This is a genomic window from Olivibacter sp. CPCC 100613 (assembly GCF_036959255.1).
GTDB lineage: Bacteria > Bacteroidota > Bacteroidia > Sphingobacteriales > Sphingobacteriaceae > Olivibacter.
In genome coordinates this window covers 57672-115342 of record NZ_JAWMTI010000012.1, presented here as the reverse complement: position 1 = coordinate 115342, position 57671 = coordinate 57672, and the positions used below count along the sequence as shown (strand labels likewise).

54 protein-coding genes, 2 tRNA genes and 1 pseudogene (2 of these 57 cut by a window edge) are annotated in these 57671 nt (G+C 40.8%); 23 read left to right on the top strand and 34 right to left on the bottom strand.

Going from position 1 to position 57671, the window contains the following annotated elements; all coding sequences use genetic code 11:
- Window positions 1-278 carry the 3' portion of a RagB/SusD family nutrient uptake outer membrane protein gene (locus tag RYH73_RS25085; protein ID WP_335316175.1) on the top strand. Its footprint begins 31 nt before the window's first position, so 278 of the gene's 309 nt are visible here — the last part of the coding sequence; its start codon lies off the left edge, out of view; it ends in the stop codon at window positions 276-278.
- Window positions 278-1624 (top strand): TlpA family protein disulfide reductase, encoded by a 1347-nt coding sequence (locus RYH73_RS25080; protein ID WP_187340864.1) that lies wholly within the window; start codon window positions 278-280, stop codon window positions 1622-1624. The genes RYH73_RS25085 and RYH73_RS25080 overlap by 1 nt, the downstream gene beginning before the upstream one ends.
- 22 nt (window positions 1625-1646) lie before the next feature.
- Here RYH73_RS25080 and RYH73_RS25075 read toward each other — a convergent pair whose 3' ends face one another.
- The 26 genes and pseudogenes from RYH73_RS25075 to RYH73_RS24950 form a co-directional block, all read right to left on the bottom strand.
- Window positions 1647-1934 carry a hypothetical protein gene (locus RYH73_RS25075; protein ID WP_187340865.1) on the bottom strand — a complete coding sequence of 96 codons (288 nt, stop codon included), beginning with the start codon at window positions 1932-1934 and terminating at the stop codon, window positions 1647-1649.
- A 34-nt stretch (window positions 1935-1968) separates the two neighbouring features.
- Window positions 1969-2499 (bottom strand): MauE/DoxX family redox-associated membrane protein, encoded by a 531-nt coding sequence (locus RYH73_RS25070; RefSeq protein ID WP_335316173.1) that lies wholly within the window; start codon window positions 2497-2499, stop codon window positions 1969-1971.
- Window positions 2500-2804: 305 nt separating this feature from the next.
- Entirely contained in the window at window positions 2805-3380 is a 576-nt protein-coding gene (locus RYH73_RS25065; protein ID WP_187340867.1) for a hypothetical protein, read from the bottom strand.
- 87 nt (window positions 3381-3467) lie between these two features.
- Complete coding sequence (locus RYH73_RS25060) at window positions 3468-4073, bottom strand: TraM recognition domain-containing protein (protein WP_442946145.1); 606 nt, start codon at window positions 4071-4073, stop codon at window positions 3468-3470.
- Window positions 4072-5601 (bottom strand): annotated as a pseudogene (gene mobC / locus RYH73_RS25055) (conjugal transfer protein MobC); the annotation flags it as partial. The gene RYH73_RS25060 and the pseudogene mobC, both read right to left, overlap by 2 nt.
- A complete protein-coding gene (locus RYH73_RS25050) occupies window positions 5598-6872 on the bottom strand; it encodes a relaxase/mobilization nuclease domain-containing protein (protein ID WP_187342863.1) in 1275 nt (424 codons plus the stop codon). The pseudogene mobC and the gene RYH73_RS25050, both read right to left, overlap by 4 nt.
- On the bottom strand, window positions 6869-7279 hold the full coding sequence (locus RYH73_RS25045; protein WP_187340869.1) for a mobilization protein: 411 nt from the start codon (window positions 7277-7279) through the stop codon (window positions 6869-6871). Before RYH73_RS25045 ends, RYH73_RS25050 begins: the two co-directional genes overlap by 4 nt.
- Before the next feature lie 199 nt (window positions 7280-7478).
- On the bottom strand, window positions 7479-7655 hold the full coding sequence (locus tag RYH73_RS25040) for a hypothetical protein (RefSeq protein WP_013663588.1): 177 nt from the start codon (window positions 7653-7655) through the stop codon (window positions 7479-7481).
- A 123-nt stretch (window positions 7656-7778) separates the two neighbouring features.
- Window positions 7779-8933 (bottom strand): DUF418 domain-containing protein, encoded by a 1155-nt coding sequence (locus tag RYH73_RS25035; protein WP_187340870.1) that lies wholly within the window; start codon window positions 8931-8933, stop codon window positions 7779-7781.
- Between the two features lie 70 nt (window positions 8934-9003).
- The gene (locus RYH73_RS26735; RefSeq protein WP_442946144.1) at window positions 9004-9180 is read right to left on the bottom strand and encodes a four-helix bundle copper-binding protein; all 177 of its coding nucleotides are present in this window, start codon (window positions 9178-9180) and stop codon (window positions 9004-9006) included.
- Between the two features lie 197 nt (window positions 9181-9377).
- A complete protein-coding gene (locus RYH73_RS25025; protein ID WP_013663591.1) occupies window positions 9378-9995 on the bottom strand; it encodes a DUF305 domain-containing protein in 618 nt (205 codons plus the stop codon).
- A 16-nt stretch (window positions 9996-10011) separates the two neighbouring features.
- Window positions 10012-10554 (bottom strand): helix-turn-helix domain-containing protein, encoded by a 543-nt coding sequence (locus tag RYH73_RS25020; protein WP_255501760.1) that lies wholly within the window; start codon window positions 10552-10554, stop codon window positions 10012-10014.
- A 603-nt stretch (window positions 10555-11157) separates the two neighbouring features.
- Window positions 11158-11370: a heavy-metal-associated domain-containing protein gene (locus RYH73_RS25015; RefSeq protein WP_013663594.1), complete on the bottom strand. Its 213-nt coding sequence runs from the start codon at window positions 11368-11370 to the stop codon at window positions 11158-11160.
- A 44-nt stretch (window positions 11371-11414) separates the two neighbouring features.
- Window positions 11415-12281, bottom strand: coding sequence for an alpha/beta fold hydrolase (locus RYH73_RS25010; protein ID WP_013663595.1), 867 nt, complete (start codon window positions 12279-12281; stop codon window positions 11415-11417).
- Window positions 12282-12286: 5 nt separating this feature from the next.
- On the bottom strand, window positions 12287-14515 hold the full coding sequence (locus RYH73_RS25005) for a heavy metal translocating P-type ATPase (protein ID WP_187340872.1): 2229 nt from the start codon (window positions 14513-14515) through the stop codon (window positions 12287-12289).
- A 144-nt stretch (window positions 14516-14659) separates the two neighbouring features.
- Entirely contained in the window at window positions 14660-17143 is a 2484-nt protein-coding gene (locus tag RYH73_RS25000; RefSeq protein ID WP_041387833.1) for a multicopper oxidase domain-containing protein, read from the bottom strand.
- Window positions 17144-17178: 35 nt separating this feature from the next.
- On the bottom strand, window positions 17179-19269 hold the full coding sequence (locus RYH73_RS24995) for a copper-translocating P-type ATPase (protein WP_013663598.1): 2091 nt from the start codon (window positions 19267-19269) through the stop codon (window positions 17179-17181).
- 26 nt (window positions 19270-19295) lie between these two features.
- Window positions 19296-19772, bottom strand: coding sequence for a heme-binding domain-containing protein (locus RYH73_RS24990; RefSeq protein ID WP_187340873.1), 477 nt, complete (start codon window positions 19770-19772; stop codon window positions 19296-19298).
- 80 nt (window positions 19773-19852) lie between these two features.
- The gene (locus RYH73_RS24985; RefSeq protein WP_013663600.1) at window positions 19853-21061 is read right to left on the bottom strand and encodes an efflux RND transporter periplasmic adaptor subunit; all 1209 of its coding nucleotides are present in this window, start codon (window positions 21059-21061) and stop codon (window positions 19853-19855) included.
- A 1-nt stretch (window position 21062) separates the two neighbouring features.
- Window positions 21063-22289, bottom strand: coding sequence for an efflux RND transporter periplasmic adaptor subunit (locus RYH73_RS24980; RefSeq protein WP_187340874.1), 1227 nt, complete (start codon window positions 22287-22289; stop codon window positions 21063-21065).
- Window positions 22267-23517, bottom strand: coding sequence for a TolC family protein (locus RYH73_RS24975; protein WP_013663602.1), 1251 nt, complete (start codon window positions 23515-23517; stop codon window positions 22267-22269). Before RYH73_RS24975 ends, RYH73_RS24980 begins: the two co-directional genes overlap by 23 nt.
- On the bottom strand, window positions 23504-25438 hold the full coding sequence (locus tag RYH73_RS24970) for an efflux RND transporter permease subunit (protein WP_187340875.1): 1935 nt from the start codon (window positions 25436-25438) through the stop codon (window positions 23504-23506). The genes RYH73_RS24975 and RYH73_RS24970 overlap by 14 nt, the downstream gene beginning before the upstream one ends.
- 1 nt (window position 25439) lies before the next feature.
- Entirely contained in the window at window positions 25440-26738 is a 1299-nt protein-coding gene (locus RYH73_RS24965) for an efflux RND transporter permease subunit (RefSeq protein WP_013663604.1), read from the bottom strand.
- A gap of 102 nt (window positions 26739-26840) precedes the next feature.
- Window positions 26841-27467: a DUF3347 domain-containing protein gene (locus RYH73_RS24960; RefSeq protein ID WP_013663605.1), complete on the bottom strand. Its 627-nt coding sequence runs from the start codon at window positions 27465-27467 to the stop codon at window positions 26841-26843.
- 18 nt (window positions 27468-27485) lie between these two features.
- Window positions 27486-27875 (bottom strand): heavy-metal-associated domain-containing protein, encoded by a 390-nt coding sequence (locus tag RYH73_RS24955; RefSeq protein ID WP_013663606.1) that lies wholly within the window; start codon window positions 27873-27875, stop codon window positions 27486-27488.
- A 101-nt stretch (window positions 27876-27976) separates the two neighbouring features.
- On the bottom strand, window positions 27977-28378 hold the full coding sequence (locus tag RYH73_RS24950) for an HYC_CC_PP family protein (protein WP_013663607.1): 402 nt from the start codon (window positions 28376-28378) through the stop codon (window positions 27977-27979).
- Window positions 28379-29224: 846 nt separating this feature from the next.
- Between RYH73_RS24950 and RYH73_RS24945 the strand changes: the two genes are divergently transcribed.
- Window positions 29225-30787: a recombinase family protein gene (locus tag RYH73_RS24945; protein ID WP_335316176.1), complete on the top strand. Its 1563-nt coding sequence runs from the start codon at window positions 29225-29227 to the stop codon at window positions 30785-30787.
- Here RYH73_RS24945 and RYH73_RS24940 read toward each other — a convergent pair.
- Window positions 30750-30821 (bottom strand) — tRNA-Glu (locus RYH73_RS24940). The two genes, RYH73_RS24945 and RYH73_RS24940, sit on opposite strands and share 38 nt — an antisense overlap.
- Before the next feature lie 118 nt (window positions 30822-30939).
- Window positions 30940-32121 (bottom strand): Na+/H+ antiporter NhaA, encoded by a 1182-nt coding sequence (gene nhaA / locus RYH73_RS24935; protein WP_335316171.1) that lies wholly within the window; start codon window positions 32119-32121, stop codon window positions 30940-30942.
- Window positions 32122-32226: 105 nt separating this feature from the next.
- Between nhaA and RYH73_RS24930 the strand changes: the two genes are divergently transcribed.
- From RYH73_RS24930 to RYH73_RS24915, 4 genes are all read left to right on the top strand, one after another.
- Window positions 32227-32796: a porin family protein gene (locus RYH73_RS24930; RefSeq protein ID WP_335316170.1), complete on the top strand. Its 570-nt coding sequence runs from the start codon at window positions 32227-32229 to the stop codon at window positions 32794-32796.
- Between the two features lie 220 nt (window positions 32797-33016).
- Entirely contained in the window at window positions 33017-34210 is a 1194-nt protein-coding gene (locus RYH73_RS24925; protein ID WP_335316169.1) for a pepsin/retropepsin-like aspartic protease family protein, read from the top strand.
- Window positions 34211-34481: 271 nt separating this feature from the next.
- Window positions 34482-35393 (top strand): hypothetical protein, encoded by a 912-nt coding sequence (locus tag RYH73_RS24920; RefSeq protein ID WP_335316168.1) that lies wholly within the window; start codon window positions 34482-34484, stop codon window positions 35391-35393.
- Between the two features lie 3 nt (window positions 35394-35396).
- Complete coding sequence (locus RYH73_RS24915; RefSeq protein ID WP_335316167.1) at window positions 35397-36089, top strand: hypothetical protein; 693 nt, start codon at window positions 35397-35399, stop codon at window positions 36087-36089.
- A 46-nt stretch (window positions 36090-36135) separates the two neighbouring features.
- Here RYH73_RS24915 and obgE read toward each other — a convergent pair whose 3' ends face one another.
- From obgE to RYH73_RS24890, 5 genes are all read right to left on the bottom strand, one after another.
- Window positions 36136-37134 carry a GTPase ObgE gene (gene obgE / locus RYH73_RS24910; RefSeq protein ID WP_335316166.1) on the bottom strand — a complete coding sequence of 333 codons (999 nt, stop codon included), beginning with the start codon at window positions 37132-37134 and terminating at the stop codon, window positions 36136-36138.
- A gap of 14 nt (window positions 37135-37148) precedes the next feature.
- Complete coding sequence (locus tag RYH73_RS24905; protein WP_335316165.1) at window positions 37149-37721, bottom strand: adenylate kinase; 573 nt, start codon at window positions 37719-37721, stop codon at window positions 37149-37151.
- A 400-nt stretch (window positions 37722-38121) separates the two neighbouring features.
- Window positions 38122-38877, bottom strand: coding sequence for an SDR family oxidoreductase (locus RYH73_RS24900; protein ID WP_335316164.1), 756 nt, complete (start codon window positions 38875-38877; stop codon window positions 38122-38124).
- 85 nt (window positions 38878-38962) lie between these two features.
- Window positions 38963-39334, bottom strand: a complete 372-nt coding sequence (locus RYH73_RS24895; RefSeq protein ID WP_335316163.1) for a helix-turn-helix domain-containing protein — start codon at window positions 39332-39334, stop codon at window positions 38963-38965.
- Window positions 39335-39552: 218 nt separating this feature from the next.
- Window positions 39553-39626 (bottom strand) — tRNA-Arg (locus tag RYH73_RS24890).
- Window positions 39627-39857: 231 nt separating this feature from the next.
- Between RYH73_RS24890 and RYH73_RS24885 the strand changes: the two genes are divergently transcribed.
- From RYH73_RS24885 to RYH73_RS24870, 4 genes are all read left to right on the top strand, one after another.
- On the top strand, window positions 39858-40685 hold the full coding sequence (locus RYH73_RS24885; protein ID WP_335316162.1) for an alpha/beta fold hydrolase: 828 nt from the start codon (window positions 39858-39860) through the stop codon (window positions 40683-40685).
- A gap of 291 nt (window positions 40686-40976) precedes the next feature.
- Window positions 40977-41981, top strand: coding sequence for a type I glyceraldehyde-3-phosphate dehydrogenase (gene gap, locus RYH73_RS24880; RefSeq protein WP_335316161.1), 1005 nt, complete (start codon window positions 40977-40979; stop codon window positions 41979-41981).
- A 20-nt stretch (window positions 41982-42001) separates the two neighbouring features.
- Window positions 42002-42439 carry a GNAT family N-acetyltransferase gene (locus RYH73_RS24875; RefSeq protein WP_335316160.1) on the top strand — a complete coding sequence of 146 codons (438 nt, stop codon included), beginning with the start codon at window positions 42002-42004 and terminating at the stop codon, window positions 42437-42439.
- Window positions 42440-42640: 201 nt separating this feature from the next.
- Window positions 42641-43831, top strand: a complete 1191-nt coding sequence (locus RYH73_RS24870; RefSeq protein WP_335316159.1) for a phosphoglycerate kinase — start codon at window positions 42641-42643, stop codon at window positions 43829-43831.
- A gap of 65 nt (window positions 43832-43896) precedes the next feature.
- Here the strand turns inward: RYH73_RS24870 and RYH73_RS24865 are convergent, their stop codons facing one another.
- A complete protein-coding gene (locus RYH73_RS24865; RefSeq protein WP_335316158.1) occupies window positions 43897-44127 on the bottom strand; it encodes a BON domain-containing protein in 231 nt (76 codons plus the stop codon).
- Between the two features lie 491 nt (window positions 44128-44618).
- Here RYH73_RS24865 and mraZ point away from each other — a divergent pair, with 491 nt between their 5' ends.
- The 12 genes in view from mraZ to ftsA are tightly spaced (at most 30 nt apart) and all read left to right on the top strand, a layout consistent with a single transcriptional unit that may run on beyond the window.
- A complete protein-coding gene (mraZ, locus tag RYH73_RS24860) occupies window positions 44619-45083 on the top strand; it encodes a division/cell wall cluster transcriptional repressor MraZ (RefSeq protein ID WP_335316157.1) in 465 nt (154 codons plus the stop codon).
- Entirely contained in the window at window positions 45076-45987 is a 912-nt protein-coding gene (rsmH, locus tag RYH73_RS24855) for a 16S rRNA (cytosine(1402)-N(4))-methyltransferase RsmH (protein WP_335316156.1), read from the top strand. Before mraZ ends, rsmH begins: the two co-directional genes overlap by 8 nt.
- 11 nt (window positions 45988-45998) lie before the next feature.
- The gene (locus RYH73_RS24850) at window positions 45999-46412 is read left to right on the top strand and encodes an FtsL-like putative cell division protein (RefSeq protein ID WP_335316155.1); all 414 of its coding nucleotides are present in this window, start codon (window positions 45999-46001) and stop codon (window positions 46410-46412) included.
- The gene (locus RYH73_RS24845) at window positions 46413-48494 is read left to right on the top strand and encodes a penicillin-binding protein (protein ID WP_335316154.1); all 2082 of its coding nucleotides are present in this window, start codon (window positions 46413-46415) and stop codon (window positions 48492-48494) included.
- Entirely contained in the window at window positions 48491-49954 is a 1464-nt protein-coding gene (locus RYH73_RS24840; protein ID WP_335316153.1) for a UDP-N-acetylmuramoyl-L-alanyl-D-glutamate--2,6-diaminopimelate ligase, read from the top strand. The genes RYH73_RS24845 and RYH73_RS24840 overlap by 4 nt, the downstream gene beginning before the upstream one ends.
- Window positions 49955-49980: 26 nt before the next feature.
- Window positions 49981-51225 carry a phospho-N-acetylmuramoyl-pentapeptide-transferase gene (gene mraY, locus RYH73_RS24835; protein ID WP_335316152.1) on the top strand — a complete coding sequence of 415 codons (1245 nt, stop codon included), beginning with the start codon at window positions 49981-49983 and terminating at the stop codon, window positions 51223-51225.
- A gap of 7 nt (window positions 51226-51232) precedes the next feature.
- Window positions 51233-52606, top strand: a complete 1374-nt coding sequence (gene murD / locus RYH73_RS24830) for a UDP-N-acetylmuramoyl-L-alanine--D-glutamate ligase (protein WP_335316151.1) — start codon at window positions 51233-51235, stop codon at window positions 52604-52606.
- Window positions 52607-52636: 30 nt separating this feature from the next.
- Window positions 52637-53830: an FtsW/RodA/SpoVE family cell cycle protein gene (locus tag RYH73_RS24825; protein WP_335316150.1), complete on the top strand. Its 1194-nt coding sequence runs from the start codon at window positions 52637-52639 to the stop codon at window positions 53828-53830.
- Between the two features lie 11 nt (window positions 53831-53841).
- A complete protein-coding gene (murG, locus tag RYH73_RS24820; RefSeq protein WP_335316149.1) occupies window positions 53842-54957 on the top strand; it encodes an undecaprenyldiphospho-muramoylpentapeptide beta-N-acetylglucosaminyltransferase in 1116 nt (371 codons plus the stop codon).
- Between the two features lie 17 nt (window positions 54958-54974).
- On the top strand, window positions 54975-56339 hold the full coding sequence (gene murC, locus RYH73_RS24815; RefSeq protein ID WP_335316148.1) for a UDP-N-acetylmuramate--L-alanine ligase: 1365 nt from the start codon (window positions 54975-54977) through the stop codon (window positions 56337-56339).
- A complete protein-coding gene (locus RYH73_RS24810) occupies window positions 56332-57141 on the top strand; it encodes a cell division protein FtsQ/DivIB (protein ID WP_335316147.1) in 810 nt (269 codons plus the stop codon). Before murC ends, RYH73_RS24810 begins: the two co-directional genes overlap by 8 nt.
- A 27-nt stretch (window positions 57142-57168) precedes the next feature.
- Window positions 57169-57671 carry the 5' portion of a cell division protein FtsA gene (gene ftsA / locus RYH73_RS24805; RefSeq protein ID WP_335316146.1) on the top strand. The gene runs 832 nt beyond the window's last position, so the window shows 503 of its 1335 coding nt (coding positions 1-503); it begins with the start codon at window positions 57169-57171; its stop codon lies off the right edge, out of view.

The window sequence follows — 57671 nt, the reverse complement described above, 5'->3', positions numbered from 1 at the left end:
CAATAGACGATATTAATACAATACGGGTACGGGCCGGACTTTCTTCACTTCCCGCTGATTTAAACAGCCAAGAATGCTTCAAGGCGCTGGAACAAGAAAAGAGAGTAGAGATGTTTATGGAATGGGGCTATAGGTATATCGACTTAAAGCGTACAGAGCGCATTTATAATGTGATGAGCAAATATAAGCCAAATTGGACCGAACATTCTGATCTTTTACCCATACCTCAGCGTGAAATCAATGTCAATCAAAATTTAACTCAAAATCCCGGATACTAATGAAAAAACTAACATTGATAATCATGCTTTCCTTGTCTCTGAATAATCTGTTACATGCGCAGAATAGAGCAGTGCCTAGCCTGAAAATCGGGGACAAGGTTCCACAGATCGCTCTTAAGGGCTTTTTAGGCAAAAGGGAAGCAAAAGATCTGAAAGAATTTTACAAGGGGAAGGTATTGATTATTAATTTTTGGGCGTCATGGTGTGTACCGTGCCTAAAGGAATTGCCCATATTGGATTCGCTGGCAAAGGTGAATGCAGATAAACTAAACGTTATTTCCGTTACTTATGAATCCAGGGACCATACAGTATCGTTTCTGGAAAAACACCCTGATTTAAAACTGAAGAGTGTAGCGGTTCTTCCGGGAGATTCCGTATTACACCAAATTTTCAGTCATCGGATCATTCCGCATAACGTTTTGATCGATAGTTCAGGAACAGTACGGAATATTACCGGTTCGGAAGGGATAACCCAATCAAATATAGATCTGCTTATTAGGGGCAAATCATCGCTGACCAAAAACAAAAATGATGCGATTGGTTTCAACTTTAATGAAACGTTCCATAAAGGCGATTCAAATTTTATTTCAAGGTCTATTTTGACAAGTTACATGGAAGGAATTCCGGGAGGGCTTTCTTATCGGAGATCTTGGAATCCAAAAAAGCGTGAGATAATTCGTTTCTTTTCCTTTAATGTTTCGCTCTCTCATTTACTTTGGTCCGTAGTCGGTATGGAAAAATCCATTCGGAACTACTACCACCTTATGCGGATAGAAACCAAGGATTCGACCAGATACTTCTGGCCGAGTGAGTGCCCGGAATCGTTTAACCGATCGAAGTATAAAACCAAGGCAAATTGGATGAAAGATAATCTATACTGTTACGAACTGACACTCCCAAAACCATTTCAGGATACCGCTTTTTTCGACTTTATGTTGAATGATCTGAAACGGGTATTCAAATTTGATATTGAGAAAAGACGGGAAAAGATATTGTGCACAAGCATTTACGTAAAGGAGAGCGGGTTACTGAAAGCATCACAGGCCGATACTTCTTATATTCAGGTGAATTCAGATGGGCTAACGGCAAAACGTGTTTCTCCAGTAGAATTATTCCATTACATAAACGAAAAGGTAAAGCCAAATCTCAATAGCATACCTGCTGACCCGCCTTTTATCGATAAAACAGAACTAAAATTTCCGATTGATGTGGCTTTAAGATTTGACAATGGTCGTCTTCCAAGCTACGAAGAGATTAAAGGTATGTTAAAAAAGAGATATGGTTTTAGTACGAAATTGGAAAAACATAAATATCCAATAACCATTATAAGAGATATGGAGCCCTAAGACTCCATATCTCAAAGTAGTGTTATAGGCCAAAATTCAATGTGGTGGCATCTGGCCCCGGGCCACTAACCTTCTCGCCGTTAGCGCAGACATTGGCGCCATTTTCGCAGCCGTAATGATCGATCGCTTCCTGAGTGGTTGCGTTTTGCAAAGACGAGCTGGGATTTTCAGGTGCAATGCTTGTACTTTCCCAATCATACCTGGTCTCCTGAGCATTTGGTTGGTTCGCGAGTTCTGTTGCTACCGCAATTGAACTTCCCAACAAGAATGCTCCTAAAAGGATTTTTGATTTTGAACTTAACTTTTTCATAATTTTAAAGTTTTAGAGTGAAAAAATATGTGAATTATGGTTTGTTATTTTTGTTTGGATATTTTCCTCTATGCCAATAAATCGACAGTAGTAAAAGCACAATTACAGAAGCGTTGAAAAAAAGGTGCTGCTCCCAACCCATTCGGGATAAAATCCCGCCACACGTACAAGGTAGGGTGATTCCGGTCCTGACGGAAACAACTTTCATCCACGTAATATAAATTTCGAATAAAACCATCAGCACAAATGAGGCTTTATAGGCCAACAACCTTGTTTTTTCCTTATAGAGCATTACCACCAGCGCCAATTCGATCCATGGAAGAACCCTGCCGATAACCGGTGCCATAGTTTTCATAAAAGGAACGGGAGCAAGCCGCATTTGAAAGACAAATTTTTCATAACCCAGCAGTTTGCTTACAGCGGTATACGAAAATAAAATGATGACAAATACAACTGTGCCAATCATAAGTATTTCTTTCCAGTTCCATGAGCGAACGGCTCCCCATAAGTGCCGGAACTTGCCATTAAGTTTGCATAATAGATTATTTTTTTGAAATATTGCCACTTTCATTATCTGTAATCTTATGTGATAAAGTTCTGAAAGTGAGAAATAAATCTTTATATCAGTTTTCGAAAACTTTTGTCGGATATGAGACATGGTTTTGTCGTAAAAGACACAGATTCTTGTCACAAAAGCGATAAACTTTAGGTCATTAATCATGCTTAAGCATCCTTTATGTTGAACTAGAGCAGTTTTGAAAGAAATGTAGTGAGGAATAAAATGGTTTCACCCCATAAAAATAGCTTATGTGAAAATCTGCTTATTTTCGGCTTGGTGAAGAGAAAACCTACGATTTTAAAGTAGTGGTTTTATTTGATAATCTTGTACAGATATCTCCTGTCAATTTGTAGGTATTGGGCCTGTTGTTCAACGGTCAATTTTCTGGCAAGATCAGGATATTCCATAAGAAAGTAGTTATATCGGTCTGTTGCATTTTTAATTCGCAGCATGATCTCTCTTCCGGCACCTTCCACTACGGCCTCTTCATAAATTTCCAGTAGCATTCTGTACATATTGATGTTGTTACGCGCAATGGCATCTGCGCGTAAAAGGTTAAGGGCGTATCCGTCTGTATCATTTAAAACCTGAATAAGTTCCTCTTTTTTTGTTCCGGATAGAAAGCCATTACCCGGCACTATAAAACCTTTGTCGATTATCCATAAGCAGTAGTCTCCACTGGATTTAGAAACCACACCTCTTACTAGACCACCTGTGATATAATAAAGATATGCAGTAGAAATACCTGTAGGATAGGAAATCACCCAGCTTCGTTTAAATGAAATTGGGGAGAAGAGATCCTCTAACAACATGATGGTCTTTTCGTTAGCTGTTTTTAGGGATTGTAGTCTTTGTCGTAATTCCACCATAGCCTGAATTTTATCCATAAAGGAAAAATTATTTTTTCAATAAAATGGGTGGTTAGGGTGGTACGGATTAATCACCCTTTTGTTGATACGGTTAAAAAAAGCACTTTATAAAGACAAGGACGCCTGTTCAGGGAGCGGTGGAGTATTTTTTTTGTGGGCCTCATTCTGTTTGGGCAGTGACGCGGTTATCTTTGCTAGCTCTTTTGTTATCAACTGCTGTATATCATCCTTTATATTGAGATAGGTTTCCTGTATGTCCTCTGATGTCACCTTTTCAACAAGCGGTATATCTCTATAAGAAGCTTCCTCTGCCTTTATTGCCTCATGGTCATTCTGTATTTCTGCATGAAAAATTTTCTGTGGTATCTTACAGTCCGGGTTGTCGGCAACAACGCCAACAAACACGCCTGATGAGAGTGTTGCTATCTTGCTTGCCGGAATGGCGGCATCCAACTGCGTAGATTTTGAGATGGATGTGTCACTGCTGTTTATGCTCAGACTCTGTCGATCCTGAACAATTTTGCCAAATGTCTCAGATAATTTTTTTGCAGTATCGCCGGTCACCTGTCCGCTGATAATATTCCCGACAATTCCGGTTATTACATCTGCTTGGTCTGCCCCGTAATCTTTTTTTAGCTGGCTGAAATCCTGAACGGCTAATACCGTGGCTACTTTGTTGCTCCTTGCTGTAGCAANTAATATTCCCGACAATTCCGGTTATTACATCTGCTTGGTCTGCCCCGTAATCTTTTTTTAGCTGGCTGAAATCCTGAACGGCTAATACCGTGGCTACTTTGTTGCTCCTTGCTGTAGCAATAAGGCTATCGATATTGTTAAAGTAGATAGTTGGAAACTCATCAAAAATAAGGCTGCTTTTAAGTTGGCCTTTCCTGTTGACCAGTTTTATCATTCTTGAAATGAAGAGGGAAAGTACAGGGCCGAACACCTGTAGTTTCTGCGGGTTGTTACCAACGCATACGATTTTTGGAGCTTTTGGGTTATTAACATCCAAGGTAAAATCATTGCCGCTCAGAACATAATATAATTGGGGCGAGGATAATCTGGCCAATCCGATTTTTGCGCTGGCGATCTGTCCTTCAAGCTGCTCTTTTGCATTATTCTGAAAGGCGGATATAAATGGGTTTATCAGTACCTTGATCTGTTCCTCCTGTTGCAATACGGCAAAAAGCGGATCATAATCCACTTGCATCAGCTCTATAACATGCGGCAGGGTGCAATATCTCCCGTCTTCATACTTCCGAAGAAACCAGATAATGGCTGTTAGGAAGTTTATGGGACTCTCTACAAAGAAGTCACCTTCCTTTTTTATCCAGTCGCGGTTAAGGCCAAGCATAATGGTACGGCTTGCCTCCGTAGCATCGGTTATATCGTCCATACTTTCGGGATCCAAGGGATTGCACCGATGATATATTTTCTCGAAATCGATCACCCAAAAGGTTGGCTTCACGGTATAATTCTTCCGATATCTCAATAATGCATTATAGGTAATCCTGGACAGATCATCGAATTTAAAATCATATAAGAAGACGGAGAACCCCTTTTTTATATGCTGATCAATGATATGGCGAATGACAAAGTAACTTTTCCCCGCGCCAGGGGTTCCGGCTACCAACAAGCCTCTGAAAAGATTGATGAAGTTTATCCAACCGTTCCTTATCTTCCCCTTAAGCTGGTATTTTGTCGGGAGGTTAACGGAAAATTCATTTTCCAATAACCGTTCTTCCTGTGGAAAGGTTTCATTCTCGGTATTAAAGATATCATGGCTAAGCTTTTCTTTCAATAGCCTTGAGAGGTATACTCCTCCCGTGAGGATCAGGAGGTAACCTATTGATGTTACCAGCATATAGAGTGCAGCAATGACCGCTATTCCGGAAGGGATATAAAAACAAAGTATACTTATGAAGTAAAGTAACAGTCCGGTAATAATATAGCAAACGATCACCCTTACCTTCATCTTTTCATCCTTTTTGCCCTTTGCTCCCAACAGGGATATCGATAACAAACCCAGTGCAGCTAGTTTGGGCAAGAAGATGTCGGAATAAAGGCCCGTCTTTGCAATAATACTTATGATTCGATCGGTAATTTCGGCTATCCAGCCCCATTGTTCAAAAGCTTTATAACAGAATAGATAGAAATGGATAGCCAATATGAATATGCTGATCAGTCGGGAAAAGTCAATGATTTTCCTCAATCCCTGTATATCTTCTCCTGTGTTCATGGTTTTTTTCGCTTTATTCTTCTTTTTTTCTTTTTAGAGGTTATAGAAGGTGCATATCCGGTATACTCGGGATCAAGAAGATCTTTTAGTATTTTATCAGTTGTAGTAGTAGAGACAGTCAGATCGGAAAGGTTGATTTTTTCGGTATATTGAAGGCGCTTTTCTTCACTGAGGGGTTTTAGGTAACTGTTTATTCTTTTTGGTTTCGCCAGATAGGTCGTGATCTTATCGTTTTCGGCAAGTTTTTCCTTCAGGGCTTTTGCACTGTAAGCTTTCCCAAGACTGCTGCCATTAAAAACGGTTTTACACCGGTGATCAATAAATGTAGCGCCGTATATAAACCCTTCTTCATTCTGGCGAAAAATAAGCGATATCCCACGTTTTTGTAATTCGGTAATTAGTGTCTGCTTGGTAATGTGTTCGTATTTGCTGATCGCCTGATCGATTCGATTTTTTAAATCAGCTCGATAAGGTTTTCTTTTCTCGACATTTTGTTCAAACTTTCTTTCCAACCGTTTAAGGATAGGTTTACTATAAAAGCTGCTTGCCTTGATCGGAACTCCAACCTTATGGCCCTGTCTGTCCAGTACTGAATAAAGAAGACCTTTTTTTCTGAACATTTCGCTTTCCTCACTCCCCCTGTCTGCCACGACATTGAACTGTTTGAGCACTGCATTAAATTCTGCAAGTGACGTGAACTTATAGCTATTCATCACCGTCGTAACCACACTGGCGATTGCCCTTTTGGTAGGCAAATGACCATATTGTATCCTCTCAGGATCAATTGCCTTTATAGCTGGCTCTGGATGATATGTTTTGCTCTCCGCTCTTATCAGGCCAAATTCTTTCTCTATGAATTTTCTTGCCTGTTCCGATTTTATCCTCCCTATATTATGTAGGTCGATGGAGTTGCCATCCTTTTTTATATTTACCGTTGCGATATGGAAATGCTGATGGGAAACATCGTGGTGCCGATATACCAGAAAAGGTTGGTCACCAAACCTGATACGTTCCATATAGGCTGCTGCGATCTGTTGCATTTTAGTGTCATCCAGTTTTTCACTTGAATGGAAGTTCAACGAGATATGGAGTGCATTCGTGCTTACGCTTGGTTTAAGGCAGATTAGGTGTTCAAACCGTCTAAGTTTATGAGCGAAGTCAAGTTTGTCGATGTCATACGCAAAGCCGCTGGCCATAATCAGCGTGGCAGAACCTTCCGCAACCTTCTGCTCATTATAATGCAGTATGCCGCGTATACTTTTACCTATCATGATCCGTGCAACCATTTTTCAGCAAGTTTTGAAACGATACTTAACAGATGTTCCAGCTTGGGTTCCATCTGTTTATAGGTACTGGCTGTTTTAAGAGCAAAAAAGGCCCGTTCAGCCTCATTCTGACTGGTATGAAAACGATGCGTCTGCTGATTGATATTGACACCTATAGCTTTAATCTCTTTTCTTATCAATGCAAGCTCTTCCATAGGACCATTCATAGAAATATCCTTGTGCAGGTAGGTTATCCGTTGTTTTAAAAGCATCTTTCTGACCACTTCTCCAATGCTCCTGCAATCACTTTCTTTCCTGACCTTTTCAAGCTTATTAAACTCATTCAAGGTGACCCTTATAACAATCGGATTAGTAAGTACCTGTTCTTGATCTTTGATTTTTTTCCTGGGCATAAATCACACCTTTTAGAAAGTTCAGACTTTGCGAGTTCCGAGCAAAGTACCCGGCCTCAAGGACGGCAAAGATATTTTCGTATACGAAAATACATCTTTGCTGCCCACCCGCGTGGGCCATAATTGACCGACCAGTACGTAGTCTGAGCTTGGGTTATCTATTAATGGATTATTTTTTTTGAACATAAATGGCCATACCCTAATTGGGGGAAAGAGGTTCAATGGCTTCTCCCTCCTGATGAGAATGAAGAGGTATAAAAGAACGTAAAAGTTGACGTATACGTGTCCTAGTGTTGCGGAAAGGTTTGATAGTAGGATGAAGATTCTTTGGAAAATCTGCCGTTCCCGTTTGTCTTTTCTTTTTAATTCTTTTCATGGCTCTGACTTTATTTACAGGCAAAGTTGAGAGAATTTATTCAAGTCATTGACAACTTGTTGGGTGGTGGTGAAAGAAAAATTAAAAAAACCTTTATTAAAGAAACCACATTTGATTGCTATATCATTTCCTACACAAACTTTTTTCTCGCACATTACTAAGGTATTTAAGGTCGGTACTAATCCGCCAGAACCATTCCAAAGGCCCTAGTTTATATCTGTTAAACCACCATTGTGAAATTTTTATCTGCACCATATAGAAGATTATTGCAAATAAAACAGTAATTGACAGACCGTAATTTTTAGAAAAATTAAGATTAGTATGAAATAATGCATAAAAAAATACGGTCTGAACAATGTAATTGGTTAGTCCCATTCTTCCGACAGCGGCAAATACCCGAAACTTTAAAATGCTTATTCTGGAAAACATAATATATCCAAGAGCAAAGACAAATACATAAATTGCTGATAACATTAACTCCATTGCCGAAATTCTTACAGACATAAAAACGTTAAAGATTTTCAATTGATTTAATCTATCATCAAATACACGACCAGATAACCAAAGGATAATAAAGGATAAAATAGAATACAACAAACATTTCTTTATTACTGTAACATTTCTTGAAAAGGTTAATAAGTCTCTTTCGCCAAGCCATTTTCCAAGAATGAAAAGCCCAATTATCATAAAGAAAAGTCCTGATGAAATCTGCCTTGAAACAAATCTTGGTAAATATGAGTCACCTATTTTTAAATAGCCAGTGAACTCATATATTTCCTTTTTATAAGAAAAACTAAAAGAACTTAATAAAAAGAAGAAAAAAAACATATATAGACAGTCTTTGCCGGTTACGTCCTTGAATACAAGCAAAAGTAAGCCCATTGCCGCATAAATCTGTAGAATATCAAAAGGATAAAGCAGGTTGTGCAGAAAACCAATACAAAAGAGGATCACAAGTCTCCAAGTATATTTTAATGTAAATTTTTCCATTTTACTTCGAGCATTTTTTAATTGGATGGAAAAACTTAAACCGAATAAAAATGCGAATATCGTGTAAAATTTCTTGTGTATAAATAATGCTAAAAGAAGGCTAACATAATTATCGGCATTACTTAAAACGTCGAGGTCTGTTCCGAGTCTATAAATACTATCGGCATGTGCAAGAATAATGCCTAATAGACAGAATCCTCTTAACGCATCGATAATATCAATTCTAACAGGTTGCTGATTTCTCCGTTCTTCAACTGATTCTGTTAAGGTTGTACAGGCTTTAAACATGTAGGTAGCATAGGTGATTAATTGTAATGAACCAGCGAGGCTCCATCTTCAATAGAGCCCCGCTGATCAGTTAAGCTACATGAGACATTTCCTCACATGCTTGCGCACATCTACGGCAAGCTTCCGCGCATTCGCGGCAATGTTCCATCCCCATACTGGCATGCTTTTCACATTCTTCTGCGCATGCATTACAGATTTCAGCGCAGACTTTACAGATCTGTTCGCTGTATCTACTTCCTAAGCTCATAACTTCTGCAGCCGATCGACAGATCGCTGCGCATTCTAGATCTAATTGAATGCATTTTTTTAGATGACTTACATCTTCTTCATTTAAACATGCGATAGCACAGTGGTTGCAGATAACTGCACAAGCATTACATGCTTCAATGCAGTTTTGATACTCTTGATGTGACATAAATAAAATGTTTAATGTTAAAAAAATGATTAATTGTTCCGATTGGCCAATATCCAATCTTGTAATTCGGCGATCTCTTTTTGTTGGTCGTCGATTATCTTCTTTGCCATTGCCTTCATTTGTTCGCTCTCACCCAGCTGTAGAAGCAGTTGCGAGCTTTCAATTGCACTTTGATGATGGACAATCATTAATGTAGCAAAATCCTCGTCGGTACTACCGTTGATGACTTGTAAATCGGCATTTTTAGACGATTTTTCCATGCCCTCCATCGTTTTCATCTGAAATTCTTCATTAACAACTGACGGCTCATTACTTTCGAGAAAAGTTGTTAATTCCGCTATTTCAGCCTGTTGGGCGGCTATAATGTTTTCGGCCGTTTTGCGCATGGTAGCGTCAGTTCCTGTCGATAGCTCCTGATCCGACATCTTAATCGCCCCCTCGTGATGCATACGCATCATCATGGCAAAATCGATGTTCGGATCTTTGGTAAATTGCATAGCATGCATATTATCCATCATTTCATGCATGATACCCATCATCGTGTTTTTATCATGCTCCTCAATTTTAATGGTATCATCGTCTTTTGAACAGGACAAAAATGCAATGGCAACTGTTGCCAACAGCGTTAGTTTAACAACGTTTTTCATAGTAGGTGTTTTAATTTTAAACTTTATCAAGTGATAGTCTTACCTGCTTATTCAGTCCTTTGAACCGGCTTGGAGTTAATCCGGTAATAGACTTAAATTGATTCGAAAGATGAGCAGTACTGCTATACCCCATTTCATAGGAAATCTCATTGAGAGTTAATTCTCCATATAATAATAATTCTTTTACCCTTTCGACTTTCTGCTGGATAATATATCGCTCAATGGTAACACCTTGAGAGTCAGAAAAAAGTCGACTTAAATATGCTTGATCTTTATTTAGACGCCTGCAGACAACATTCATTATACTCTCATTTAAATTTTTAAGATCGGAATGGTGCACAAGCTCGATCACGACATTTTTTATACGTTCGATAAGCTGGTTCTTTTCTTTATTTAATAACTCAAAGCCTAAAATATTCAAAGATGAGCTGATCTGATGTAATTGTTCCTCCGTTGGATCAACCGATACTTTGACCGTACCCAGCGATATCTCTAAAATCTGTAATCCCAGATTTTCTAATTGTTGGCGAACAACCATTATACAACGGTCGCACACCATATTTTTAATGTGTAATAACATGTAATTTTCAAGCTTAATAAAAAAATAGAGTTACTGATCTCTTGAGAAGAATCTTACGAGACAGCTTGAAATCAAATAAGGAGGGTTTGGTTTAGTATATAAATGGGCTTCTTTCGAACCTTGGGTGGCCCCGTATCCATAGAACATACCTGCAATTTTACCTCGGTCGCATTGAATGTATATAGAAATCTTTTTTCTTGACCAAGCAAGCAATATAATCCAGGCCCGTCTAGCGTTTGTTTTTGGGTTGTGATATTTTCCTTAATGACATATTCGCCATGCTCTTTACAACAATCGCAATCTTTTCCTTTGTCGCAAGACTTTTTTGATTTGTGCTCTTTGCTGTCACTATTGTGCGCTAATGAAGTTGAGGATTCGTCTTTAAATAGATAGTTGCCGCTACAATGTAAGATACATACAAACAGACCTGTTGTAAGTAACAGATAGAATGCTGCAAAATTTATGGCTCCTACTTTTCTCATATTCTTCACCGAGAACCGGTTTCTTAATCTTAGTACATAATAGATTTTTTTTTGTTTTAAAAAAAATAAAAAACAGGTAGAAAATTCTACCTGTTATGGATTAAGCCTTTTCAGCTTTATATCCGGCTTGTTCTAGTAAAGATATTACCTTTTGATCGTTTAGCGATTCGTCGCCTTGAACAGTTAATATCTTGTCCGGGCTAGCGGTATCAACTTCCCATTTTTCAATTTCTGAGAGGTTATTCAAAAAAGGGGTGACAGTTTCTATACAGCCGCTGCATTTGATGTTTGTTTTGAACGTTAATGTTCCCATGATATTTACTGATAAATTAATAAAAAATGTGAGTTTAACCTGTATTAATCTTTATGTAGAATTTTCTCAGACGGTAGATCATTTATAAATTGTTTTATACACGGCGCCAAGGACTTTGAGAAATCATCGATTGTTCGAATATCATTTGAGAGTGATGTGGTCGAAAGCTGTGCATTAACCAAAAGTTTTACTAAATTTTTGGCTAACACCGCAGGATGGCGATTATCATTTCCAGGTATTATGAACGTTGGAATGGCAATATCTTTTAATTCCTTATAATCGTAAAAAGCGCGGTCGTATACTATCGCTGCCGCTGCCGAGATACTTGCCGGCTCAGAGCGGGGAATGGCATCTTTCACCATATCTCCAATTACTGGCGATAAATTCTTAAGGATAGGCTCCCAAGCTGCCTCTATGCCATAACTTAAGACTCGTGCAGCAAACGCTTCCAACAGCTCAATTTCTTTTGCTTTCGCCTTATCGTCTTCAATTTCTTCAATACTGATGAGAATCAGTGCCCGTAACCTTTCTGGAAAAGTTATTGCCGATTTAAGCGCAATCGTCGCACCTATTCCAGCGCCTCCCAATATTATTGAAGGTACTTGTAAATAGTCGATGAGATCCCTCACATCTTCCGCATACCTATTCCATGTATATGAGTTTCTATCATAACAAACCGTTTTTCCGTATCCCCGTAAGTCTGGCAGAACAACTGAATGTTTGCTCGACAGAGCTTTTGCTAAAGGAATGAGACTTTGATGGTCCGGGCCACCCCCGTGCATTAACACGACAATTGAGTCTGTATCTTTTTCGATTGCGCCAACAGAAGTCGCATAAAGAATGTGGCCATCACTGCTTTGAAAGCAAAATTTCCGTATTTCATTAGTTGATCGCATCAACCGCTTTTCCATGTTGGTTATTTTTGCCATTTTAAACGAAGGCTGTTACTAACAACGGAGACAGAACTTAAGGCCATTGCGGCACCCGCAATCATTGGATTCAATAAGAATCCGTTGATCGGATAGAGAATCCCTGCCGCAATAGGAATACCAATCAGGTTATATATAAATGCCCAGAAAAGATTCTGCCTGATCGTTTTAACCGTTTGCCGAGAAAGACGGAGCGCCTTAGGAACCTGCTGTAAATCGGAGGATACCAAAGTCATTTTTGCTACATCAATCGCTATATCCGATCCTTTTCCCATTGCAATGGAAAGATCTGCCTGTGCCAATGCCTGGCTATCGTTAATACCATCGCCAATCATGCCAACAACTTTTCCTTCTGCTTGCAATTTCTTAACGAAATCAGCTTTGTCAGAAGGGTAAACTTCAGCCCTATAATTTGTGATTCCGACTTGAGAAGCAACGGCCGCCGCTGTTTGCTGGTTATCTCCGGTAAGCATATAGACTTCTATCCCTTTTTTAGTCAGCGTTTCAATAGCTTTTTTGGATCCTTCCTTAATCCTATCGGTTATAGCTACTATGGCAAGAACTTGTTTATCATTAAAAAAATAGATAACAGTTTTTGCCTGTTCTTGCAATTCGGAAACTTGCCTTTTCAGAACTGTGGGAATTTCAACATGAAGCTCATCTAAAAGTTTACGGCTTCCTGCCAAGTATTTATCGCCTTCAAATTTGGCCTCCACACCTTTACCCGTAAGGCTTTCAAAATGTTGAACATTTACAGCAACAATTTCCCCTGACTTTAAATACTTTACAATGGCCTCTGCTAAAGGGTGCTCCGACTGTTGTTCGAGCGCAAGAAAAATGCTTTCCAATTTCGATTGTTCGATCGATAATGCAGCGTTCCAGAGAATATCAGTGACAGTAGGTTTACCTTCTGTTATGGTTCCGGTTTTATCTAATATAATGGCATTTACTTTATAACCTAGTTCCAATGCCTCTGCGTCTTTTATAAGGATACCATGTTCAGCACCTTTACCAATACCAACCATGATTGCTGTGGGAGTAGCAAGGCCAAGTGCACAGGGGCACGCAATTACCAAGACCGTAACCATCGCCAACATACCCTGCGTAAAGGCATGTTCACCTCCGAGTAACACCCACGTACCTAAGGTAATTAGTGAAATCAGTATAACAATCGGCACAAAAATACCGGCAATTTTATCGACAAGCTTTTGAACAGGGGCTTTTGATCCCTGGGCATCCTGTACCAACTGGATGATCTGTGACAACATCGTATCGGAACCGACCTTCTCTGCAACAAAACGGAAACTTCCTTTTTGATTGATTGTACCGGCATAAACTTTGTCTCCAGTGACCTTGATAACGGCAACAGGCTCGCCCGTAACCATACTCTCATCAACATAGGATGTACCTTCGTATACTGCCCCATCTACCGGAATTTTTTCTCCTGATCTTACTAATAATTGGTCTCCGACTTGTACCTCCGCAATGGGTATTTCTTTTTCGCCTTCTTCTGTAATGACAAAGACATTTTTCGGTTGCAATCCGATTAATTTTTTGATGGCGGAAGAGGTATTGGACTTAGCCCGTTCTTCTAGCAATTTGCCTAGCATAATGAACAGGATCACTACAGCAGCTGCTTCGTAATATACATGGGGGTGAAGGCCTCTCTGATGCCAGAATTCGGGATAAAAGGTATTGAAAACACTAAAAAGGTAAGCGATACCGGTACTTAAAGCCACCAGTGTGTCCATATTGGACCTTCCGTGTTTAGCTTGTCTGTATGCATTGATAAAAAAGCTTTTTCCGAAGATAAAAAGTACAGGAGTTGACAACGCCAACATGATATAATTGGCGTAGGGCATATCCATTAGGAACATCCCGAGAATAACAATGGGTATAGTTAGAATAGAAGTAGCAACAATTCTGGTTTTTAACGTTTTGTATTGATTTTTCTGTGCTTCCTCTTGCACTTCTTTGCCTCTTTCCATATCCAAAACCAGGTCATATCCGATAGATTGGACTGCTTCCCTGAATTTATTTGGCTGAACTGTAGTCGGATCATATGCGACCTTTACGGTTTGGGTAGCATAGTTCACCTCAGCATTGTTCACTCCGAAGAGTGATTTGACCATTGATTCTACGCTTACAGCGCAGGCTGCACAGGTCATTCCCAACACGGGAAGTGAAATGGTTTCTATATTTTCTTTACTTAACATTTCCTTTGATTTTGATAGTACAAAGGTAAACAAGGTCACTACCCGACTCTTTACATGATTCCGAGAAAAGCTTACATAATTTTAACTAAAAGAAGTGATGCCCTTTAAAAAAGGCACCACTTGAGGTAATTACTGTACTAAAAACTAAAATCTTACCAATAAGCCTCCTCCCCAACGGTACCGTGAGTCATATCCTGCTGAAAGAGATATCTTTTTCGCTAGCATATATTCAAGGTCCAAATGGTATTCTTTATCTGTATTTGCACGCCAGTTAAAGAACATCCTGGGAAGAAGCCATTGTTCACCTTCAAGCTCGCCCCGCACACGTCCCTTCATGTTTACACTTACATCCGCTTCAATAAAAAATGGTAACGTATACCTGAAACCCAGTACAGGCAACTCATAATCCTGTTCAAAAGTTTGCCTTCCGTTAAATACGTTGTAGTACTTTTGCTGTAACCCGCGAAAACCGACATAAGGTCTTAACCAATCGTTCAGGTACCGTTCATATGACACCTCTGCCTCGTACTGACCGTCGTAGTTTGCATTTGCTTCCACACGAAAAGCATTTCGGGAGTTAAAGTAGTTGGCCTGTAATTCACTCATATGGCTTTTGGCTGCAAGGCTTCCATAAAAGAACCATTGCCGATCTTCCTTGAATAAGTTCTTCAGAGGCGCATCGGCTAGTGCGGTATCACGTTCGCTTCCTTCATAATGGACAATGCGTGCCATACCGCTCATCATGTGGTACAGGATATGACAATGAAAGAACCAGTCCTTCTCCTCGTCCGCGGAAAACTCAATGGTTACGCTGGTCATTGGCGGAACGTCTACGGTATGTTTAAGAGGGGAATACTCTCCATTTTTGTTCAGCACCCTGAAGAAGTGCCCATGCAAATGCATAGGATGATTCATCATCGTGGTGTTCTCCAAAGTGAACTGTACAACTTCTCCTTTTTTTATGTTGATCATATCAGCTTCGGAAAGCACTTTTTTATTGATCGACCACACGTAACGGTACATATTGCCCGTCAGTGTAAGATGATAATTCTTTTTTGGACGTGCGGGATCAAAAGTGGTCTTTTCCAAAGCTTTCAACATGTCATAATTAAACACCACCTCTTCCGTTGAATCCGGCCCCATCTGGCGACCGGTCATTTCGCCGTGCATAGAATGATCTATTGCTTTTTCACTTGGCTTACTTTCTTCCATATGCCGCCTATGTGCCATATGATCGGCGCTGTCCGGTTCCATCTTCATTTTTCCCACGTCGTTACTCTCCTTCTTGTGTCCGCGATGATCCTGTTTTTGTAGGGAATCCTTCATCTTTATCCCATCATCCATCTTCATGTCATGACCGGAATGCTGATTATCGGTGGGGGGCTGTTTTTTCCGGGAAACTTTTTTTGGAGCCTTGTTCTTTTCTTCCATACCGCCCATGTCCATCCCTTCCATATCCATGTTTTCCATCGTTCCGTGGTCCATACCGCTCATTTTCATTCGTCCCGGAAAATTCACCGTCATATCCATCATCATTTTATCCATATTCCATACATCGGGTCTGGAAATGTTTCTTGCCATTACCTTCTCACCGGAACCGATAAAAACGGAAGTGGAGCCGGAAACATCCTGGGGAGTTGCCCGCAATTCATAAGCACCATCAGATGGCACGGTAATAAGGAAATCGTACGTTTCTGCCGTTCCGATCAATATCTTATCAATGGATATGGGAGTAACGTCCAAGCCATCTGCGGATATAAGGCGTATTTTTCCACCTCCATAATTCAGGTAAAAATAAGTGGAAGAGGAGCCGTTGATCACTCTTACCCGAAGACGATCACCCGGCTTATATTGCGACAGATCAATGGAACGTTTTCCGTTTACCAGAAAGGCATCGTAATAGACATCAGAAAGATCCATTGCAGGCATCCTTGTCCATGCACTTTTTACCCTCTGAAAATAAGACCCGTGTGAAATCAGTTTATCAAGGCTTTGCGCATACCCCTTTTTGATGGTATACCACTCACTTGCGGGATCGTTACGCCGGAGTGTGCGGTGAACTTCCGACGGATTTTCATTGGTCCAGTCTGAGAGCAATAAAACAACCTCATGGTCAACGGGATGTGTTTTCTTTCTGGGATGTATTAGGATAGGCCCGTATAGCCCACTCTGTTCCTGTAGCATCGTGTGGGAGTGGTACCAATAGGTACCGCTCTGTTTTAAAGGGAAGACAAACTTCCGGACACCTCCCGGTTTTATGGGTGGAGTGGTAAGATAAGGAACACCGTCTTCAATATTGGGTAATAATAGCCCGTGCCAGTGCGTGGAGGTCTCGTGATGATGCAGCCTATTATGAACATAAATAACAGCTGTATCGCCCTCGGTGAACTCAAGTGTCGGTGCCGGAATCTGCCCGTTTACGGCAATTCCCTTTACTTCTTTGTTGTTTGCGTAATTGACCGTTGTATCGCTCACATAAAGATGATAGGTAACCGTTTTTCCCGGACCTTCCGCCATTTCCATTTTATGGGGGGGCAGATTGTCAACCGCGTTTTTATTAGGATGCGTATGCTGCGCCGAGACCATAGTAGCAAATGCTAACGGAAAGGCTACCAATATTATTTTCATTATATTTTTACTTTTCATCATCTTCATCCTTTATTTCAGTTTCCAACTTTTAATAGACTGGCATTGATGGCAACGACGACGGTACTCACCGTCATTAAAATGGCGCCCGCAGCGGGACTCAAAAGAATTCCTTGACCGTAAAGGATGCCCGCAGCCAACGGTAAGGCGATAATATTGTAACCGGTGGCCCATACCAGGTTTTGGATCATTTTGCGATAGGTAGCCTTTCCAAAAAGTATCAGGTTAACGACATCTTTTGGGTTACTGTTCACCAAAACGATACCTGCTGTTTCTGCCGCTATATCGGATCCTGAGCCAACGGCAATACCCACATCGGCCTGGGCCAGTGCGGGCGCATCGTTGACACCGTCACCGGTCATGGCCACATATTCACCTCTTGTTTGCAGTTCCTTGATTTTTTCCAGTTTCTGATGAGGTAAAACCTCTGCAAAAAAACTATTCATACCGAGCTTTTCAGCGACAGATGCGGCTACTTTTTTATTGTCTCCTGTTAACAGGATGGATTTAATATGGTGGTCGTGTAATGTACGGATAGCATCCGCAGATTCCGGACGTATCGTGTCGGCCAATGCAATATAGCCGATTGGGACTTCATCAATTAGTACAAATACGATGGTGGATGCTTCATCCGACTCCTGTTCGCCTGGTAAATCCAGTTTATTTTCTTTAAGGTAACCCGGACTAACGACCTTTATTTGCTTTCCCTCCACATCAGCTTCCACTCCTTTACCGGTGATAGCGTTGAAATTCTGTGTTTTTGGGATATCGATTTGAAGCTCTTTTACCTTTTGGATAATACCCGTAGCGATGGGATGTTCTGAATTTTGTTCTAAAGCCGAAGCAAATCGTAGTATTGCATGCTCATTCAGGCCGCTTTGATAACTAACGACCTTTGATACCTCAAATTTACCAACAGTGAGTGTTCCTGTCTTGTCGAAAACCAGGGTGGTGATTTTACGAGCATTTTCAAAGGCAGTCCGATTTTTAATTAACAAACCATTTTTAGCGGATTGAGCAGTCGATTTGGCAACTACCAAAGGAACGGCTAAACCAAGTGCATGAGGACAGCAGATAACAATTACGGTGACCATACGCTCGATGGAAAAGGCCAAATCTTTCCCTCCTGCAAAATACCAGTAAGAGAAAGTTATGATACCTGCCAAGATAGCGATCAAGGTAAGCCATCTGGCAGCAGTATTGGCCAGGAGCTGCGTTTTGGATTTCGAATGCTGTGCGTCCTGAACAAGTTGAATCACTTGAGATAAATAGGATTGTTCTGCCCCATGTGCGACTGAAATCCGGATGGCTCCGTTTCCGTTAATAGATCCGGCAATTACTTCATTTCCTTTCCGCTTCAGCACTGGTTTCGACTCACCTGTAAGCATGCTTTCATTTAAAAAACTTTCACCGTCTATGATGGTGCCATCGGCTGCAACTTTCTCCCCAGGTTTGATCAGTATGACATCGTCTTTTTTCAGATCAGCAGTTTTGATGTCATTGACATGGTCACCCGTTATCAGATGCGCTTCGTCCGGCATCAGTTGTACGAGCAATTCAAGCTCTCTGGAGGCACCGGCAATGGATTTCATTTCGATCCAATGCCCCAACAGCATAATCAGGATCAAGGTTGCCAGTTCCCAGAAAAAATCCATCCCCGCTAGTCCAAATACCGTTGCAACACTATATCCATAGGCAACTGTGATGGCAAAACCAATCAGCGTCATCATGCCTGGATCTTTACTACGCATTTCATCCGCCCACCCTTTAAGGAAAGGCCATCCGCCGTAAAAGAATACGAATGATGAAAGTGCGGCCAGAACATATTGATCTCCCGGAAATTCGATATAAATATTAAGCCATTGCTGAATCATGTGAGACAGGAGAAGTATTGGAACGGTAAGTATTAGCACTACATAAAAGCGCTTACGGAAATCAGCAATCATCATCGCATGATGGTCGTGTCCCGCATGCCCCATGGGTCGATTGTGTTCATGGTTTGCCTCGTGTTCTGGTTTTGAATTCTTAATCTGTTCATGAGCATTATGACCATGGCCATGGTGGCCGTGATGAGCGGCATCGTTTCCTTGAGAATGAGAATGTTCCATAATTGTTAGTTTATTCGGTTTATACTTTACAATTTAGCATCGATCTTGTTTCGTAGTCCCTTAGACCAATTGATCAGAAGATCAACTTCCTCCTTCGTTAATCTTGCATCCCTATGAATCAGTGTATATGACTTTAGCGGCATAGCTCCATCCTTCAATTGACTTTCGATAGATCGAAGCTTATTGTATTGCTTCTTTATTGGATATGATCCGAATTCATCCAAATTAAGTTCCTTTTTTCCATGGATAATATGGTTTTCCATCAACTTCGCAAAAGGCTGTACACTACTGTACCAAGGATATGCTGTACGATTACTATGACAGTCAAGGCATGCCTTTTTTAACACGGCATTTACCCTTTGCGGAACGTTGTATATATGATTAATGGCATTTACTCCTGCCGCTCCATTGTTCTTTTCCTGTTTCGGAATAAATTGTATAATCACTACAGCTAACAATACAAAAATTCCAATGACAACTACCGATTTGCTTAATTTGTTCATAAGAATATTTACTTAAAGTTAAATAATTTCGCTGTTTTAGCCATTTTTTTCTCATTTATTATAATAACATAATAAAGAGGCTAAGCTTCCTGTAAAGGATGTTTTCCCTTTTTCAGTATATACTCGCTATAAAGTAAATAAGCACCGGTAACCACCAATTTATTGCCTGCTTTTAAACCCGATCTAATTTCAACTTTATCGAAGGATTCCAATCCAGTGGTTACTTTTCTTGGTTCAAAGCGTTCTTCATCTATGGCAACCCATACATGTCGGGTATTGCCATCATTAATAACGGCATTTATAGGAATTGACAAATATTCTGACGACGATTTTTTGGAGAGAATGATATTAGCTTGCATCCCGGGTTGCCAACGATTATCAGGATTGGTGATGCTTCCGCGAATCTGCAAAATTTGCTCGCTGCTTGCGAGGTTCGGTGTTATAAATTGAAGGGTCATATCCTGCGGGTCATTCTCCCAGCCGGCAACAATTACCTTTAGTTTTTGCCCTTCCTTTATTTCACCAATTTCAGAAGGATACACATCTGCCTCGACCCACAGATTATTATAGTTTTCTAATTGTAGCAAAGTAGAACCTTCCGATACATACTGGCCTTCGGTAACAGAAATCTCCGAAACTTTGCCGCTTTGCGGCGCATAATACGTAATGTAAGGATTTGTTCTTTTTGTATCTGCCAGGTGTTTGATTTGCGTATCGGATTGGCCATATAGAATCAGTTTCTGTTTGGAAGCTTTATGAATATCCTGAAATCTCCTGTCGTTATTGAACTGCGCGGATTGTGCAAGCGCCATCAGGTATTCTTCTTGCAAGGTCAACAATTCTTCTGAGTAAATTTTATAAATTGCCTGCCCTTTTCCGACTGATACGCCTGTCTCTTTTACATATAGTTCTTCGATCCTCCCCGCAACCCTGCTGCTAATAAACGTCGTCTGTTCCGGATTGACAACAAGTTTTCCATTTAAATAACTATTGTCTTCAAATCCTTCGGTTCCGATTATAACTGTTGTGATGTTAGCCAATGCCTGCTGATCCTTACTGAGAGTCAGACCTTTGTCTTTATTGTTTTTATCGAAGGGGACAAGATCCATACCACAGATGGGACAGGTCCCCGGTTTATTCTGAACGATCTGCGGATGCATTGGGCAGGTATAAGTTTTAACTGAAACGTTCCCTTCCAGATCTTTCTTTTTTTTCGTGCATGCAGCAATTATAATGGACGGCGAGACAACCGTGAATAGTACTGACTTCAAAAAAGTTTCTCTTTTCATATTAACTATCTTTTTGGGTGATGATGAAACTTTCACTATCTACGAGATAATAAGCGTTTTCCGCGACGGACCAGTGACTGATGTTATCCAATACTTGAACTTGTCCATCTACAGTAACACCGCTTTTAACTTCCGTAGGCACAAAAACGCTCCCCTGCTTTTTAAACACAATGGACCGACCGCCCAGTTTTAATACAGCCTGCTTCGGAAGCCACCAACCGCTAGCGATCGTTGTTGGGATTTTTCCACGTAGTAACTCACCAACCCGGAGATTCGTGGTTGCCCCATAAACCCTCGCCAGCGTGAAATTTTCCCCTGCCCTGTAGGTCGGTTCGAGCAGCTCAATCTTATCCAAATAACTTTTGTCCGGGTTTGCTGTGCTATTGTAGAGTATTCTTGCATTTAATTTGACCATGGAAGCCAGTTGAGGAGCGATGGAAAACTCTGCAATCAGATCCCTGTTGGTATAAATATTGAACAATCCCTGGCCCACGCTGACATACTGCCCTTCCCGTAGTATCAGTGGGGTAGTAGTTACAGTGGTTGGAGTGCTCGTTGCGCTGCCTGGAGACATGGAATTCCCTCCCGACATCCCCCCCATACCGCCATCTGTGCTAGGAGCCGGAGCTACCGCTGTAACCGGAGCTGGGGATGTGCCTTTTTCCAAGATGTAGCCATCCGCTGGACTATAGATGGATACCCGATAGTCCGGTTGACCTTTCTGTAATATGCTATTAATCTGCTGCTGCGTTAAACCGAGAAAACGAAGCTTGTTGGTTGCCTTGTTGTATAACTGCTCGTTGGTCACTTTATTTCCCTTCAGCAGTAATAATTCCCGCTGTGCTGAAACCAGTTCAGGGGAGTATATTTGCATGATCAGTTGGCCACGCCTGACAGGCTGATAGTTATATTTTATATACAGTTTTTCAATTCTTCCTCCAACACGGGCGCTGATCGATGTATTATTTCTGGTATCAAGCGTCACTTTGCCGGGAACTTCAACCATCAAAACCTGTATACCGCTATCGGCCTTAGTAGTCGATATACTGGCTTTAATCTGTTCATTTACCGGTTTCAATAACGATTGAAGACTAGTATCTACTGGAGACTCTCCGTGCTGTTCGTGTCCCTTACTCGGAACCTGATCGGGTTTTCCCTGCCGACAACCAATGATCAGAGCCGTCAAGCAAAAAAGCACTATACGCTTATTTATAAAGTTCTTTCTCATAATCTACAATCATTTTGTATAGTTTAAGCTTTTCATCCAATAACGAATTTCTCATCATGGTTACCGCTTCCCAGTCATTGATTACCACGGTGAGCTCCTGTTTATTTTCTTGGTAGGCTTGAAAATTTGCGTCAAGTGCGCGGTTCAGCGACGGAATTACTTTTTCCTCAATAGCGCTGATCTGTTTCTGCATATTTAGTATTTCGTACTGCATTCCATATAGCATACCTTGACTCTCCACCAACATGCCGGTTCTTTCTTTTTGCATTGCCTGTACGTTCAGTTCCATCGCTTTTACTTCGTTCTTGTACATTTTACTGCTCCAGGGAGCTATTGGTATACTTACCATTCCCATTATACTATAAGCGTTCGGCATCATTTTTCCCAACGGGGACATATGGTCAAAGCGGATTTTAAAATCCGGTTTTGACTCCTTTTTCATGGATTGTATGTTAAGTTGCATACTCCCTATATCCGCATCCATCTTTGTAATATCTTTTCTTCTTGTAGCCAGAATTGAAGTGTCCAAACTTGCTTGAGGTGTAAATTCCGGAGAAAAAGTTGTGTCAACTGCGAACAAGGTATTTCCCGGCTGGTTCATTAAGCTATTGAGCCATGCACGTGCTTTGGCAATTTCCCCTTCTTGCATGCGGATCATGTTCTCAGTGTCCTCTATGCGCGCATCTGCTTTAAATACGCTACCTAGGGAAGATCTGTTATATTCATAGCGAATCCCTTCTATTTCCTTCATGGTTTTCATCAGAACCACATTTTCTCGGAGTATATGGATGCGCTTTTCGGCAACTAACCAGCTATAGTAAAGCATTTTGGCTTGTGCTTTCAGTTCATTGAGCTTGACCTTTCTTGATTCAAGTTCCGACTTCCCCTGTGAGGCAATAAAATCCCGTTTTCCCCTTAGTTTTGATGGATTTGGAATATCCTGTTCAAATTGAAGCATAAGCGATCCTTTATCGCTATCCGACATAATTTCTTGTCCCGGATATGGTGTCATAAACGTTCCTACACCAACCATTGGAGCCATCCATGAAGTGGCCGCTTTTGCGCTATACTGAAATCCTTCCGCTTTCAACGAATAAGATTTCAGTTGCTCATTTTGCTCATCAATGCGTTTTAGTATAGTATCTAACCGTAACACAGATGTGTCTTGCCCGTAAGTGAAAACAGGATATAAAACGAGGATAAATAGTAATTTCTTAATGGTTTGCATCGTATATTTCTAATTTTCCGTATTTACGTAATTCATATTCTTTTGTCATCAGAAATATCAACGGAGTGACTAATAGGATGTGCGTAGAAGATGTTAGAACACCTCCAATCATAGGAAGTACAATAGGTTGCATGACATCGATCCCTACACCATTTGCCCATAGTACCGGCACTAAACCGAACAAAGCGACACTTACCGTCATCAATTTTGGTCTGAGGCGTTTTGCGGCACCATGTATTACATATTCCCTTAAATCTTCTTTGGTTATGGTATCGCTACTGTTTCCTTTCAGTTTGACCAATTGTTGCATGGCATCGTTAAGATAAATGACCATGACAATACCTGTTTCTACTGCAATTCCGAACAGTGCTATAAATCCTACTGCCACGGCTACGGACAGATTGACTCCCCAGAAGTAAATCATATAAGCGCCACCTATCAGCGCGAACGGTATCGTCACAAGGCTTAAAAACGCTTCCCGCAGAGAATGAAAGGCAAAATATAAGGCGAAAAATATAATCACGAACACGATGGGTGCAATCCATAACAATGTTTGCTGCCCTCTGATCAAATTTTCGTACTGTCCGCTCCATTCCAGGAAATAACCGTCCGGCATTAACCCCTTGCTGCCGTTGATCCTGTCAATAGCTTCTTTAACCGTACTTCCCAAATCCCTGTCACGAACATTGAACATGACAGCACCTCGCAGTAGCGCATTATCGGACGTGATCATAGGAGGACCTGCTTCAAACTTGACGTTGGCAACAGAGCTCAACGGAACTTCACCGAATGACTGGCTCTTAAGAGGAATTCTTTCGATTTTTGTGATGCTGTTTCTATAATCCTGACTTAGCCTCACGTTTATGCTAAATCTCCGACGGCCTTCGATGGTCTGTCCTATGGGTGCACCTCCTAAGGCCGATTCAACGGTTTGATTCACATCATCGACGGTTAAACCATAACGGGATAGTGCTGATCGGTCAATATCTATATTTAAGTATTTTCCACCTGTAATAGGCTCCACGTATAGATCCTGTACACCCGGAATCCCTTCCAGAGCGTTTTTGACACGTTCAGATACCGATGCTATGCTGTCCAATTGCTGTCCATAAACTTTAATCCCCACATCGGTGCGGATCCCCGTTGCCAACATATTAATCCGATTGATAATGGGTTGTGTCCAGCCATTCACCACCCCCGGAATCTGAAGCTTCTTATCCAATTCGTCGATGATATCCTGCTTCGTTATGCCTTCTCTCCATTGACCTTTAGGTTTGAGCATAATAATCGTCTCGATCATACTGATAGGCGAGTTATCCGTTGAGGTACTTGCCCTCCCCGCCTTTCCCAGCACCTTTTCTACTTCCGGAACACTTTTAATGATTTTGTCCTGGACCTGTAAAATGCGTTTCGCTTCACTGTTGCTTATATCTGGAAGCGTAACCGGCATGAAGAGGATGCTTTGTTCATCCAAAGGAGGCATAAACTCGGTACCTAAGTTTTTAAGTAATGGAATAGTTATTAAAAGAGCGATTACATTAATGGCTATAGTTGTTTTCCGCCATTTTAATACTTTCCGGATAATCGGCTCATAGATTCTGCTGAGAAAACGGTTGACAGGGTTTGCGTCATCTGGCTTGAACTTCCCTTTCATAAAAAAGGATATCAACACAGGGGCCAGAGTAATAACCAAAAATGCATCAACAATCATGATGAAGGTTTTGGTATAAGCTAATGGATGAAACAGTTTTCCTTCCTGTCCAGTCAACATAAAAACCGGCAAAAATGAGGTTATAATGATAACGGTTGCAAAAAAGACGCCCCGGCTTACCTGTTTGCTGCTTTTTTCAATTACCTTTATTCTTTCTTCATCAGAAATCCATTGAGGCGATCTTTTGAATATATTTTTAAATTTTTTCATATTATATTTCGCTGGACTTTTTATTGGATGATTCCCACTGCTCGTATCGCTCTGACAGATGTTTATACGCATTTTCGCTCATGATAATACCATTATCTACGATGACACCTATAGCGAGCGCGATACCGGTCAATGACATGATATTCGATGAAATTCCAAACGCGTTAAGTAATATAAAACTGACGGCCAATGTGATGGGTATCTGGATAATGATACTGAGAGCACTTCTCCAATGGAAAAGGAAGATGATAACCACAATGGAAACAACGATCATCTCCTCTATCAAGGTACGTTTTATTGATTCGACCGACTCCTTTATCAATTCTCCACGGTCATACACAATGTCAAACTTGACCCCTTCAGGGAGTCCTTTTGCAACTTCCTTCATTTTCAGCTTGATGCGATCGATCACTTCAGCGGCATTCTCGCCGTAACGCATAACAACAATTCCACCTACACGCTCGCCCTCCCCATCTTGATCGAAAATGCCCAACCGTGCCTCACCTGTCATCTGGACGGTGCCTATGTCCGATATTTTGATAGGATTTCCGTTTTGGTTGGCAACCGGTATATTTTCGATTTCTTCTATAGATTGTAGATAACCGCTTGTTTTAATAATATAACCAATATCACTCATTTCGAATTTTCGCCCTCCGCTTTCGTTATTGTTCGTTCGCACGGCATTGATAACATCAGGTATAGATAATTTATAATAGAGAAGTCTGTTTGGATCAACGGTAACTTGGTATTGCTTTTGAAAACCACCGAAAGAAGCTATTTCACTTACTCCTTGAACATTTTGCAAAGCAAACTTAATGTACCAGTCCTGCACAGCTCGCTGTTCTCCAAGATCTAGTTTGGGTGCATCTAAGGTATACCATAAAATATGTCCCACACCCGTTCCATCCGGACCGAGCTGTGGGGTTGCACCTGTCGGCAAGGTACTGGAAACAGTACTTAGCCGTTCCAATACACGTTCACGTGCCCAGTAGATATCGACATCGTCGTCAAAAATGACATAAATAAAGCTCATACCGAACATTGAGCTTCCTCGAACGTATTTTATGCGGGGTAATCCCTGTAGGTTTGTAACCAAGGGATAAGTGATCTGGTCCTCGATCAATTGCGGTGCCCTTCCCATCCATTCGGTAAATACGATCACCTGGTTTTCAGACAGATCTGGAATGGCATCGATGGGATTCTTTTTTACCGATATTACTCCCCAGACAAATATGCCCAGGCTTAACATCAGTACGATAAAACGGTTACGTAACGACCACTCGATAACTTTATGTACCATATCGATAAAGTAATTTTGCTGTAAAAACTGATTGATGGTTTAATTTGTAGTAACGGAGCAGCCTGAAAAGTAGCCCGTGACTACGTCACGGGCGAAATAAAACTAATTAATAACTTCCTTAACAGACCCGCACTTAAGCATTTTACTTCCGAAATATGGATTTTTTATTTCATTCGCTTCCGAGAGCCACATAGCGCCTTCATTATCTTTTGCCATAGGGCAATGTGCATTATACAATGTTCGTCCGGCTCCGAAGCCTTTGACCAGCGCATATACGTCCTCGCTCATCATGATGAAATGTTCTCGTTGATGTTTAATATTGCCCACATTTTCACCAATATGTTCCGCATGCTCTTTCAGATCGGCTTCATTCTGGTTATACAGTGCTGCTTGTTCGGCAGTTAAGACAGATTTATCTAACTGGTTCATGGCTGCGACCATTGCTTCACCGCCACTTGCGGCTTCTTTATCATCATCATTGGATAACGCAGTTTTTACATGGATATAATGATCGACGATCTGTTTTATGGATGAGGCCACTTTTGGATCCACATCCGTAAAGCTGGCCTTGATCTCCGTAATGTTTGTGTTTCCATCGGCCGTTTGATGTTCTACATTTTCCATGGTCTCCATATTTTGATGATCATCGATTTTCTTTTCTGAATTTGAATTACACGCAGCGAAAGTGAAGGCTGTGACGGCCATCACACCAAAAATTAGATTTTTCATTTCAATTAATTTTATTGTTTAATGATTATGTTGTTGTGATTTTTCCTGTTGATGCCCTTCATGCTCACCCTGAGATGCACCTTTGCGATCGTATTGACAACACCCCGGTAGCTTGTCATAGGCAGCATCCGATGCAGAGAGATCTTGTGTATCGTGCCCAGCCTTGGCGATTTGCTTCTGCACATCTTTTTCGGATACTTTGTCCGTATTGAATGCCAACGTCATCATTTTTGTTTCGACATTCCAGTTTGCGCTTTTTACACCTTCAATATTGGCGGCCTTTTCAATGCGCTTTTTGCACATTTCACAATTGCCATAAACTTTAAAAGATGTGTTTTTTTCCTGACCATATACAGTGGTCCCAATGATAGCCATAATAGCTACTAGCATTAATCTGATAGATTTCATGATAAAAAGAATTAAATGTTTAAAGATTATTGCAGGCATATAGAAATGCCATCCTATTCGAATCTCAGATGAGATCGAAAAAAAAAGAAGTGGAAATAGTATTAAATTCGGAAAACTTGGTTTTTGAGGTATAATGGTGTTTTGATCGCCGCGGGAGGCGAATTGCTTACCGGATTCTCTTCCGTTACCGATGGAATAATCAGATAGTCCGAAATATCATTTGGAATTTTCGGTAATAGGAAACTAATTTTTTGGAATTCTAAAAAGGTATTCTCCGAACTTTTATGAACTTTATCCAGTTTTACCTGTTTATGCTCATCCTTGCAACAGTCATTTTTCTTCTTCGATTTCTTAGTCATACCGCACACTTCACAGGCATCGTCTTGGCCGTGCCATAAGGAGGTGTCTACCAGTTTTTCCATGCAGTAATGCAGATGCATGGTAAATCCGGTAGATGTACCGAGATAGAAAAAGGTCAATATGATAAGTAATATCTTCTTCACTGCATTGCAAAGTAAATAAAAAGTTTAGATAAAAAATTACATAATTCCGTTCTTATTTTACATAATTTTGTAGTGTCGAAGGGCTCGCTTTATCTCATTTGTTGCTTCCTTGATTCCGAAAAATAGAGATTGGCCATTCCATAAAATGAGTTATCCTTCTTGATAATTGCAACAAGCGATTTAATGCTGAAATGATCGTCGTTAGAATCGCCGAAGATTATAGGACTTTAATTCAGGATTCTGCTTTTCAATCGCTCATTCGTCAGCTTTTTCATCAAGACACGTGTTCGTGCACACGACGGGAACCATTGAGGTATTTCTGTTTTTTCAGATATCATTAGCTATTTAAGACCTGTTTGCATAAGGGGCGTCATGGTAAATAGCTCTGCGCAGTTTTGCAGCAGGGCATGGGGAATATAATGGCTAAACGTTTTAAAACCGCAGGATTGTGTCAGTCATTCTAGAGAACCTTTACGCCAAGTATTACACTCACACTGTCGCGACAATTTCAGCTTTTTAAGCTAGCTAAAATTTTTCTTCATAATTTGAACGACAGGCGTCGTTTGGTTTTTATATTTTTTGACCACTTCCCAATTAGTTGGCAAATTCTTTTTATTAAAATCTACAATATTGTCTATAGTAGACAATAAGAATATGGCAAAACGGCTTATAGAAAAACGACATATCACTCCCGAACAGGCTACGAAAATTTTGAATAAAAGAGGCATAGAAGTAAACGAAAAGCAAGCAAAAATAATTTTGGATTTCTTGTATATTTTAGCTAAATTAACAGTTAATCAATACTTTAGGAAAGATTAGCATATTCGTTTATTGTAAAAAAATACCATGATACCAACATACCTTTATATCCGAGTAAGTACAGATGAACAGGCAAGACGGGGTTATTCTTTAAGAGAGCAGGAGGACAGACTCCTACAATATTGTACTTTGAACGGTATAGAAGTTTTAGGTATTGTCCGTGAAGATCATTCAGCCAAGACATTTAACCGCCCAGAATGGAAAAAGTTGATGATAAAGCTAAAGAAAAAACGTAAGATGGCCGTTCAGATACTTTGCGTCAAATGGGATAGATTCAGCCGTAGTATAGAAGCCGCCTATGAAATGATCGGCGTGTTGAGATCATTAAATGTCACTGTTAACTCGATTGAACAACCTGTGGATATGTCTATTCCAGAGAACAAAATGATGCTTGCCATTTATTTGGCAGTTCCGGAAGTTGAGAATGACAGGAGGGCACTAAATGTTTTTTACGGAATGAGAAAGGCAAGACGGGAAGGGCGGTGGATGGGAACGGCGACTATAGGTTATATAAACAGAGTTACCCCCGATGGGAAGAAATATATCATGCCGAAACAACCGGAAGCAGAAATTATGAAGTGGGTTTTTGAAGAGTTGGCCAAAGGTGTTTATGCCGCTGAGCAGATACGTAAAATGGCCAACGAAAAAGGGCTAAAATGTGAAAGAAATAACTTCTGGAAGATTATCCGTAATCCTGTATATTGCGGAATAATCATTGTCCCTCCTCACAAGAATGAAGAGATGGAATTTGTAAAAGGCCAACATCAGCCGATTATTTCTGAAGTTCTTTTCTACAAGGTACAGGATATATTGAATGGGAACAAAAGACCTATCGCAACGAAAGTGGTTTCTAAAGACATGTTACCGTTAAGAGGATTTCTTCAATGTCCCAATTGTAGCAGAATGTTAACCGGAAGTGCGTCAAAAGGACGTCATCGGCACTATTACTATTATCACTGTTCGTCCTCGGCTTGTGGCTGTAGATTTAAGGCAGAGGAAGTGAACGGTTATTTTGAAAGGGAACTGTTAAAGTTTAAACTCATGCCTGAAACGGGCGAGCTTTTCAAAATGGTCGTCTTGGACGAATATCGTTCATCTAATCGCGAGGAACTAGATGAACGGGCCGCGTTGTTTAAAAAAATTGAAGAGCAGGAGGCCATTTTGTCTAATGCTAGGAAAAAATTAATGAAGGATGAAATAGATGGTAATGATTTTAAGATTATTAAAATGGAGTGTAATGAAGAACTGAAAAAACAGGAAGCACTATTGGCCGATCTCCCAATCAAGTCCCAGAATATAAAAACGATAGAAACCTTATTGGACAAAGTAGTAGAAACGTATTCAAATATCGATAAACACTATATGGGGGCAGATATTGAAGGGAAGCGTAGAATCATTGGTTCGATGTACCCGGAAAATCTGTGTTTTGACGGTACAAGACATCGAACCGCTCGACTTAATGAAGCATTATCGCTTATCTTGCTAATTAACAGCGAGTTAGAATCAATAAAAAAGGGGAAAGATTCGTTTAATTTGAATCTTTCCCCTGAGGTAGCCCGTAGGGGAATCGAACCCCTGTTTCAAGAATGAAAATCTTGCGTCCTAACCCCTAGACGAACGGGCCATTTTAATTTAACGGATATATATATCCGTTTTTCGGTCTGCAAAGATAGATAAGGATTTTATATTTCAAAAGACAAATTTCAAATATTTTGTTAGCGACTGATAATCAGTGTAAAAAATTATTGAACCTTTTTTTTCTTGTCGGTCAATAATAAGAGGACGCTTCCTGCGACACCGGACAATACAGATCCGGTTAAAATAGAAAATTTGGCTTCGGCTAGTATATGCGTAGCATTGGCAAACGATAAGATGGCAATAAAAATAGACATCGTAAAGCCAATTCCACCCAACATACCAACCCCTAGGATATGCTTCCAGGAGGCTCCGTGCGGTCTATTGCTGATCTTTAATTTAACGGCCAGCCAAGAAAAGAAGGTGATTCCTATCGGTTTTCCAAGTAATAGACCAAGCGCGATCCCAAGTCCAAGTGGTGTAAATAAACCTTCCAGCATACCTTCCTCATATTTGATATTGGTGTTGGCCAAGGCGAAGATGGGCATGATGAGGAAGTTCACCGGCTTTACTAACAGATGTTCTAACTTCTCTAAAGGAGACTCCGTGGCGTCCGGTGTGGTGGGTAGGGTAAAAGCGGTTAGAACACCTGCAATCGTTGCATGAATGCCCGAATGGTGAATAAAATACCAGATAAATACACCTGGGATAAGATAGAAGATGATCTTTTTAACACCAAGTTTGTTAAATACCAATAGTAAAACGAACAATAAACCGGCGTATAATAAATATTCATATTGCAGGGAAGTAGAATAAAAGATAGCAATAACGAGTATCGCCATCAGATCATCCACAATGGCCAAGGCTGCCAGAAATATTTTTAACGAAGAAGGAACTTTGTTACCTAACAGTGTGATGATCGCCAAGGCAAAAGCGATGTCTGTTGCCATCGGGATTCCCCAACCGCCTGCAAATTCTGTGTTTTTATTGAAAGATGTATAAATAATTGCCGGAACGATTACACCACCAAGTGCTGCGATGACCGGTAAGGTAGCCTTTTTTATGGAGGCGAGCTCGCCCTCTACCAATTCTCGCTTAATCTCCAGGCCCACTAAGAGAAAGAAAATGGCCATTAATCCATCATTGATCCAAATGATAATAGGGTATTCCAAATGAAGCGCTTCGGAATGATAACCTATTTCTATCGCTAAGAAACTGTTAAAAGCATCACCGAAACCTGTATTGGCAATAAGAAGAGAAAGAACAACACAAAGAATCAGGATGACACCACCGGCAGTGCCGGATTTTAGAAATTCCTGAAAAGATTTGATGTTAATTAGTTTAGCCATAGTTGCGAAAATAACAAAAAGCACGTGTATTCGTCGGAAAAGATAAACAAAAACTGTAGGGGTAGAATGAAATAAGGCTGTCATAGCTTAAAATATAAGATGACTATGAAACTGTTTAAATTTTTGGCGATTATCGCGGTTGTCCTAACAGGTGCCTCTACAGCAAAGGCACAAATGGGAGATTGGACCATTGGTTTAAAAGCTGGGGCCAATTATACCAATCTTTATTCGGACACAAAAGGCTTAAGTGACAAGAAAGGAAAGGTAGGGTTTACTGCCGGTGCCTTTGCCCGCATGGGGCAAACGGTGTTTTTTCAGCCTGAGCTTAATTTTGTACATTTTTCAAGCGAATTCAGTTATAATGGTCAGCAATACGATCCAACGCTAAGTCAATTAAATGTACCCCTGATGGTGGGCTATAAACTGCTTGATCAAGATGCGCTTGCGCTGAGGGTATCCATAGGACCTGACTTTAGCTATAATTTGAATGAGCCGGATGTGTTTAAAGGGCATGATTTTAAGAAGTTTGCGGTAGGGGGCGTTTTTAATGTAGGGGTAGATTTGGGAAATATTACTTTAGACGCGCGGTATAGTAGAAGCTTTACAGATTTGGACAAGCGACTTGGTCAACAAGCTGGTATCTATTCCCTAGCCGTTGGTTTTAAGATTTTATGAAAAACAATTAATTGTTTTATAGACACTTATCTTTTTGTTGTTTTTTAAAAAGTAGCAACAGCTTAGAAAATTTTGTGTTTATGAAAAAAAGTGTTAACTTTGTGCTTTCATAATTTAGGTTTATAATTGGTTAACAGGCCTCTAATCTCCCCGATTATTGGCCTGTTACTTTTTAAAATATTTAGTATTTTTATATTTCAGTAACCAATTATAACGGAATATGCGCATCATTCTTTTTGTCCTGTTAATGGCAGGCTATATACATAGTGTCGCACAAGAAGAGATTGTCCCTTCTCCTTCACATGTATTGAGCGAGGTGCGCTTTAAAACCTTAATGGGTGGAGTGGTGGTGGTGCCGGCTTTATTAAATGATTTTCCGGATACATTAAACTTTATTTTGGATACCGGGAGTGGCGGTATTTCACTGGATTCCACGACCGTTGTGTCGCTTGGATTAAAGCCGACACCGAGTGCAACCCGTATTCGTGGCGTTGCAGGGATCAAACAGGTCAGTTATCTGTATAATCAACGGCTTCAATTTCCATTATATACAATAGACAGTTTGAATTTTCATATTAATGACTATTCTTTTCTTTCAAGTGTCTACGGAATAAAGGTGGATGGTATCATTGGCTACTCACTATTTAGTCGGTACATAGTGAAAGTAAACTATGATGACAGCTTGATGCAGATCTGTTCACAAGGTACCATCCGTTATCCAAAGGGCGGTTTTTTATTAAAACCGAATATTAAGAGTCTGGTGGTTCAGCGCGCACTGATGAAAGATAAGCACCAGGTGAATGCCCGTTTTCTACATGACATCGGCGCCGGTGTATGTGTAATGCTTTCGCGGGAATTTGTAGAAGACAGTACATTGCTGGCATGGAACCGAAGGCTTTGGCCGAAGGAAGGACATGGTTTAGGGGGCAAAATACAGATGGATTTAACGGTTATTAAAGAACTTCGTTTTGGCCCCTATAAGTTTAAGCATGTGCCGACACTGATTTTTGATGATGTTTACGACGTGACTTCTTATCCTTACCTGGGCGGCTTAATCGGGAATGATATTTTCCGACGTTTTAATATGATCTATAACTACCAACGGGGAGACATTCATCTCCTACCGAACAATAGCTTTCGTGATCGATTTGATTACGCGTATTCAGGTCTCGACTTACAATTGGTTGATGGTGCTATCGAGATCGGAGGTGTAGCGAAGGGCTCGCCGGCTGCATTAGCGGGTCTGAAAACAGGTGATCTGCTATTGGCTGTCAACGGTGATTTTAGTATGAGCTTTTCGCAATACAAAAAAGCATTACAAAGACCCAAAAGAGAAGTGATGCTTTTGGTGCGACGAAAAGAGGAGCTGATGATTTTCAAGTTCAAAATAAAAAGCATAAAGCAGGTTTTTTAGCCAACTAATGTTATTTACTTTTACAAAAAAACGTTTTACTTTCATCTTTATTTTTTCTCTATACCGAACTGGGTATTGATTTGCTAGCTGAAATCAGGGGTTTATCTGTTCAGATAGGGCAATTTAATAATCTTTCGTTATTATTGTACACGATGCTTTTGAAACGACGGTGCTTATTTGGTCTATGCACGATTCTGTTGGCTTTGAAAAATTGAATGCAATGAGTTTCTTTTGGAAAATATACATGTTTTTCTTTGCGGTCCCATTTCCTATGATCTTATATTATAGTATTAATTACGGTTCAGAGATGAGGGGAGATGGTACCAACCCATGGTTAGCTTTATCCTATTTGCTAATTTCCCTGATCTTATGGGGAATTGTATTGTATAAACTTTATCAGCGATGGGTCGCTTTCACACTCCGCGCTAAATCGAATATTGAGTCGTTGCTTCGCGATGGTACGGTCAGGAACGCGGAGATTGTTGATGTAAAAACATTAAAGCCTATCGCGACAGGTGTGGAGAGTTTGGAAATTTCCGTACAACTTGAGAATTTTTCGGGAACGAAGATTATCCAGACCATTCCCATTAACGACAGCAATCCCCAACTGAATCGATATGGATTGGGGAAAAACATTGCTTTGCGGATTGATAAAACGTTAAAGAGTATTCCCTTCATGATTCCCGATGGTGTGCAGGTGTCCTTACAAACAAAACAGCTGATATTTCAACTAGTTGCCTGGCTGCTGGCCTTGACGGCAGTTGCTGCCTATTATATATTCTCTTACAACTATGAAAGTAACGGGATGGGATGGCGATTCTTGATTTTTTGGCATCCTTTGCTATTGTGTCCTTTGATCTTACTTTTTAGTTATTTTGGATTGGGGGCCTTAATGGGGAAACTGAGTGGCTTGCCTAAAGATGCGTTAAAATTGAAGTTTTATGGAAAGCAAGCGACTGCCAGAATTCTAAGTGCAAAGCAGACGGGTACTTACATTAACGAACAGCCTCAGGTACGTTTTGAGTTGGACTATAATGATGAAAGAGGCCGGACGCATAAAGTAAGCCTGAAAAAAATTGTCAGCCTGTTGGAACTAGGGATTACGCAGGAAAAAAGTATAGCTATTTTTTATCTCGAAGATGACCCGCAACATGTCGCTTTTGCTTCGGATCTGGACTTTTAAACAATGATTTTTAAAATGAGACAATACGGATTACTTATCTTATTTGGCGTCTTGCTGACTGTTTTTACGGCTTGCGATGGTATAACCAAAAGCATTAAAGATACGTTGAATAATTCGTCTACAGCAACAGAAGAACAGGAGAACGCCGATGATACGCAAAGTGAGACAAATTCTTTTACACATCCGGATGATCGTTCCGAGAAAAAAAAGGCTAGGGGGGTAGCGAACGATTTTATTCATGATACGGAGGCGCTTGGGAAAGCTGAGGAGGCATTGAAAAACCTCCCGCGGTTTAAAGGGAAGAAAATACGCTTATATAGTGATGTCCATTTTTATGACGATGGGAGGGTGATGCTGAGTGTCCAACATCCCGATAATCCAGAATATATTGATGCTTATGAATATGACGATGAAGCTTGGAGTGAGCCGAAACCCGTCCAGATCTCCGTTAGAACGAATATAGAAAGCAAACTCTTTGATCTGGATAAAATAACGTTCAAAACGGTTGCGACGATTGCAAATAACTATGATGAGAAGGCAAAAACCATAGAAGGGGCAAAACCGGCAAACCATGTATATGGTGTTATTTGGGGCAGCAATTTTGTTTGGTATCCGCGAAGCATCGATGGCTCAAGACAGCGTTTTGCAATAGACTTTAACTTAGATGGTTCGATCACTATGTTTAGACGGGAATAAAGATTCAAAGAAATGCCGTCGCAATCTATCCGAGGAAGAAAAGCATTTAGCTATTTATCGCTTTCCAGATTAAGTCTTTTAATTCCTGCAGTCCTTTTTGTGCTACGGAAGAAATAAATAGATAGGGGACCGCTTCGGGTAAATCCTGTTCCATTTCTAGCTGTAATTCTTCGTCTAACATGTCCGATTTAGTAATGGCTAACAAACGGGGTTTATCCAGTAATTCAGGGTTGTATGTGGTTAATTCATGCAACAGGATATTAAATTCTTCAGCGATGGAACGATGGGTATCGGCGGGAACCATGAAGAGTAGTACCGAATTGCGTTCGATATGCCGCAAGAATCGGTAGCCAAGCCCTTTTCCTTCGGACGCACCTTCAATAATTCCCGGAATATCTGCCATCACAAAAGATTTGTTATCGCGATAAGATACGATACCGAGGTTCGGAACCAGCGTTGTGAAGGGATAATCGGCAATCTCGGGTTTGGCAGCGGATACAACGGAGAGTAAGGTGGATTTACCGGCATTCGGGAAACCAACTAAGCCTACATCGGCCAATACTTTTAATTCCAGGATGATCCATTCTTCTTTTCCGGGTTCTCCTGGTTGAGCAAAGCGAGGTGTTTGTTGCGTTGGTGTTTTAAAATGCCAATTACCTAGTCCACCGCGACCACCGGGTGTAAGAATTTTGGTCTCGCCTTCTTCCGTAATATCGAACAGGATTTCGCCTGTTTCGGCATTCCTGGCAATAGTGCCTAATGGAACCTCTAATACTTCATCTTTTCCGTATTTGCCATGTTGTAATGCGCTGGAGCCTGACCCGCCAGGCTCCGCGATAATATGCTTTCTATATTTAAGATGCAAGAGTGTCCATAGCTGACTGTTGCCTCGTAATATAATATGGCCGCCTCGACCTCCATCGCCGCCGTCGGGTCCTCCTTTTGCTGTATGTTTGTCGCGATGAAGGTGAGCAGACCCAGCTCCTCCGTGACCGGAACGACAACAGATTTTAACATAATCAACAAAATTTGAACCTTGAGCCATTTCCTTTATTGAATTTAGTAGCGATCGATAACCGCACAAATGGAATCAAAAATTTCATCTATGGAGCCTATCCCATTGATATTCTGTAATTTTTCCTGTTGTTCATAATAACTGGCAACAGGTGCTGTTTTTGAATTGTATTCTACAATACGCTTACGGATGATCTCAGGATTTGCATCATCGGCACGACCGGAATCTTTTCCGCGTAACAACAGCCTTTTCTCAAGCTCTTTTTCATCAACTTGAAGTGCGATCATACCTGATATTTGCGCATTTTTTGATGTTAAAAGATTATCAAGTGCTTCTGCCTGAGCAACCGTACGAGGAAAGCCATCAAAAATAAAACCTTTGGCGTCCGGGTTACTATCTAGTTTATTGCTAATCATACCGATCACTACTTCATCTGGCACCAACTTGCCATCATCCATAAGTTTCTTAGCTTCTAATCCCAAAGTAGTACCCTGAGCAATCTCACTTCTTAAAAGGTCTCCGGTAGACAAATGGACTAGTTGATACTTTTCAATAAGTTTCTGGGATTGTGTGCCTTTTCCAGCGCCCGGAGGGCCAAATAAAACTAAATTTAGCATGCTTCTGAATTTTTTTTGCTCCGATGAGCTGCATCGGAATTATGTTAAACTTGTACAACCAATGGCTACCACAATCGACATCTTTACCGCTGGCTTCTTTCTCTGGATTTTTAACTGCTTGAAAGATATTGTACGTTGTTAATTGTTGAAACAAATAAGGGGTTTCGTTAAAGAATTTGACCATTATTGTGCTTCTGTTAACCATTCTTTCGTAAAAAAGAACGGTCGCAAAGGTAAGGCTTATTTTTTATTTTTTGTATAAGAGAATGAAAGAATAGCCACTCAACTACGGTTACCTTTACGAAGTGATCGCGAGAAGGGGATCTCACGATGAAAAGCATGCTTCGTCCATCGCTATTATAGCGATGGACGAAGCATGCTTTTATACGAAATCCAAGCACTAACGAGTGGTATAACCACCATTAGCAAAGATGGTTTGCCCGGTAATCCACCAGCCATCGGTAACCAAAAATTCAACCAAGGGTGCTATATCCTTAATATCCGTTAGTCCACCCAGTGCAGAGGCCGATTTATGGTATGCTACTGCTTCATCACTTTCTTGCCCGTAAAAGAAAGGCGTATCCATTGGGCCCGGGGCAACCGCAGTAACTGATATGCCCCGCGGGCCAAATTCTTTAGATGCTGATCGCGTAAAATCTTCTACCGGGGCCTTTGCGCCGGCATAAGTTGAGTAATAACCGGTATAAGCTGCAAGTAAAGAGGTCACGATCGTACAAATTTTCCCGTTATCATTGAGTTGTTTGCCTGCTTCTTGCAAGAAAAAGTAAGCTACCTTTGAATTGATGTCGAACATGCTGTCGTATTCCTCTTCGGTAGTTTCTGCAAATGGCTTTTTTAGCACACGCCCTACCGTGTTAATCGCTATGTCGATTCCGCCATAACGGCTTTTTGTTTCATCGAATAGCTTTTTGATATGCTCGACTTTGGTTAAGTCTGCTTGAAAAAGAAAGGCTTCAGCTCCTAGCTTATTTACATCGGCAAGTGTTTGTTCCGCTTCCGACTTTGTATGTTCGCTATTATAATGGATGGCGAGCTTTGCGCCTTTTGCTGCGATATTTCTGCTGAGTAAGCCGCCCAGGTTTTTGCCTCCTCCGGCAATGAGGACTACTTTTCCGTTCAAATCATTTCGTGCCATAGCGTTTTTATTTTTTTGTTTATAAATTGAAACAAAAATCCGACTATCCTTGTGATTATTATGGTGAACTTTTCGGATTTTTATTTTACCTGGACGAAGTTTTTCTGAACTCCCCGGGTGTTTTCCCTGTCATTTTTTTAAAGAATTTTGAGAAATTTGAAGGATCGTACGTGAGGAGAAACGCGATTTCTCTAACCGAACGTTTGGGATCTAATAACAGTGTTTTTGCCCAATCGATTATTTTAAGGTCGTAAAAATGGCAGGGATGTTGTCCCATCGTTTTTTGTATTGTATCGGTTAGGTGTTGATGGGAGACAAAAAGTGTTTCAGCGATTTGTTTCAGCGACATCATTTCTGTGGCTCGTTGTTCAACGACATCAAGCAGATGCTTGTCTAATAAAAGAAAGTATTGTTCTGTTATTTCTTCACTTCTGCTAAGCAGTTTTGTGTTTTCCATGGTGCGCTGATTAACGGTTTTGATAAATCAGTTGGATTGTTCTAGCCTTAACTGCAAGGTAAAAAATAATTCTGTAACACCCAAAAAGGGCTTATATACTGCATTATTTGTTGATGTTTTAACGGTTGCTTCATCAACGAAATGAGTTGAAGAGGGAAGGTGCATTCCTTGGCAAAGAAAAAGCGAGCTATGTGTTTAGTACAGCTCGCTTTTTTATGTGCACTTGAAGGGAGTCGAACCCCTAACCTCCTGATCCGTAGTCAGGTGCTCTATCCAGTTAAGCTACAAGTGCGTTCCGAATTGGAATGCAAAGATATGAACGATTGGCAAAATTCCAAAAATATTTAGGTAAAAAAAGCTTGAAAAAAATGGTTTTTATACTAATGTGTTGATTATGTGGTTAAAAAGGTGCAAACTTTTTGTTGATACGTGTAGCGAATAGCGATGAATCTTGATCTAAGATAGGCAGTGAAAATGCAAGAATTGGTAAAACTTATTTTTAGCTTTGAGGTTTATATAAAACATGAATTATCACTTTCCATTACAAAGAAAAAAAATACGAGTTGGCGATATTAGTATCTCCTATCTGCTGAAGGAACCTATTCGTTGTGACAAGACAGTTATTTTTATCCATGGCTTTCCCTTTAATAAAAATATGTGGAAATATCAACTTGAAGAGCTTCCTGAGGGAATTCGGGGCATTGCCATTGATGTGCGAGGACATGGTAGGAGTACCAGTGGGCACGGATATTTTAGCATTGATGTATTTGCGCAAGATTTAATTGCTTTTATAGCCAAATTGGGATTGGACGGCGTCGTGTTGTGCGGAATTTCAATGGGCGGTTACATTGCATTGAGGGCGCACCAATTGACTCCTTTACTCTTTAAGGGGATGGTGCTGGCCGATACCAATGCGCAAGCTGATTCAAACGAAGCTAAAATTAAACGGTTTGATTCCATCCAATCTGTGCTAAAATATGGCAGACGAACTTTTGCTATTGGTTTTGTGAGAAATGTTTTTTCTGAAACTAGTTTGCAAACCCGGTTTGAAGAGGTGGACTTGATTCGTAGCAGCATTCGTAGGAATGAAATTAGAAGTATTTGTGCAACCTTATTGGCTTTAGCCTCCCGAACGGATACAACGGAAAGTTTAAGTACGATTTCTTTTCCTTGTTTGATTGTAAGGGGGAAGGAAGACAAGCTGATGACTCCGGCACAAGCGGATAATCTGTTGGATAATATAAAATATGCTGAATTAGTGGAGATTGAACAAAGCGGACACCTTCCTAATTTGGAGGCGCCTGCATTATTTAATCAAGCGCTATGGCAATATTTGGCTAAGCTTACTTAATTATGCGTGTTGTGCCTTGTGGGAGGTTGTTCACTGAACGCCTTCCTTTCGGCTGGACTTTTAAGGTTAGCTGATTCTCTTTTATATTGCTTATCGCTTTTCTTTTTGACCACTTTGTTGTCTTCCGGTACGGATTGTTCGGAATCTACCGGTTCATATTTATTTTTATTCTGTTTTTGCATGAGATGGATTGTTCAAGATAATATTTATGTTGAATTAACACAAAAAACTATAGATTTGTTTTGATTACGTAGGTGGATTCATTTTGCCTATTCCTAATATATTAAACGAATGAGGGTTGCTATTAATGGTTTTGGACGTATCGGTCGGAATACTTTACGGAATATAATACAAAGAAATGAAGCGGTCGACGTGGTAGCTGTTAATGATTTGGCCAATGTGGAAACGCTTGCGCATTTGTTTAAATATGATTCCGTACATGGGCCTTTTGATGGTCTTGTTACTGTCCAGGACAATTATTTAGTGATCAATGATAAACCTATACGCATTGTCAATGAACGTACTCCGCGGGAGTTGCCCTGGGCTACCCTTAATATTGACGTAGTTGTAGAGAGCACAGGGAAGTTTACAACGAAGGATGCAGTTACCGAACATTTGAACGCAGGGGCAAAAAAGGTGTTGATCTCAGCGCCATCTCCTGATAAAGAAGTGCCAACAATCGTGTTGGGTGTAAATGATGAAATCATTAACTGGAATGCCTCTATTTTATCTAACGCTTCCTGTACCACAAATAATGTAGCTCCACTTATTAAAGTATTGGATGCTCATTGGACAATTATCGACGGCTATATTACGACCGTTCACTCCATGACAGGAGACCAGAATTTGCATGATGCGCCACATAAAGACTTAAGGAGAGCAAGGGCTGCTTCATCGTCTATTATACCGACGACAACAGGAGCGGCAAAGGCGGTTACAAATGTTTTTCCGCACTTGGATGGAAAATTGGGGGGTGCCGGGATTCGCGTACCTGTATTGAATGGTTCTTTGACCGACTTTACGTGTATACTGGAGAAAAAACCTTCCGTATCGGAAATCAATAAAGCTTTTGCCTTTGCTGCTGAAAATGATTTAAAAGGGATTCTCCAGTATACGGAAGATCCGATTGTTTCAATTGATATTGTCAATTCGCCTTTTTCCTGTGTTTTCGACGCGCAACTAACGTCTGTTGTTGGCGGATTGATAAAAGTTGTGGGCTGGTATGACAATGAGTTTGGTTATTCAAATCGCTTGATCGATCTGTTACTTAAATTAAAATCGAATCAGATTTTCTAATTACCTATGGAATATGTATTATGACCGTAAAATTTATACCGAAGGAAGAAGTGCTTCCGTTAAGGAGTTTGGTGTTGCGAGACGGGAAGCCGAATGAGTTTTGTGTTTTTCCGGAAGATTCTCGACCGGAAACAATTCATATGGGAGTTATCGATGATCGCGATGATCAACCAAAATGTGTTCTTACTGCATTTCCTCAGGCTTTTCAGGATAAAGATGGTTATGGTTTCCAGTTAAGGGGAATGGCCACGCATCCCGGTTATCAAAGGAAGGGTTTGGGGAAACAATTGGTAACTCAATTGATAAACTATCTTAAGCAGGAGGAGGTAACTTACGTTTGGTGCAATGCACGACAAGTCGCGTTCTCTTTTTATCAAAGTATAGGTTTTGAATTTGTGTCGGAGGCTTTTGATGTCCCGGAGATAGGACCGCATAAAACGATGTGTTTAAATCTGTAGTAGTTCGTGCTTTCTGTGTAGTTCCTTTATTGCAGAAGCAAGCATTTTTCTCTATGTTTGCTGCGGTCGTGAGGGGCGATACGGTTAGACGAAGGTGCTGCTTTTGATCGGCTTGAACAAGAGACTTCGTAATAAATCAAGTGTGCTGAACCGATTTATGAATGACTTAACAACGCGAACAACATATTAATAATTATTCAAATGAAGACTATTGAAGATTTTAATTTTTCCGGAAAGAAGGCATTAGTGCGAGTGGATTTTAATGTACCATTCGATGAAAATTTTAATATCACGGATGATAATCGTATAAAAGGGGCGAAACCAACGATTGAAAAGATTTTAAAAGATGGTGGTGCCGTGATCTTAATGTCTCATCTTGGGCGCCCAAAAGATGGGCCAACGGACAAGTTTTCCTTAAAACATATCGTGAATCATCTTTCCAAAGAGCTAGGTGTTCAGGTAGCCTTTGCCAATGATTGTATTGGCCAAGAAGCAATTGATAAAGCGAAGAATTTAAAAGATGGTGAAGTGCTGCTGCTTGAGAACTTACGTTTTTATAAAGAAGAGGAAAAAGGAGATGAGGCTTTTGCGGAAAAATTAGCTACATTGGGTGATGTATACGTAAATGATGCATTTGGTACAGCGCATAGAGCACATGCATCAACAGCTGTGATCGCGAAGTTTTTCCCGCAGGCAAAATATTTTGGTTATTTGATGGCTGCGGAGTTGCAGAATGCTGAAAAAGTATTGAACAATCCGCAAAGGCCATTTACCGCTATTATGGGTGGGGCAAAAGTTTCTGATAAGTTAGAATTGATCGAGGCTTTGCTTTCTAAGGTTGATAACTTGATTATTGGAGGTGGGATGGCTTATACATTTGTGAAAGCAAAGGGAGGCGAGATTGGCCAATCACTGGTTGAGCTGGATAAACTTGATTTGGCTAATAGTTTGGTGGAGAAGGCAAAAGAAAAAGGAGTTCAGCTGATTTTACCCACGGATTCACAGATTGCCGATAAATTTGCTAATGATGCGGTTGTTTACGATGGGCCAAATGATCAGATACCGGCGGACAAAATGGGATTAGATATTGGTGCAGAATCCGCAAAAACCTTTGCGGATGTTATTAAATCTTCCAAAACTATTTTATGGAATGGACCGATGGGTGTTTTTGAAATGGATACCTTTGCGAAAGGAACAAAAGCTGTAGCTGATGCGGTTGTAGAAGCAACGAAGGCAGGTGCTTTTTCCTTAATAGGTGGAGGAGATTCTGCTGCAGCTGTTACCAAATTTAATTTAACGGAGGATGTAAGTTATGTTAGTACAGGCGGAGGGGCTTTATTGGAGTATATGGAAGGAAAGGAGTTGCCGGGCGTAAAGGCCGTTAACGATTAATTCATAGCGCGCATAAAAAAGAAGGGAGGGCCTAAAAGCCCTCCCTTCTTTTTTTAATGCCGATGTCACTTGGCCGGCACATTCGAATCTACTGCCGTTTGCACTTTGTGCGCGATACTTGCCTTATTAACCACCGATTTGACACCTTTAATGCTTCTTGCCGTCTGTTCTGCTTCTTTCATACTTTCCTCGTCCGGAAAGGTACCGGTAAAAGTCGCAACACCTTCTGATACGACAACTTGTGTTCCTGGTTCTAAAACATATTCGATTTCTTGTTGAGCTCGCTGATCTTTCAATGATTTTGAACTACAAGATACGAACCAGAAGCATACACCTATTACTATAATAGGTAGTACGAATAACCGTTTGGAGTTCATGACTGCTAAAATTTGATTCTAAAATTATAATTGGCCGCTCTTTATAACCGCGGTTTTCTCTAATACAATTTGAATTGTATAATGTTTTAAACTGTTGCTCCTCAGTTGTTTAATCTATTATAAATTTAGGAATAATATATCAATGTTACAATATTTCGATTTATCCATCTCCTTTTTTTTGGCCGCATTCTTTTTTTATTTCTTCGTCAAGGGGGCAGGACCTAGATCGAAAAAAAGGATTTAAAGCGTTTTAGGAGGAAGTTTTGCAGCAAGTTCTTTTGATGGGAAATTAAAAGAAAATGGAGTTGGGTGGGAGAAAATACCTGTGGAAAACTTTTTTGTGGGAGAAAGTGGGAGAAAGTGGAAGATTTATCTAATTTTACATTTGATTATTTGGATAAACTGTATAGATGGCTCATTTTCTCGGAGAATTTGAATGCAAGCTCGATACCAAAGGAAGAATGGTATTACCTGCCGGCCTCAAGAAGCAAATGCCTGAGGTGGAGCGGGAAGGGCTTGTTGTAAACCGGGGTTTGGAAGCTCATCTGGTAATCTATCCAAGAAGGGAGTGGGATCGTATTATGGAGGAATTGAGTAAACTAAATACGTTTGAACGCAAGACGAGGGAGTTTGTGAGAAAGTTTATGCGTGGTGCTACCGAACTTACCTTGGATGCCGCCAACCGTGTGTTGGTGCCCAAACCTTTGCTTGAGTATGCGGGAATTGGGGGAGAAGTGGTGTTGGCGAGTCAGTTTAATAAGATTGAAGTGTGGTCAAAAGATACGTATGATGCGCAATGGGATGATGAAGGAGATGATTTTGCTGCTTTGGCAGAAGAGGTGATGGGGAATTTAAATAGAAGACTGGATGGATAATGCTTACCATATACCGGTTATGTTGCAGGAATGTATCGAGGCGCTTGCCATCAAGCCCGACGGTGTTTATGTGGATGTTACATTTGGTGGCGGCGGGCATTCGAAGGCTATTCTTCAGCTTTTGGATAAAGAGGCTAAACTCGTTGCTTTTGATCAGGATCCGGATGCATTGAATAATACATTGGCAGATGAGCGATTTACGTTGATCCATCAGAACTTTAGGTATTTAAAAAATAATTTGCGTTTGCAGGGACTTAAGCAGGTTGATGGGATTTTAGCGGATTTAGGGGTGTCCTCACATCAATTTGATGAAGCAGAAAGGGGGTTCTCGATCCGCTTTGATGCAGATCTGGATATGCGAATGGATCAGGTGAGTGATTTAGATGCAAAAGGTGTTTTGAATTCATATTCGGAAGAAGATTTGCACCGTGTGTTCGGGATGTACGGAGAGGTTCAAAATGCGAAAAGCTTGGCAAAAGTAATCGTGACAAGCCGATTAACGAAGCCTATAAGTACGGTGTCAGACTTGAAGGCTGCAGTATCAAAACTGGTGCCGCGAGGGAAAGAGAATAAGTATTATGCGCAACTCTTTCAGGCATTGCGCATAGAGGTAAATAGAGAATTAGAAGCTTTGCAAGAATTTTTGACACAAGCGCAAGCGGTCTTAAAGCCCGGAGGGAGGTTGGTCGTAATGTCTTATCATTCGCTCGAAGATCGTTTGGTTAAGAATTTCATGGCAAAAGGTAAATTTAAGGGAGAGGTTGATAAAGACTTTTATGGAAATGAAATAAAACCCTTTAAGCTAATAAGTCGTAAAGCGATTACGGCCTCGGAGGATGAGATTAAGCGAAATAATCGGGCTAGAAGTGCTAAACTGAGAATAGCGGAAAAAATAGACAGTTAACAGTCAAAGGTATGTTGAACAGATATAAAAATGGTGGATTAAGTGAGGAGCAACAGGAAGCCTTGCAGGATGATGTAGAAGCGAAAGCTGATGAGTCAAAGGACTTTTTGAAATCACTATTGACCGCTAAAGGTTTTTCCGCGGCAAGCGCTGTGGCGGCGGTCCCATTTATCGGCTATTTGGCTTTTTTGGCTATCGTATATATCGCAAACAGGCATTTTGCGGAGGATAGCGTTCGTGAAATTGACACACTTTCGAAAGAAGTAAAGTATTTAAGCTGGGAATATAAATCGCTGAAAGCCGATCTTATGCTTAAGAGCACACAGGGTGAAGTGGCGCGGAAAGTTGATACCATTGGGTTGAAAGCCTTGGTTGAGCCACCAAAGAAAATTGTTATAGGACAAGAAAATATAGCAGGTAAGTAAATGAATATTAGAACAGATATATTGTTACGCGTGTACCTCTCCTTTGGGCTTATGGTACTCTTTGCTGTAGCTGTGCTGTATAAAATGTTCAGCCTACAGGTTGTGCAAGGAGCCCGTTGGCAAGCCATGGCAGATAGTTTGTCCACCCGTTATCAAACAATAGAAGCCACTCGGGGGAATATTTTTTCTGTAGATGGCAGTCTGTTGGCTACATCAGTACCGGAGTACGATGTGCGCATGGATATGATGGCTCCCGGTATCTTGGAAGATGATGTCTTTTATGCCAAGGTTGATTCGCTGGCAGCGCGCTTAGCCTCTTTTTTTCAGGATAAATCGGTTGAGCAGTATCGCCGTTTATTGCGCAAAGCCAGAAAGGACAAAAATCGCTACTTTTTGGTGAAAAGAAATGTAAGCTTTCAGGAAATGAAGGCGGTGCGTGCATTTCCCATATTTAAATTGGGCAAGTATAAGGGAGGGCTTATTGCTGAGCAGAAGAACAAGAGGATTTTGCCGTTTAAAACCTTAGCAGCCCGAACAATCGGGTACAAAAATGATAATGTACAGCCAGTTGGTTTGGAAGGTGCATATGCCGAATTTATGGATGGTGTTAGTGGAAGTCGACTGGTTCAGCGTATTGCCGGCGGAAGCTGGATGCCTATCAATGAAGATACGGAAGTGTCCCCTACAGACGGTGCTGATATTATATCCACAATCGATATCAATATGCAGGACATTGCGCAAAAGGCACTTGAAAAGCAGCTTATTGCCAGTGATGCGGATAATGGCTGTGTCATTCTGATGGAAGTGACAACAGGGGAGGTGCGGGCAGTGGCGAATTTCACCCGGGTTGAAGAAGGGGTTTATAAGGAGAAATTTAACTATGCCATTGCACAAAGTTCAGAACCTGGTTCAACGTTCAAACTTGCGTCTTATATGGCAGCAATTGAAGACGGTAAAGTGGATACAAGCGATATCGTGGATACAGAAGATGGAACCTTTAGGGTTTATCGACATACGATCAGAGATTCGCATAAAGGAGACGGCAAAATTTCGGTAAAGCGTGCTTTTGAGGTTTCTTCAAATACCGCAGTGACAAAGCTGATCTACAAATATTATAAAGATAATCCTTCTGCTTTTACAGATCGACTTTATGCCATGCATCTGAATGAACCGCTTGGTTTGCAAATACCGGGAGAGGGGCAACCCTTGATCAAAACTCCTAAAAGCAAATCGTGGAGTGGGTTGACACTGCCGCAGATGGCTTATGGTTATGAGTTAAAGGTGACACCCCTACAAATGCTTACTTTATACAATGCTGTTGCGAATAACGGAAAAATGATCGCACCACTTTTTGTAAAAGAGATTCGGCGTTTGGGCAATACAGTGGAGCGCTTTGAAGCGAGGGTGATCAATGAGAAGGTCGTTTCCGACCAAACGATTGCTAAAATGAAGGGAATGTTGGAGGGGGTTGTCGAAGAGGGTACCGCCAAGCAGTTGAAAAATTCTCTTTTTAAAATGGCGGGTAAAACAGGGACGGCTCAAATGGCCGATGGGGCAGCAGGATATAAAACTAAACGAAGGTACCAAGGCTCTTTCGCTGGTTATTTTCCGGCAGATAATCCAAAATATTCGATGATTGTTGTGGTGCAGAATCCACGGAAGGGAGGTTATTATGCAACAACCATCGCAGCACCTGTTTTTAAGGAAATTGCGGAAAAGGTATATGCCGGCGATAGTCGGATGTATCATGACTTTAAAAAGTTGCAAATGGTTTCTGTACCTGCCGCACCGCCAATCAAATATGGTTTTCAGAAAGACAGTCAATATGTTTTTGGCGCATTGGGATTAAAATCAACGCAATACTTAAAGCAGGATACAGCGAAAGTATTGCTGTCAGATGATCATTTACCGGAGGGCAAGATTCCGGATTTGAAGGGGATGGGGCTTAAAGATGCCATGTATCTATTGGGGAATATAGGTGTAAAAACCTTTGTGAAGGGAAAAGGCAGAGTGATCAAACAATCTATCGACCCTGGAGAATTAGTTAGTAAGGGGGGAGCGATTACAATTGAATTAGAATGATTTCACTATCTAAAATATTAGAGGGAGTGTCTATAAAACAGGCTATAGGTAGCAGCGATGTGGCTGTCCATGCATTGTGTTTTGATTCTCGTAAGGTAGTTGAAGGAGATTTATTTTTTGCTGTAAAGGGGACGCTTGTTGATGGTCATACCTTCATTGATAAGGCAGTGGCGCTCGGGGCTAAGGTAGTCGTATGTGAACGAATACCCACGGATATAAGCGGGCATATTACCTATATCGAAGTAGAAGATGCGGCTTTTTCACTGGGTCTGATGGCGGCTAATTTCTATGATCATCCTTCGAAGAAATTGAAATTGGTGGGGGTAACCGGTACAAACGGAAAAACAACGGTTGCCACCTTGCTTTATAAATTATTTAGGGAGCTCGGGTTTAGAGTAGGCTTGTTGTCAACGGTGCAAAACAAAGTGAATGAGCATATCATTGAATCGACACATACAACCCCTGATCCGATAAGTTTGAATGAACTCTTGCGGAATATGGTGAGTGGTGGCTGTGATTATTGTTTCATGGAAGTTAGCTCACATGCAGTGGCGCAACATCGGATTACAGGTTTATCATTTGTAGGTGGGGTTTTTACCAATTTGACGCATGACCATTTGGATTTTCATAAAACATTTGATGCCTATTTAAGGGCTAAGAAAGCTTTTTTTGATGCATTACCTAAACCGGCTTTCGCTTTGGTTAACATCGATGATCGGAATGGAAAGGTCATGTTGCAAAATACTGAGGCTTATCATAAAACATATGGTTTGAAGCATATTGCAGACTTCAAAGGAAGAATTGTCGAAAGCCATTTCAACGGTATGTTAATGCAGATTGATACGCGTGAGGTGTGGACCCGTTTAGTTGGTGCTTTCAATGCCTATAATCTATTGGCTGCATATGGTGTAGCGATTCTTTTAGAGCAAGACACCACACGGGTGTTGACCGTTTTAAGCCGTTTAACTGGTGCGGAAGGAAGGTTTGATACGCTTTTATCAGCTAATGGCATTGTTGGTGTAGTGGACTATGCGCATACGTCGGATGCGGTCGAAAATGTGTTGCGAACTATTGTCGATTTGCGAAAAGGCAAAGAGCAAATCATAACGGTGCTAGGATGTGGTGGCGACAGGGATAAAACGAAGCGGCCGGAAATGGCGGCGGTGGCAGCAGATTTAAGCGATAAGGTGATCTTAACCTCAGATAATCCGAGAAGCGAAGATCCACAACAGATTATACGCGAAATGGAAGCCGGGGTTCCTGTAGACAAAAAGAGAAACGTGTTTTCCATCACAGATCGCTACGAAGCTATCAAGGCGGCTGTTCATTTGGCACAATCTTCCGATATCGTGCTGATAGCCGGGAAGGGACATGAGAAGTATCAAGAAGTCATGGGAGAAAAAAGGCCTTTTGATGATAAGGCAGTATTAAAGGAACTTTTTAAGGAAATAAAAGACTGAATAATTAGATAATATAACGAAAGGGAATGCTGTATTATTTGTTTACATACCTACATGATCATTTTAACCTACCAGGTGCGGGAGTATTTCAATATATCTCTTTTCGCTTTGGTTTAACCGTTATATTATCCCTTATTATTACTACGGTTTATGGAGGGCGACTTATTGGATTGTTGCGTAAGAAACAAGTTGGCGAAACCGTAAGGAGCTTGGGTTTGGAAGGTGAAACACAAAAGCAAGGAACTCCAACGATGGGCGGGCTTATCATCATTGCCGGTATTTTATTGCCAACCCTGTTGTTCGCCAAACTGGAGAATATTTATGTTATTCTAATGATCATCGCTACCATTTGGATGGGGACTGTTGGCTTTATTGATGATTATATCAAAGTATTTAGAAAGAATAAAGAAGGCTTGGCAGGGAAGTTTAAGGTGGTTGGACAAGTTGGACTGGGAATTATTATTGCCTGGACTATGCATGATCATCCTTCTATTGTTACAAGACAGAAGGTGAATGGGCCTATAAAAGGAGAAAATATTGAAATGCAGCAAAACTTTGACGGTACAAAAAGCTATTACAACGTTGAAGTTAAGTCTACAAAAACAAATATTCCTTTTTATAAAAATAATGAGTTTGATTACGGAAAGGTGTTAAGCGTTTTTGGTGTACCGGATGGGAAGTATGCTTTTTTTGTGTTTTTAATTTTTGTCGTGTTTATCATTACTGCCGTATCGAACGGTGCTAATATTACTGATGGAATTGATGGTTTAGCCACCGGTATTTCGGCTATTATAGGCGTTACATTAGCTATTTTAGCCTATGTTTCGGGTAATAGTATTTTCGCTGATTACTTAAATATCATGTATATCCCCAATTCGGGAGAGCTAGTGGTTTTTGCAGGCGCTTTTGTGGGTGCATGTGTAGGGTTTTTGTGGTACAATTCCTACCCGGCCCAAGTTTTTATGGGGGATACGGGAAGTTTGGCCATCGGTGGTATTATTGCCGCTTTTGCTATTATGATTCGTAAGGAATTACTCATACCTGTACTGTGCGGCATATTCCTTATCGAGCTTGTTTCGGTCATAATGCAGGTGTCGTATTTTAAATACACCAAGAAGAAATTTGGGGAGGGAAGACGGATTTTTCTGATGTCTCCATTACACCATCATTATCAGAAAAAGGGCTATCATGAGTCCAAAATCGTTACGCGATTCTGGATTGTAGGAATCATTTTGGCTGTCATTACAATTGTTACGCTAAAGGTGAGATAAGAAAGAAATGGAGAGTATAGAGCATAATATACATCAAAAAAAGCCACTGCTGGTGATTTTGGGAGCAGGTGAAAGCGGCTTTGGTGCTGCTGTTTTAGGAGCGAAACAGGGCTTTGATGTATTTGTGTCTGATGGGGGGGAGATCAAAGAAATTTATAGAACGCGGTTACGAGATCATGCCATTCCGTTTGAGGAAAAAGAACATTCAAAGGAGAAGATATTAAGAGCTGATTTAGTGATTAAAAGCCCGGGTATACCTGAAAAAGCAGAGCTTGTACAAGCTTTGAAGAAACAAGGAGTTCCTGTGATAGGTGAGATTGAATTCGCGGCACGTTATACGGATGCAAAAACCATTTGTATTACCGGCTCAAATGGTAAATCGACGACCACTATATTGACGTATCATATACTGCAAAAGGCCGGGATTGACGTTGGTTTGGCGGGGAATATCGGGAAAAGCTTTGCTTTACAAGTGGCTACAGAGCAGCACGATGTATACGTGATTGAAATCAGCAGTTTCATGTTGGACGATATGTATGATTTTCGGGCGGATGTCGCCGTGCTGTTGAATATAACGCCTGATCATCTGGATCGTTACGATTACAAAATGGAGAACTATGTTAATTCGAAATTTAGAATAACGAGAAACCAGCGCAGCAAGGATATCTTTATTTACTGCAAGGATGATCCGGAAATAAACAAAGCGCTGAAAGAAAAGAACATTGAAGCAACGAGGTATCCCTTTAGCTTAACAGAGGAGATACAATGCGGGGCTTATTTGAACGAAGTAAAAGAAATAGTAATAACATTACCTAACCAGGAAAGATTTATCATGTCTATTAACGATTTAGCATTACAAGGAAAACACAACGTTTACAATAATATGGCTTCCGGGATTGTAGCCAAGGTTTGGGAGTTACGTAACGAGTCTATTCGGGAAAGTATGGGTGACTTTGTGAATATTCCGCATCGTCTGGAGCATGTGACGAAAATTTCCGGAATAGAATTTATAAATGATTCAAAGGCTACGAACGTGAATTCGGTGTGGTATGCTTTGGAAAGTCTACCGGGAAAAATTGTATTGATCATGGGAGGGGTAGATAAGGGAAACGATTATGGTATGCTCCGCGAGTTGGTACAAAGTAAAGTGCGGGGGATTGTTTGCTTGGGCAAGGATAACCGCAATATTCATAATGCTTTCGAGGCGGACACCGATGTGATCGTAAATACACAAACAATGAGCGAGGCCGTTCAGATTGCTTATCATATCGCACAAAAGGGAGATACTGTACTCTTATCACCTGCCTGTGCCAGTTTTGATCTTTTTAAAAATTACGAAGACCGAGGGGATCAGTTTAAAGCCGCTGTGCGTGAGCTTTGAAAAGCTGATGTTCTCAATTAATAAAGTGTTATGGAGCGTATATTTAATAAACTAAAAGGAGATAAATGGATTTGGATAATTGTCATATTGTTATCCGTTTGGTCTTTGTTGGCCGTTTATAGCTCTACAGGTACTTTAGCCTACAAAGAAGGGCGAGGAACAGAGACTTACTTGGTTAAGCATTTTACACTCATTTTTGCCGGACTTATTTTGATGTACTTTTCGCATCTTTTGGATTATCGATACTATGCCGGGATATCCAAGATTTTGATGATCATTACCATTCCGCTGCTTTTATATACGCTGCTGTTTACTGACTCGGTGAATGATGCCAACAGATGGGTTACCATACCGGTTATTAATCAAACCTTTCAGACATCTGATATGGCTAAGCTGGCATTAATAACCTTTTTGGCTAGAATGTTGACGCGTAAGCAGGAAAATATAAAAGATGTAAAACGGGCATTTATGCCCATTATGGGATCGGTTTGTGTTGTTATTATTCTGATTGCTATCGCAAATATGTCAACAGCGATCATGCTTTTTGCGGTGAGCATTTTGTTGCTTGTAATTGGGCGTATCAGTATAAAGCAAATAGCTTATGTGAGTGTAGCAGGCGTATTTCTTTTGACGTTAGTGGTGCTTTTGGGACCGCGTCGACAAACGTATGTGTCCCGTGTAGAGACTTTTCTTGGTAAGGGAGAGCCCGACCCCGATAAAGAGTTTCAGGCTAATCAGGCCAAGATTGCAATCGCGACTGGAGGGCTTTTTGGTAAAGGTCCTGGAAATAGCACCCAGCGTAATATGCTGCCACATCCCTATTCTGATTTTATCTTCGCGATTATCATTGAAGAATATGGTGCCGTAGGTGGCGTGGTGTTGGCCGTCTTATATTTGGTGTTTATGTATCGGTGTATACGTATCGTTACACAGAGTCCAAAGGCTTTTGGAGCTCTGCTGGCTGCTGGCCTGGGCTTCAGTTTAACGATTCAGGCTTTTGGAAATATGGCGGTAGCTGTGGGGCTCGGACCAGTAACAGGAGTGCCTTTACCTTTGGTAAGTATGGGGGGTACATCCATTCTATTTACAAGTGTAGCATTCGGAATTATTTTGAGTGTCAGTCGGAATATTGAAGAGCTTAAATCAAAAGGGAGAGAAAAAGATGTAGGTGGTAAGAAGTCAAACGATAAGGTAATTGTTGGTGAGATTCCGGCAATGGCTTAAACTTGAAAGATATGGAAAGCACGACAAAACGAGTGATTATTAGTGGAGGCGGAACGGGAGGACATATTTTTCCCGCAATAGCTATCGCTAACGCTTTGAAACGTCTGGAACCAACCATTGAAATTTTATTCGTTGGTGCTAATGGTAGAATGGAGATGGATAAAGTTCCTGCTGCAGGTTATAAGATTATTGGCTTGGATATTCAAGGTATCAATAGACAGTCGCTGCTTAAAAATATACTCTTACCTTTTAAATTGTGGAAAAGTATTCAACGTGCGCGAACTGTTATTCGAAATTTTCATCCCGATGTAGTTGTTGGTGTAGGGGGATATGCTTCAGGACCTCTATTGCACGCGGCTGGTCGGATGGGAATTCCTTATCTTATACAAGAACAGAATTCTTATGCGGGGATAACGAATAAAAAATTGGGAGCAAAGGCGTCGAAGATATGTGTAGCTTTTGAAGGGATGGAACGCTTTTTCCCTCGCGAGAGACTGCTGATTACAGGGAATCCTATTCGGCAGGATGCAGTAGATGTGGAGGGAAAGGAGTTTGAGGCGAAAGAATTGTTAGGCTTAGATCACGATAAGAAAACTGTCTTGCTAACAGGAGGAAGTTTAGGTGCTCGTACCTTAAATGAAAGTATGCTGGAAGGCTTGAAAAAAATACATGAAGCCAATTTGCAAGTCATATGGCAGTGCGGGAGCTACTATTACGAGAAATTGCAAAACTTGCTCAAAGAGGATGGATTGGAAGATGTTTGTTTGAAACCATTTCTCCATCGTATGGATCTGGCCTATGCGGCAGCTGATGTAATAATTGCACGAGCTGGGGCAGGAACCATTGCGGAACTATGTGCGGTTGGAAAACCCGCCATTCTGGTGCCGTCACCTAATGTTGCAGAGGACCACCAAACAAAAAACGCCTTGGCATTGATTAAAAAGAATGCAGCAATTATGGTAGAAGATGGGAAGGCGCGCGAAACATTGATAGATGAGACGATTACCTTGGTAAAGGATCGAGACGAGCGTAGAGTATTGTCGGCGAATATAAAACAGTTGGCAAAAACGGATGCAGACGAGGTGATTGCAAACGAAGTGTTGAAGCTAATTAAGGATAAATACTAATCATGAACGCATAAAAAATGGAATCTACGGTGTTGACAACGATTAAACAAGTGTTCCTTATCGGCATAGGCGGTATTGGTATGAGTGCACTCGGCCGTTATTTCTATCATAGAGGAGTGCATGTTTATGGTTATGACAAAACCGAAACGTTCTTGACAAGGCAGTTGGCAAGTGAGGGGATTACTATTTTTTATAAGGACGATGTTAAACAGGTCGCGCCACAATTTGTGGAAGATCCAAGCAACAGTTTGGTAATTTATACGCCAGCTGTTCCAAAGGATCTAGGATTGGTGAATTTTTTCCAAGACTTGGGTTATCGCTTATATAAGCGATCAGAAATATTAGGAAAAATAAGTGAAGCGCATTTTACGATTGCTGTAGCGGGTACACACGGGAAGACGACAACCAGCAGCATGATTGCACACATTTTGACAAGCAGTAATCGTCCTTGTTCCGCTTTTTTGGGGGGGATTGCAGCCAACTATAATACCAATTTGCTACTTGCCGATTCTGATTTATTGGTGGTGGAAGCGGATGAGTTTGATCGATCGTTCCTTACATTACATCCCAATATTGCTATTGTTACCGCTACAGATGCCGATCATCTTGATATATATGGGGATGCGAATCATGTGTTAGAATCTTTTCACCTCTTTGTGGGGCAAGTAACAAAGGATGGTCAACGTATTGTTAAAGAAGGTTTACAGTTGCCCGCAGATATTCGTTACGGTCTTGAGAAGAGTACGGGTGCATATGCAACCAACATCGAAATAAAAAATGAAGCTTTTTATTTTGATTATAAAGGGTACAAGCAGTCTATTTTAGCTATTAAGCTAGGAATTGCAGGTAAACATAACATTGAAAATGCCGTTGCGGCGATTACGGTGGCAAAATTGTTAAACATAGATGATGACTTGATTAAGTCTGCATTAGCATCATTTAAAGGAGTCAAGCGTCGATTCGAGTACATTGTAAATCGAGAAGACGTTGTTTATGTGGACGATTATGCGCACCATCCGGAAGAGTTACGAGCCTGTTTGTCGGCAATGAAAGAATTATATGGTAAGAAAGAAATTACATGCATCTTTCAACCTCATTTATTCACACGTACGCGCGATTTTATTGATGAATTTGCAGAAGTATTAAGCTTGGCAGACGTTTTGATATTAATGGATATATACCCTGCCAGAGAACAACCGATAGTAGGTGTAGACGCGGACTGGCTGTTGAGCAAAGTGCATTTAAAAAATAAGTATAAGCTATCCGCGTCGGAGGTGTTGACGTACATAGATAAAGAGCGCCCAGCGGTATTGCTTACGGTAGGAGCGGGGGATATAGATTTATTAGTAAACCCGATAAAGGAGGTACTGAACAATGTTTAATAGTATCAAAGCGATTAATTGGCGTCGAGTGACTTACTTGTTCGTCTGGACGTTGAGCCTGGTCGGTTTTTTTGTGCTGATGGGGTTTATTGATGCTAAAAAGAATGCAATGGTTTGTAAGGGGGTTAAAATTATTGTTCCGGGATCTCAGGCTTTTGTCTCGCAGGAGGATGTATTTGGTATTGTTGAAAAGAACGGAGGACCATTAACAGGGCATCTCCTAAAGAACGTACCAATACACGAGTTGGAAAATAGCTTGAAAGAAAACCCCTTTATTAGAGATGTACGAGTTTTTACGGAAATGGATGGCATGGTGCATGTTAAAATTGAACAGCGTGAAGCCGTTGTGCGTGTAATAAATAATGTAGGGAATGATTTTTATATTGATAGAGAAGGGGTGAAGTTTCCGACATCGAAGTTGTATGCACCCCATATTATCGTAGCGAATGGAAATGTCGGGGAGCGTTTTGATGGGAAAAGTGATACCGTTGGTACAAGTCTCGTACGGAGTTTATGCAAGATAGCCGATTTTTTAGGACGTGATTCACTTTGGAACAGTCAAATAGAACAATTATACGTAAACGACGAACAAGATATAGAAGTTGTGCCGAGGGTAGGGAATCAGAAAATAATTTTGGGTAATGCTGACTCACTACCGGATAAGTTTAATAGGCTCATGGTCTTTTATAAACAAATCATTCCGAAGGCGGGTTGGGGAACTTATAAGACCGTGAACTTAAAATTTGCGAATCAAATCGTTTGCGAGAAGGCAGACAGTATTATACGAAAAGAAAAAAAATAGTAAACAGCATATTAACACGTATTAGACATGGAAAAACGAACTACTAACTCGAAGGACGCTCCCATAGTTGTTGGTCTAGATATTGGTACCACAAAGATCTGCGTAACAGTAGGTCGAAGGAGCGGGCACAATAAAATAGAAGTATTGGGTATTGGAAAAGCAGAATCGCTGGGTGTGAGCCGTGGAGTAGTTGCAAATATTCAGAAAACAGTGACAAGTATTGTAAAGGCTGTAGAAGAAGCAAGTGCACAATCCAATGTCGATATCAAAGTTGTGAATGTTGGTATTGCTGGTCAACATATTAAAAGCCTCCAACATCGAGGTATTCTAACCAGAAAGGATGATAACGAGATTGGCCGGAAGGATATAGAAAAACTGGTAGAGGATATGTATAAATTGGTTCTTCCCCCAGGCGAAGAGATTATACATGTGCTACCTCAAGAGTTCACAATTGATAATGAACCAGGTATAAAAGATCCGATTGGAATGGCCGGGCGTCGTATGGAAGCTAATTTTCATATTATTTCAGG

Excerpts from the sequence above, each read along its gene's own strand:
- mraY (WP_335316152.1), top strand. The coding sequence starts at position 49,981 with ATGCTGTATTATTTGTTTACATACCTACATGATCATTTTAACCTACCA.
- RYH73_RS24970 (WP_187340875.1), bottom strand. The coding sequence starts at position 25,438 with ATGAAAAAATTTAAAAATATATTCAAAAGATCGCCTCAATGGATTTCT.
- RYH73_RS24920 (WP_335316168.1), top strand. The coding sequence starts at position 34,482 with ATGATCTTATATTATAGTATTAATTACGGTTCAGAGATGAGGGGAGAT.
- mraZ (WP_335316157.1), top strand. The coding sequence starts at position 44,619 with ATGGCTCATTTTCTCGGAGAATTTGAATGCAAGCTCGATACCAAAGGA.
- RYH73_RS25080 (WP_187340864.1), top strand. The coding sequence starts at position 278 with ATGAAAAAACTAACATTGATAATCATGCTTTCCTTGTCTCTGAATAAT.
- RYH73_RS24810 (WP_335316147.1), top strand. The coding sequence starts at position 56,332 with ATGTTTAATAGTATCAAAGCGATTAATTGGCGTCGAGTGACTTACTTG.
- murD (WP_335316151.1), top strand. The coding sequence starts at position 51,233 with ATGGAGAGTATAGAGCATAATATACATCAAAAAAAGCCACTGCTGGTG.
- RYH73_RS25035 (WP_187340870.1), bottom strand. The coding sequence starts at position 8,933 with ATGTTTAAAGCCTGTACAACCTTAACAGAATCAGTTGAAGAACGGAGA.
- RYH73_RS25005 (WP_187340872.1), bottom strand. The coding sequence starts at position 14,515 with ATGTTAAGTAAAGAAAATATAGAAACCATTTCACTTCCCGTGTTGGGA.
- RYH73_RS25025 (WP_013663591.1), bottom strand. The coding sequence starts at position 9,995 with ATGAAAAACGTTGTTAAACTAACGCTGTTGGCAACAGTTGCCATTGCA.
- RYH73_RS25020 (WP_255501760.1), bottom strand. The coding sequence starts at position 10,554 with ATGGTGTGCGACCGTTGTATAATGGTTGTTCGCCAACAATTAGAAAAT.
- RYH73_RS24900 (WP_335316164.1), bottom strand. The coding sequence starts at position 38,877 with ATGGCACGAAATGATTTGAACGGAAAAGTAGTCCTCATTGCCGGAGGA.
- RYH73_RS25015 (WP_013663594.1), bottom strand. The coding sequence starts at position 11,370 with ATGGGAACATTAACGTTCAAAACAAACATCAAATGCAGCGGCTGTATA.
- RYH73_RS24990 (WP_187340873.1), bottom strand. The coding sequence starts at position 19,772 with ATGAACAAATTAAGCAAATCGGTAGTTGTCATTGGAATTTTTGTATTG.
- gap (WP_335316161.1), top strand. The coding sequence starts at position 40,977 with ATGAGGGTTGCTATTAATGGTTTTGGACGTATCGGTCGGAATACTTTA.
- RYH73_RS24915 (WP_335316167.1), top strand. The coding sequence starts at position 35,397 with ATGATTTTTAAAATGAGACAATACGGATTACTTATCTTATTTGGCGTC.
- rsmH (WP_335316156.1), top strand. The coding sequence starts at position 45,076 with ATGGATAATGCTTACCATATACCGGTTATGTTGCAGGAATGTATCGAG.
- RYH73_RS24825 (WP_335316150.1), top strand. The coding sequence starts at position 52,637 with ATGGAGCGTATATTTAATAAACTAAAAGGAGATAAATGGATTTGGATA.
- RYH73_RS25050 (WP_187342863.1), bottom strand. The coding sequence starts at position 6,872 with ATGATAGGTAAAAGTATACGCGGCATACTGCATTATAATGAGCAGAAG.
- RYH73_RS24885 (WP_335316162.1), top strand. The coding sequence starts at position 39,858 with ATGAATTATCACTTTCCATTACAAAGAAAAAAAATACGAGTTGGCGAT.
- RYH73_RS24905 (WP_335316165.1), bottom strand. The coding sequence starts at position 37,721 with ATGCTAAATTTAGTTTTATTTGGCCCTCCGGGCGCTGGAAAAGGCACA.
- RYH73_RS24980 (WP_187340874.1), bottom strand. The coding sequence starts at position 22,289 with ATGAGAAAGAACTTTATAAATAAGCGTATAGTGCTTTTTTGCTTGACG.
- RYH73_RS24930 (WP_335316170.1), top strand. The coding sequence starts at position 32,227 with ATGAAACTGTTTAAATTTTTGGCGATTATCGCGGTTGTCCTAACAGGT.
- RYH73_RS24995 (WP_013663598.1), bottom strand. The coding sequence starts at position 19,269 with ATGGAACATTCTCATTCTCAAGGAAACGATGCCGCTCATCACGGCCAC.
- RYH73_RS24975 (WP_013663602.1), bottom strand. The coding sequence starts at position 23,517 with ATGCAAACCATTAAGAAATTACTATTTATCCTCGTTTTATATCCTGTT.
- RYH73_RS24840 (WP_335316153.1), top strand. The coding sequence starts at position 48,491 with ATGATTTCACTATCTAAAATATTAGAGGGAGTGTCTATAAAACAGGCT.
- RYH73_RS24965 (WP_013663604.1), bottom strand. The coding sequence starts at position 26,738 with ATGGTACATAAAGTTATCGAGTGGTCGTTACGTAACCGTTTTATCGTA.
- RYH73_RS24925 (WP_335316169.1), top strand. The coding sequence starts at position 33,017 with ATGCGCATCATTCTTTTTGTCCTGTTAATGGCAGGCTATATACATAGT.
- RYH73_RS24850 (WP_335316155.1), top strand. The coding sequence starts at position 45,999 with ATGTTGAACAGATATAAAAATGGTGGATTAAGTGAGGAGCAACAGGAA.
- RYH73_RS25000 (WP_041387833.1), bottom strand. The coding sequence starts at position 17,143 with ATGAAAATAATATTGGTAGCCTTTCCGTTAGCATTTGCTACTATGGTC.
- RYH73_RS24960 (WP_013663605.1), bottom strand. The coding sequence starts at position 27,467 with ATGAAAAATCTAATTTTTGGTGTGATGGCCGTCACAGCCTTCACTTTC.
- RYH73_RS24895 (WP_335316163.1), bottom strand. The coding sequence starts at position 39,334 with ATGGAAAACACAAAACTGCTTAGCAGAAGTGAAGAAATAACAGAACAA.
- RYH73_RS24955 (WP_013663606.1), bottom strand. The coding sequence starts at position 27,875 with ATGAAATCTATCAGATTAATGCTAGTAGCTATTATGGCTATCATTGGG.
- RYH73_RS24875 (WP_335316160.1), top strand. The coding sequence starts at position 42,002 with ATGACCGTAAAATTTATACCGAAGGAAGAAGTGCTTCCGTTAAGGAGT.
- RYH73_RS24870 (WP_335316159.1), top strand. The coding sequence starts at position 42,641 with ATGAAGACTATTGAAGATTTTAATTTTTCCGGAAAGAAGGCATTAGTG.
- RYH73_RS26735 (WP_442946144.1), bottom strand. The coding sequence starts at position 9,180 with ATGAGCTTAGGAAGTAGATACAGCGAACAGATCTGTAAAGTCTGCGCT.
- RYH73_RS24985 (WP_013663600.1), bottom strand. The coding sequence starts at position 21,061 with ATGAAAAGAGAAACTTTTTTGAAGTCAGTACTATTCACGGTTGTCTCG.
- RYH73_RS25065 (WP_187340867.1), bottom strand. The coding sequence starts at position 3,380 with ATGGATAAAATTCAGGCTATGGTGGAATTACGACAAAGACTACAATCC.
- murC (WP_335316148.1), top strand. The coding sequence starts at position 54,975 with ATGGAATCTACGGTGTTGACAACGATTAAACAAGTGTTCCTTATCGGC.
- murG (WP_335316149.1), top strand. The coding sequence starts at position 53,842 with ATGGAAAGCACGACAAAACGAGTGATTATTAGTGGAGGCGGAACGGGA.
- obgE (WP_335316166.1), bottom strand. The coding sequence starts at position 37,134 with ATGGCTCAAGGTTCAAATTTTGTTGATTATGTTAAAATCTGTTGTCGT.
- RYH73_RS25010 (WP_013663595.1), bottom strand. The coding sequence starts at position 12,281 with ATGGAAAAGCGGTTGATGCGATCAACTAATGAAATACGGAAATTTTGC.
- RYH73_RS25040 (WP_013663588.1), bottom strand. The coding sequence starts at position 7,655 with ATGAAAAGAATTAAAAAGAAAAGACAAACGGGAACGGCAGATTTTCCA.
- nhaA (WP_335316171.1), bottom strand. The coding sequence starts at position 32,121 with ATGGCTAAACTAATTAACATCAAATCTTTTCAGGAATTTCTAAAATCC.
- RYH73_RS25075 (WP_187340865.1), bottom strand. The coding sequence starts at position 1,934 with ATGAAAAAGTTAAGTTCAAAATCAAAAATCCTTTTAGGAGCATTCTTG.
- RYH73_RS24945 (WP_335316176.1), top strand. The coding sequence starts at position 29,225 with ATGATACCAACATACCTTTATATCCGAGTAAGTACAGATGAACAGGCA.
- RYH73_RS24845 (WP_335316154.1), top strand. The coding sequence starts at position 46,413 with ATGAATATTAGAACAGATATATTGTTACGCGTGTACCTCTCCTTTGGG.
- RYH73_RS25045 (WP_187340869.1), bottom strand. The coding sequence starts at position 7,279 with ATGCCCAGGAAAAAAATCAAAGATCAAGAACAGGTACTTACTAATCCG.